50 protein-coding genes and 1 tRNA gene (2 of these 51 cut by a window edge) are annotated in these 56232 nt (G+C 67.0%); 26 read left to right on the top strand and 25 right to left on the bottom strand.

Annotated features, from left to right (window positions below):
• The 3 genes from AC1DCJ_RS11060 to AC1DCJ_RS11050 form a co-directional block, all read left to right on the top strand.
• Positions 1 to 697, top strand: partial view of a TrmH family RNA methyltransferase gene (locus AC1DCJ_RS11060; RefSeq protein WP_425533146.1) — the 3' portion only. It extends 143 nt beyond the left edge of the window; only the last 697 of its 840 coding nucleotides appear in the window; the start codon falls outside the window, past its left edge; its stop codon occupies positions 695 to 697.
• 578 nt (positions 698 to 1275) lie between these two features.
• Positions 1276 to 2271, top strand: coding sequence for a hypothetical protein (locus AC1DCJ_RS11055; protein ID WP_478070948.1), 996 nt, complete (start codon positions 1276 to 1278; stop codon positions 2269 to 2271).
• 43 nt (positions 2272 to 2314) lie between these two features.
• Positions 2315 to 3781 carry an alanine/glycine:cation symporter family protein gene (locus AC1DCJ_RS11050; protein WP_478070947.1) on the top strand — a complete coding sequence of 489 codons (1467 nt, stop codon included), beginning with the start codon at positions 2315 to 2317 and terminating at the stop codon, positions 3779 to 3781.
• Positions 3782 to 3825: 44 nt separating this feature from the next.
• Here AC1DCJ_RS11050 and AC1DCJ_RS11045 read toward each other — a convergent pair whose 3' ends face one another.
• From AC1DCJ_RS11045 to AC1DCJ_RS11030, 4 genes are all read right to left on the bottom strand, one after another.
• Positions 3826 to 5247: a M28 family peptidase gene (locus AC1DCJ_RS11045; RefSeq protein ID WP_313244562.1), complete on the bottom strand. Its 1422-nt coding sequence runs from the start codon at positions 5245 to 5247 to the stop codon at positions 3826 to 3828.
• A gap of 252 nt (positions 5248 to 5499) precedes the next feature.
• Positions 5500 to 5913, bottom strand: coding sequence for a large-conductance mechanosensitive channel protein MscL (gene mscL, locus AC1DCJ_RS11040; RefSeq protein ID WP_478070946.1), 414 nt, complete (start codon positions 5911 to 5913; stop codon positions 5500 to 5502).
• A 54-nt stretch (positions 5914 to 5967) separates the two neighbouring features.
• Complete coding sequence (locus AC1DCJ_RS11035; protein ID WP_137190174.1) at positions 5968 to 6675, bottom strand: fumarylacetoacetate hydrolase family protein; 708 nt, start codon at positions 6673 to 6675, stop codon at positions 5968 to 5970.
• A 116-nt stretch (positions 6676 to 6791) separates the two neighbouring features.
• A complete protein-coding gene (locus tag AC1DCJ_RS11030; RefSeq protein ID WP_137190173.1) occupies positions 6792 to 7070 on the bottom strand; it encodes a hypothetical protein in 279 nt (92 codons plus the stop codon).
• A 177-nt stretch (positions 7071 to 7247) separates the two neighbouring features.
• On the opposite strand from AC1DCJ_RS11030, the gene AC1DCJ_RS11025 reads away from it, so the two are divergent.
• Positions 7248 to 7595 (top strand): Rieske (2Fe-2S) protein, encoded by a 348-nt coding sequence (locus AC1DCJ_RS11025; RefSeq protein ID WP_478070945.1) that lies wholly within the window; start codon positions 7248 to 7250, stop codon positions 7593 to 7595.
• 120 nt (positions 7596 to 7715) lie between these two features.
• Here AC1DCJ_RS11025 and AC1DCJ_RS11020 read toward each other — a convergent pair whose 3' ends face one another.
• The 4 genes from AC1DCJ_RS11020 to thiS form a co-directional block, all read right to left on the bottom strand.
• On the bottom strand, positions 7716 to 9563 hold the full coding sequence (locus AC1DCJ_RS11020; protein WP_038686602.1) for an SLC13 family permease: 1848 nt from the start codon (positions 9561 to 9563) through the stop codon (positions 7716 to 7718).
• Positions 9564 to 9590: 27 nt separating this feature from the next.
• Positions 9591 to 10325, bottom strand: a complete 735-nt coding sequence (gene trmB / locus AC1DCJ_RS11015; RefSeq protein WP_137190171.1) for a tRNA (guanosine(46)-N7)-methyltransferase TrmB — start codon at positions 10323 to 10325, stop codon at positions 9591 to 9593.
• Positions 10325 to 11116 (bottom strand): thiazole synthase, encoded by a 792-nt coding sequence (locus tag AC1DCJ_RS11010; protein WP_128096404.1) that lies wholly within the window; start codon positions 11114 to 11116, stop codon positions 10325 to 10327. Before AC1DCJ_RS11010 ends, trmB begins: the two co-directional genes overlap by 1 nt.
• A 63-nt stretch (positions 11117 to 11179) precedes the next feature.
• The gene (gene thiS / locus AC1DCJ_RS11005; protein WP_137190170.1) at positions 11180 to 11380 is read right to left on the bottom strand and encodes a sulfur carrier protein ThiS; all 201 of its coding nucleotides are present in this window, start codon (positions 11378 to 11380) and stop codon (positions 11180 to 11182) included.
• A gap of 200 nt (positions 11381 to 11580) precedes the next feature.
• Between thiS and AC1DCJ_RS11000 the strand changes: the two genes are divergently transcribed.
• Together AC1DCJ_RS11000 and AC1DCJ_RS10995 are read left to right on the top strand one after the other, a co-directional pair.
• Complete coding sequence (locus AC1DCJ_RS11000) at positions 11581 to 13413, top strand: autotransporter outer membrane beta-barrel domain-containing protein (RefSeq protein WP_478070944.1); 1833 nt, start codon at positions 11581 to 11583, stop codon at positions 13411 to 13413.
• A 124-nt stretch (positions 13414 to 13537) separates the two neighbouring features.
• A tRNA-Gly gene (locus AC1DCJ_RS10995) sits at positions 13538 to 13611 on the top strand.
• 183 nt (positions 13612 to 13794) lie between these two features.
• On the opposite strand, the gene AC1DCJ_RS10990 is transcribed toward AC1DCJ_RS10995, so the two are convergent.
• Positions 13795 to 14532 carry a hypothetical protein gene (locus tag AC1DCJ_RS10990; protein WP_478070943.1) on the bottom strand — a complete coding sequence of 246 codons (738 nt, stop codon included), beginning with the start codon at positions 14530 to 14532 and terminating at the stop codon, positions 13795 to 13797.
• A gap of 139 nt (positions 14533 to 14671) precedes the next feature.
• Here AC1DCJ_RS10990 and AC1DCJ_RS10985 point away from each other — a divergent pair, with 139 nt between their 5' ends.
• The 6 genes from AC1DCJ_RS10985 to AC1DCJ_RS10960 all read left to right on the top strand — a co-directional run bounded on the left by AC1DCJ_RS10985 (position 14672) and on the right by AC1DCJ_RS10960 (position 20029).
• A complete protein-coding gene (locus AC1DCJ_RS10985) occupies positions 14672 to 15121 on the top strand; it encodes a hypothetical protein (protein ID WP_478070942.1) in 450 nt (149 codons plus the stop codon).
• Positions 15105 to 16304: a hypothetical protein gene (locus tag AC1DCJ_RS10980; RefSeq protein ID WP_478070941.1), complete on the top strand. Its 1200-nt coding sequence runs from the start codon at positions 15105 to 15107 to the stop codon at positions 16302 to 16304. Before AC1DCJ_RS10985 ends, AC1DCJ_RS10980 begins: the two co-directional genes overlap by 17 nt.
• 102 nt (positions 16305 to 16406) lie before the next feature.
• Positions 16407 to 17300: a 30S ribosomal protein S6--L-glutamate ligase gene (rimK, locus tag AC1DCJ_RS10975; RefSeq protein ID WP_478070940.1), complete on the top strand. Its 894-nt coding sequence runs from the start codon at positions 16407 to 16409 to the stop codon at positions 17298 to 17300.
• A 245-nt stretch (positions 17301 to 17545) separates the two neighbouring features.
• On the top strand, positions 17546 to 18013 hold the full coding sequence (locus AC1DCJ_RS10970) for a hypothetical protein (RefSeq protein WP_314402460.1): 468 nt from the start codon (positions 17546 to 17548) through the stop codon (positions 18011 to 18013).
• Positions 18014 to 18021: 8 nt separating this feature from the next.
• Entirely contained in the window at positions 18022 to 18699 is a 678-nt protein-coding gene (locus AC1DCJ_RS10965; protein ID WP_017356179.1) for a response regulator transcription factor, read from the top strand.
• Complete coding sequence (locus tag AC1DCJ_RS10960) at positions 18662 to 20029, top strand: sensor histidine kinase (protein WP_137190165.1); 1368 nt, start codon at positions 18662 to 18664, stop codon at positions 20027 to 20029. Before AC1DCJ_RS10965 ends, AC1DCJ_RS10960 begins: the two co-directional genes overlap by 38 nt.
• 95 nt (positions 20030 to 20124) lie before the next feature.
• On the opposite strand, the gene coaE is transcribed toward AC1DCJ_RS10960, so the two are convergent.
• Genes coaE through AC1DCJ_RS10945 form a run of 3 tightly spaced genes read right to left on the bottom strand, consistent with a single transcriptional unit; the run spans position 20125 to position 22883 of the window.
• Positions 20125 to 20742 (bottom strand): dephospho-CoA kinase, encoded by a 618-nt coding sequence (gene coaE / locus AC1DCJ_RS10955; RefSeq protein WP_478070939.1) that lies wholly within the window; start codon positions 20740 to 20742, stop codon positions 20125 to 20127.
• Positions 20743 to 20752: 10 nt separating this feature from the next.
• Complete coding sequence (locus tag AC1DCJ_RS10950; RefSeq protein WP_447595357.1) at positions 20753 to 21616, bottom strand: prepilin peptidase; 864 nt, start codon at positions 21614 to 21616, stop codon at positions 20753 to 20755.
• Positions 21617 to 21623: 7 nt separating this feature from the next.
• Positions 21624 to 22883 carry a type II secretion system F family protein gene (locus AC1DCJ_RS10945; protein ID WP_478070938.1) on the bottom strand — a complete coding sequence of 420 codons (1260 nt, stop codon included), beginning with the start codon at positions 22881 to 22883 and terminating at the stop codon, positions 21624 to 21626.
• Positions 22884 to 23240: 357 nt separating this feature from the next.
• Here AC1DCJ_RS10945 and AC1DCJ_RS10940 point away from each other — a divergent pair, with 357 nt between their 5' ends.
• From AC1DCJ_RS10940 to pilB, 3 genes are all read left to right on the top strand, one after another.
• Positions 23241 to 23669, top strand: a complete 429-nt coding sequence (locus AC1DCJ_RS10940) for a pilin (RefSeq protein WP_478070937.1) — start codon at positions 23241 to 23243, stop codon at positions 23667 to 23669.
• Between the two features lie 116 nt (positions 23670 to 23785).
• Positions 23786 to 24199: a pilin gene (locus tag AC1DCJ_RS10935; protein ID WP_478070936.1), complete on the top strand. Its 414-nt coding sequence runs from the start codon at positions 23786 to 23788 to the stop codon at positions 24197 to 24199.
• Between the two features lie 122 nt (positions 24200 to 24321).
• Complete coding sequence (pilB, locus tag AC1DCJ_RS10930) at positions 24322 to 26055, top strand: type IV-A pilus assembly ATPase PilB (RefSeq protein WP_478070935.1); 1734 nt, start codon at positions 24322 to 24324, stop codon at positions 26053 to 26055.
• Between the two features lie 101 nt (positions 26056 to 26156).
• Here the strand turns inward: pilB and AC1DCJ_RS10925 are convergent, their stop codons facing one another.
• Together AC1DCJ_RS10925 and AC1DCJ_RS10920 are read right to left on the bottom strand one after the other, a co-directional pair.
• The gene (locus AC1DCJ_RS10925; RefSeq protein ID WP_137190157.1) at positions 26157 to 27542 is read right to left on the bottom strand and encodes a sigma-54-dependent transcriptional regulator; all 1386 of its coding nucleotides are present in this window, start codon (positions 27540 to 27542) and stop codon (positions 26157 to 26159) included.
• An 88-nt stretch (positions 27543 to 27630) separates the two neighbouring features.
• A complete protein-coding gene (locus AC1DCJ_RS10920; protein ID WP_478070934.1) occupies positions 27631 to 29244 on the bottom strand; it encodes a sensor histidine kinase in 1614 nt (537 codons plus the stop codon).
• Between the two features lie 351 nt (positions 29245 to 29595).
• On the opposite strand from AC1DCJ_RS10920, the gene sucC reads away from it, so the two are divergent.
• From sucC to AC1DCJ_RS10905, 3 genes are all read left to right on the top strand, one after another.
• Positions 29596 to 30765, top strand: coding sequence for an ADP-forming succinate--CoA ligase subunit beta (sucC, locus tag AC1DCJ_RS10915; protein ID WP_038686637.1), 1170 nt, complete (start codon positions 29596 to 29598; stop codon positions 30763 to 30765).
• Positions 30766 to 30786: 21 nt separating this feature from the next.
• Positions 30787 to 31662 carry a succinate--CoA ligase subunit alpha gene (gene sucD, locus AC1DCJ_RS10910; protein ID WP_137190155.1) on the top strand — a complete coding sequence of 292 codons (876 nt, stop codon included), beginning with the start codon at positions 30787 to 30789 and terminating at the stop codon, positions 31660 to 31662.
• Positions 31663 to 32035: 373 nt separating this feature from the next.
• A complete protein-coding gene (locus tag AC1DCJ_RS10905) occupies positions 32036 to 33670 on the top strand; it encodes an NAD+ synthase (protein WP_478070933.1) in 1635 nt (544 codons plus the stop codon).
• A gap of 183 nt (positions 33671 to 33853) precedes the next feature.
• Here AC1DCJ_RS10905 and AC1DCJ_RS10900 read toward each other — a convergent pair whose 3' ends face one another.
• Positions 33854 to 34738 (bottom strand): outer membrane protein assembly factor BamD, encoded by an 885-nt coding sequence (locus AC1DCJ_RS10900; protein WP_141057510.1) that lies wholly within the window; start codon positions 34736 to 34738, stop codon positions 33854 to 33856.
• 116 nt (positions 34739 to 34854) lie between these two features.
• Here AC1DCJ_RS10900 and rluD point away from each other — a divergent pair, with 116 nt between their 5' ends.
• Genes rluD through AC1DCJ_RS10885 form a run of 3 tightly spaced genes read left to right on the top strand, consistent with a single transcriptional unit; the run spans position 34855 to position 37065 of the window.
• A complete protein-coding gene (gene rluD, locus AC1DCJ_RS10895) occupies positions 34855 to 35850 on the top strand; it encodes a 23S rRNA pseudouridine(1911/1915/1917) synthase RluD (RefSeq protein ID WP_141057511.1) in 996 nt (331 codons plus the stop codon).
• Positions 35850 to 36629 (top strand): peptidoglycan editing factor PgeF, encoded by a 780-nt coding sequence (pgeF, locus tag AC1DCJ_RS10890; protein ID WP_478070932.1) that lies wholly within the window; start codon positions 35850 to 35852, stop codon positions 36627 to 36629. Before rluD ends, pgeF begins: the two co-directional genes overlap by 1 nt.
• Positions 36630 to 36633: 4 nt before the next feature.
• A complete protein-coding gene (locus tag AC1DCJ_RS10885) occupies positions 36634 to 37065 on the top strand; it encodes a thiol-disulfide oxidoreductase DCC family protein (RefSeq protein ID WP_478070931.1) in 432 nt (143 codons plus the stop codon).
• A 7-nt stretch (positions 37066 to 37072) separates the two neighbouring features.
• Here AC1DCJ_RS10885 and AC1DCJ_RS10880 read toward each other — a convergent pair whose 3' ends face one another.
• The 5 genes from AC1DCJ_RS10880 to AC1DCJ_RS10860 all read right to left on the bottom strand — a co-directional run bounded on the left by AC1DCJ_RS10880 (position 37073) and on the right by AC1DCJ_RS10860 (position 46141).
• Positions 37073 to 38410, bottom strand: a complete 1338-nt coding sequence (locus AC1DCJ_RS10880; protein WP_478070930.1) for an OmpA family protein — start codon at positions 38408 to 38410, stop codon at positions 37073 to 37075.
• Between the two features lie 1047 nt (positions 38411 to 39457).
• Complete coding sequence (gene otsA, locus AC1DCJ_RS10875) at positions 39458 to 40822, bottom strand: alpha,alpha-trehalose-phosphate synthase (UDP-forming) (RefSeq protein ID WP_478070929.1); 1365 nt, start codon at positions 40820 to 40822, stop codon at positions 39458 to 39460.
• On the bottom strand, positions 40819 to 42600 hold the full coding sequence (locus tag AC1DCJ_RS10870) for a glycoside hydrolase family 15 protein (protein WP_313245193.1): 1782 nt from the start codon (positions 42598 to 42600) through the stop codon (positions 40819 to 40821). Before AC1DCJ_RS10870 ends, otsA begins: the two co-directional genes overlap by 4 nt.
• Positions 42601 to 42697: 97 nt before the next feature.
• A complete protein-coding gene (gene otsB / locus AC1DCJ_RS10865) occupies positions 42698 to 43456 on the bottom strand; it encodes a trehalose-phosphatase (protein ID WP_313245194.1) in 759 nt (252 codons plus the stop codon).
• Between the two features lie 234 nt (positions 43457 to 43690).
• Complete coding sequence (locus AC1DCJ_RS10860; protein WP_313245195.1) at positions 43691 to 46141, bottom strand: TonB-dependent receptor plug domain-containing protein; 2451 nt, start codon at positions 46139 to 46141, stop codon at positions 43691 to 43693.
• Between the two features lie 240 nt (positions 46142 to 46381).
• On the opposite strand from AC1DCJ_RS10860, the gene AC1DCJ_RS10855 reads away from it, so the two are divergent.
• A complete protein-coding gene (locus AC1DCJ_RS10855; RefSeq protein ID WP_448134260.1) occupies positions 46382 to 46864 on the top strand; it encodes a DUF3574 domain-containing protein in 483 nt (160 codons plus the stop codon).
• A 14-nt stretch (positions 46865 to 46878) separates the two neighbouring features.
• Positions 46879 to 47778 carry an XAC2610-related protein gene (locus AC1DCJ_RS10850; protein WP_478070928.1) on the top strand — a complete coding sequence of 300 codons (900 nt, stop codon included), beginning with the start codon at positions 46879 to 46881 and terminating at the stop codon, positions 47776 to 47778.
• 7 nt (positions 47779 to 47785) lie between these two features.
• Here the strand turns inward: AC1DCJ_RS10850 and AC1DCJ_RS10845 are convergent, their stop codons facing one another.
• The gene (locus AC1DCJ_RS10845) at positions 47786 to 48097 is read right to left on the bottom strand and encodes a hypothetical protein (RefSeq protein WP_478070927.1); all 312 of its coding nucleotides are present in this window, start codon (positions 48095 to 48097) and stop codon (positions 47786 to 47788) included.
• A 15-nt stretch (positions 48098 to 48112) separates the two neighbouring features.
• Positions 48113 to 48403, bottom strand: a complete 291-nt coding sequence (locus tag AC1DCJ_RS10840; protein WP_478070926.1) for a hypothetical protein — start codon at positions 48401 to 48403, stop codon at positions 48113 to 48115.
• Positions 48404 to 48520: 117 nt separating this feature from the next.
• On the opposite strand from AC1DCJ_RS10840, the gene AC1DCJ_RS10835 reads away from it, so the two are divergent.
• Positions 48521 to 50242 carry a thiamine pyrophosphate-dependent enzyme gene (locus AC1DCJ_RS10835; protein WP_478070925.1) on the top strand — a complete coding sequence of 574 codons (1722 nt, stop codon included), beginning with the start codon at positions 48521 to 48523 and terminating at the stop codon, positions 50240 to 50242.
• Between the two features lie 388 nt (positions 50243 to 50630).
• Complete coding sequence (locus AC1DCJ_RS10830) at positions 50631 to 52241, top strand: SulP family inorganic anion transporter (protein ID WP_478070924.1); 1611 nt, start codon at positions 50631 to 50633, stop codon at positions 52239 to 52241.
• Between the two features lie 402 nt (positions 52242 to 52643).
• Here AC1DCJ_RS10830 and AC1DCJ_RS10825 read toward each other — a convergent pair whose 3' ends face one another.
• Positions 52644 to 53354, bottom strand: coding sequence for a glutathione S-transferase (locus AC1DCJ_RS10825; RefSeq protein ID WP_137190138.1), 711 nt, complete (start codon positions 53352 to 53354; stop codon positions 52644 to 52646).
• A 210-nt stretch (positions 53355 to 53564) separates the two neighbouring features.
• Between AC1DCJ_RS10825 and AC1DCJ_RS10820 the strand changes: the two genes are divergently transcribed.
• A complete protein-coding gene (locus tag AC1DCJ_RS10820; protein WP_478070923.1) occupies positions 53565 to 54398 on the top strand; it encodes a DUF3014 domain-containing protein in 834 nt (277 codons plus the stop codon).
• A gap of 9 nt (positions 54399 to 54407) precedes the next feature.
• Here AC1DCJ_RS10820 and AC1DCJ_RS10815 read toward each other — a convergent pair whose 3' ends face one another.
• Both AC1DCJ_RS10815 and AC1DCJ_RS10810 read right to left on the bottom strand, forming a co-directional pair.
• Positions 54408 to 55526 (bottom strand): cytochrome-c peroxidase, encoded by a 1119-nt coding sequence (locus AC1DCJ_RS10815; protein ID WP_478070922.1) that lies wholly within the window; start codon positions 55524 to 55526, stop codon positions 54408 to 54410.
• A 47-nt stretch (positions 55527 to 55573) separates the two neighbouring features.
• Positions 55574 to 56232, bottom strand: the 3' end of a protein-coding gene (locus tag AC1DCJ_RS10810) for a secretin and TonB N-terminal domain-containing protein (RefSeq protein WP_478070921.1). 2134 nt of this gene lie beyond the right edge of the window; 659 of the gene's 2793 nt are visible here — the last part of the coding sequence; its start codon lies off the right edge, out of view; the stop codon is at positions 55574 to 55576.

The raw sequence follows: 56232 nt of genomic DNA, 5'->3' as shown, positions 1-56232 counted from the left end.
GGCCCTGTTCGACAAGCGCCCGCAGGCGCTGCGCAAGCTGTACCTGGCCGAATCGCTGATCCCGCGCCTGCAGCCGATGCTGAAGTGGTGCGTGTCCAACCGGGTGGGCTACCGCGTGGTGGAAGAGGGCGACCTCAACAAGCTGGCCGCTACCACCCACCATGAAGGCGTGGTGGCCGACGTGCTGCGTGCGCCGATGCTGGAGCTGGGCGAGTGGCTGGGCACGCTGCCGGCCGGTACGCCGGCGCTGGCACTGTGGCTGGATGGCGTGGGCAATCCGCACAATTTTGGCGCGATCCTGCGCTCGGCGGCGCATTTCGGCGTGGCCGGCCTGCTGCTGCCACCGGGGTCCACGCTGGCGTTGTCCGGTGCGGCCGCGCGCGTGGCCGAAGGCGGCGCCGAATCGGTGCCGCTGGTGCGCCTGCCCGCGCTGCCGGAGGCGATGCAGCAGCTGCGCGACGCCGGCTTCGGCTTGGCCGCGACGCTGGTGGACGGCGGCGACAACCTCTTCGCCAGCGACGTGCCGGCGCGGCTGGTCTACGTGATGGGTGCCGAAGGCGAAGGCATGGACCGTGAGCTGGCGCAGGACTGCGACGCGCAGGTGTCCATTCCGGGCACCGGCGCAGTGGAAAGCCTCAACGTGGCATCGGCGACAGCGGTGCTGTTGGCGCACTGGTACGGACGCCAGGCACGCTGAGCAGGACGCGGTTTTCGGGTAGCGCGCGTGCGCGCTTGCCCAACGCGGTGTGATCGGTGTCACCGATAGCGTTATGACTACAGCCGATTCGGATTTTTCGCATAGTGCGCTGGCCTTGAGCTGCGTCACAGTGCTCGGCGGTACTGTGCTGGGTAGGTGAGGAGAGACACCCACCCAGCGCGGCGCCGTTGTCCGGATCGCAGCAAGTCTGTGACGCTCACCGCGTGGGGTGTGACGAGTCCCGGTAGCCCGGTCGTTTTTCGACCGGGCTTTTTTATGCGCCATCGCCTGCACACGATCCCGGGTAGAGCCACCCCATGGGTGGCTGCACGTACCCCATGAACACCCCATCTCCACGTTCCCGTCATTGCTCCACGCAATGAACACGACCGTTGCGATCACCGGCCAAGAACGCAGAACACCACCATCGCATGTGATGCGAAACGGCGTGCGTGCGGCCCCGCACAGATCGGCAAAAACAAGGGTTCTGCACATTGTTGCTGCCCAACGCGCTGTGCAGATTGGCGCAGCGGTGTGCTTGCGCACCGTCTTCTTTCCAGTCTCACGGGAGCCTTGGCATGACCTTGTCCGCGTTGTCGTTTCATCGTGTCGCCGCGCTAGCGCTGGCGGCTTTTTCCCTGGGGCTTTTCGCCCCGCACGCCGCTGCGCAGGCACGCAGCCTTGACGGGGTGAATTTCACCGGCCCCCTGGTCACCGCCAACCCGGCCGGAGTGCCGCGCGGCCACTGGTACATCGAGCCCTACCTGGTCCGCGTGGACAGCGATGCCGGTTACGACGCCAACGGCCGCCGCCAGCGCAGCAGCGACAGCGGCGCGTGGCTCACCGTCGTGCCCATCGCCTACGGCATGGGCGAGCGCGTCACCGCGCAGGTCAATCTCAGCGCGGCACGTGCCGACGCGGCTGGCGCGCGCAGCGGCGCAGTGCGTGCCGGCGACACCACCGCGCGGCTGCAGTACCTGCTGCAGGCCCCCAGCGCCGACGGCACGCGCCCGGCCATCTCGGTGGCGCTGCTGCAGCGCTTTGCCACCGGCAGCTACGACCGCATCGGTGGCAATCCACTCAATGCCCAGGGCGATGGCGTGCAGCGCACCACCTTCGCACTCGGCGTGCAGCAGGTGCTGTGGATGCCCAACGACCGCCCGCTGCGGTGGCGTGGCCAGCTCAGCGCCAGTCCGGCACCGGCCCGCGTGGCGCTGCACGACAGCAGCGTGTACGGCACCGATCCCGGCTTCCGCGGCAGCATCGCGCGCGGCTCGCTGCTGGGTCTCTCGTTGGGGGCCGAATACAGCGTCAACGCGCGCTGGGTGGCCGCGCTGGACGTCACCGCCAGCCGCGAAAGCGACCAGCACATCACCGGCTATGCCCCGGGCAGCGAGGGCCTGCGGAGCATCAACCAGCGCCGGCCTTCGAGCAGCAGTGTCAGCGTGGCGCCGGCCATCGAGTACCACTTCAGTCCGTCGCTGGGGCTGATCGCCGGCGTCGAGTTCAGCGTGGGCGGCCGCAACAGCGGCGCGTTCGTCAGCCCGCAGATCGCGCTCGGGATGTTCTTCTGATGCGCGCGCCTTCGATCCTCCGCACCGCCATCGGGAGCCGCCCATGACTGTCGAATCCATCGTTGCCCGCCTGCTCGACCTGGTCTGGAGCCCGGCGCTGGTCGGGCTGTGCCTGCTGGCCGGCCTGTACTTCAGCGTGCGCACCCGCTTCATCCAACTGCGTGCATTGCCAGACATGCTGCGCCTGTTGTTCAGTTCCAGCAGCTCGGCCTCCGGGGTGTCCTCGTTCCAGGCACTGAGCCTGTCGCTGTCCAGCCGCGTCGGCGTCGGCAACATCGCCGGTGTCGCGATGGCCATTGCCTACGGCGGTCCCGGTGCGATCTTCTGGATGTGGTGCGTGGCCTTCCTGGGCGCCAGCAGCGCCTTCATCGAATCAACGTTGGCGCAGATCTACAAGGAGCGCGACGCCAACGGCCAGTACCGCGGTGGCCCGGCGTACTACATCGAACGCGCGCTGGGCCAGCGCTGGTATGCCGTGGCCTTCGCGTGGAGTGCGGTGATCGGCTGCGGGCTGTTCCTGCCGGGCACCCAGTCCAACGCGATCGCCAGCGCGCTCGATGGCGCCTGGGGCATTCCCGCCAGTGCATCGGCGGCCGGCATGGTGGTCGTGGTGGGGCTGGTGATCTTCGGCGGCGTGCGCCGCATCGCCAACGTGGCGCAGGTGGTGGTGCCGGTGATGGCGGTCGGCTACCTGCTGGTGGCCGCAGTGGTGATGGCGCTCAACGTGGATGCGCTGCCGGGCATGGCGCGGCTGATCGTCGACAGCGCGTTCGGTACCGATGCCGCCTTTGGCGCGATGATCGGCACCGCCATCCAGTGGGGCGTGCGCCGTGGGGTGATGTCCAACGAGGCCGGCATGGGCAGCGGCGCGCATCCGGCTGCAGCCGCCGAGGTCTCGCACCCGGTCAAGCAGGGGCTGGTACAGGCGTTCTCGGTCTACATCGACACGCTGGTGGTGTGCAGCGCCACCGCGTTCCTGGTGTTGTCGACCGGCGCCTACAACGTGTACGACCCGGCAGCGGCAAGCCATGCCGGCATGCTGGTGGCGAACGTACCGGGGCTGGCCGCCGGACCGCACTTCGTGCAGCACGCGGTGGAGTCGGCGTTGCCGGGGTTCGGCACGGCCTTCATCGCGTTGGCGATCCTGCCGTTCGCCTTCAGCACCATCCTGGCGCTGTACTACAACGCCGAAACCAACGTGGTGTACCTGTGCCGCAACCAGCATCGTCCGTGGGTGCTGCGGCTGTTCCAGCTGGCATTCCTGGGCGTGGCGACGTGGTCGGCGGTCAATACCGCAACGGTGGCGTGGTCGTTGGGCGACATCGGCGTCGGCCTGATGAGCTGGTTGAACATCATCGCGCTGCTGTTGTTGCAGAAGCCGGCCCTGGCCGCGTTGCGCGACTATGAGAAGAGCCGGCGTGCCGGCATCGATCCGGTGTTCAACCCGCAGGTGGCCGGCGTGGCCCGGGCCGAGTTGTGGAACGAGATCGCCGCGCGCGGCCGCAAATGAGCAGGGCAGGGACCGTGGCCAGGCGCCACGGTCCCTGCGGGCTGTCATTCGTTGGGCGGCGTGGTCGGCTTGGCTTCGCTGCCGAAGCTGCCGTCGGCCTCGGCGGCCAGGTAGGCAAACACGGTGTAGGCGGCCACGTTCTGTGCCAGCGCGGCCGGGTCGATCTTGTCCAGGGTGTCGTCGGCGGTGTGATGCAGGTGGAAGTAGTCGCTGCCGTCCTGCGCCAACCACGCCCAGGCGCCGCCCTTGGCGGCCAGCGGGCCCACGTCCGGGCCGGGGCCGCCCTTGTCGGCGGCGTACTCGATGCCGAGTGGCTTGAGCACCTCGGCAATCTGGCGGGTGGCATCGCGCGAGCCCTGCGGGTTCGGCGAGCCGGTGTTGAAGGCGTAGATGCGGCCGGCGCCGAAGTCGCTCTCGGCGGCCAACTGGTGCAGCACCACGTCCTTGGCATGGGCCTCGGCATACGCCTTGCCGCCGTACAGACCCTGTTCCTCGTTGGCGAACGCCACCACGCGGATGGTGCGCTTCGGGGCCTGCTTGAGCTGGCCGATCAGGTGGCCCGCGGCCATGGTGATACCCACGCCGGCGCCATCGTCCACGGCACCGGTGCCCAGGTCCCAGGAATCGAGGTGGCCGCCGATGACCACGACTTCCTTGGGCAGGCTGCGCCCGGTGATTTCGCCGATGACGTTGTACGAGGTGGCCTTGCCGTCCCACCCGCAATCCAGGCTCAGCTTCAGCGTGGTGCTGCCGAGCGCGACCAGGCGGGCGAGCTGGTTGGCATCGGGTACCGACAAGGCGGCGGCCGGTACCGGCGTCAGGCCGTCATCGAAACGGGTGATGCCGGTATGCGGCACGCGGTGCGAATCGGTACCGGCCGAGCGCATCACAAAGCCCACCGCACCCTTGCGGATCGCCTCGGACGGGCCCTTGCTGCGCACGGCGCCACCGTTGCCGTAGTCACGGCCGTCGCGGTAGGCGGTCATCTGGTAGTCGACGAAGGCGATCTTGCCCTTCAAGGAACCGTCCGGCGCGGCCTGCAGCGCGGCCAGGTCGGCAAAGCGCACCACCTCGGCCTCGACCGTGCCGCCCGGGCTGCCGCCCAGCGCGGTGATGGTCAGCGGCTGGGCGTGCTTGCCGATCACCTGGGCGTGTTCACTGCGGCGCTCCCACTTGGGGAAGGTCACCGGCTCGGTCCAGACCTTGTCGAAGCCCAGTGCCTTGAACTTGGCCACGGCCCAGGCCACGGCGCGGGCATCGGCTTCGCCACCGGCGATGCGCGGGCCGATCTCGGTGGTGAGCGACTCGACCACCTTCCAGCCGGTGTCGTCCTTGAGGGCCTGCTCGCGCAGTTCGGCCGCGGTGGCCAGCGACTTGGGTGCCAGCGTGGTGGGGCCGGTCGCCGCGAACGCCGGGGCGGCCAACAGTGCGAGGGAGGATGCGATGGCAAGGACGCGGCGACGCATGGACAGCTCCGGAAAGCAGGACAGAAGCGTCCGAGCTTAGCAGCCTGCCGGGCCCGCACATGGGCGGGAGGTCATGGTTGCGCGGACGCTGTTTTCCATACGCGAAAACCCCGCCGGGGCGGGGTTTTTGAATGCGCATCTGCCACGGCGGAACCCGATGCCCGGTAGTGCCGGCCGCTGGCAGGCTCCGCACTCATCCGGCATTGCCAGGAGCCGGCCAGCGGCCGGCACTACGGGCGCCTGCTGCGGCCTTTACTGCTTGAGGTTGTCGCGGATCTCGCGCAGCAGCAGCACTTCTTCGCTCGGCGCCGGCGGCGCAGCGGGCTCGGCCTGCTTCTTGCGCGCCAGGCGGTTGATGAACTTCACCACCATGAAGATGGCAAACGCCACGATGACGAACTGCACCACGGTGTTGAGGAAATCGCCGTAGCCGATCACCACGGACGGAATTTCCTTGCCGGTTGGATCCACGCGCGCAGGTGCCAAGGTCCAGGCCAGTTCCGAGAAATCCACGCGCCCAATCATCCAGCCGAGCGGCGGCATGATGATCTTGTCGACCAACGCAGTGACGATCTTGCCGAACGCGGCACCAATCACGACACCGACCGCCAGGTCGATGACGTTGCCACGCATGGCAAATTCCTTGAACTCAGTCAGTACGCCCATCAGGCTCTCCTCGTGGGGGAAATCAACAGATATGCCAGCGTAATGCCGGGGGTGTCATTCGGAGATGATGCCATGGCGCTCGGCCACGTTTTCCAGCCGCGCGCTGAAACGATCCCCCGGCTTCAAGGCCGCCACCCCGGCGGGGGTGCCCATGAAGACCAGGTCGCCGGCTTTCAGTGCCCACAGCTTGGACAGTTCGTGCAGGATTTCCGGCACGTTCCAGATCATCTGGTCCAGCAGCGATTGCTGGCGGACTTCGCCGTTGATTTCCAGCGACAGATTGAGCGCGGCCAGGTCGCCCACTTCACCGGCCGGGACCAGTTCGCTGATCGGCGCGGAATGGTCGAAGCCCTTGGCCGGATCCCACGGATGCCCCTTGGCCTTGGCTGCTGCCTGCAGGTCGCGGCGGGTCAGATCCAGCCCGACACCGTAGCCGAACACCAGCGCCTCGGCCTGGTCCACCGGCAGCTCGCCAGCCGGCGCGTCGCGACCGATCGCCACCACCAGCTCCACTTCGTGGTGCAGATCGTGCGTGGCAGGCGGGTAGGGGATCACATCGTCATGCCCGACCACGATCGCATCGGCGGGCTTGCTGAAGAACATCGGGCGGCCGCGATCATCGGACGCTGGAACGGCGGCGCCCATCTCGCGTGCGTGGTCGGCGAAGTTGCGCCCAACGCAGTAGATGCGGCGCACCGGGAACGTGCCGCCACCGGCCACCGGAATGCGCGGCTGCTCGGGCGTGGGAATTACATCGGTCATGCTCGCGTCCTGTCACGTTGGGTCACAGGCAGTCTAGAACGAGCGCGCGCGACGTGCCACGCCAAACGTGGCCGAATGCGGGACGGACAGGGGCCGCGCGACGGCGCGGCACTCCCTCAACGCGACAGCGGCAACGCCTGCTTGCGAACCACGCGGTACTCGGCGTCAACCACCTGCGGGTCGCTCGGGCGCGTGCCCTGCTTGCGCTGGGCAAGCAGCTTCCACGCAACGCCGGCGATGATCATCGCCGCGCCCACGAATACCCCCACGAACACCAGCGCGGCCAGGATAGCCAAGCCCAACAGACCCACCGCGACGCGCACCAACGGATGGCGCGGCTTGCGCGGCGCGAACAGGGTGCGGAACGTGTTGAACTGGAAGTAGCGCTTGTACATGGCGTTTCTTTTGGCTGAAGTCAGCGAGCCATCAGTATCCGGGGTGGCCTCTGCCATTGAGTGAAAAACTCGTTAAACGTACCGCGCGTTCATTTCAAATCAATGACTTGTGTTCATCGCCGGGCCAGCCACGTGACGGCGTGAGAGAATGCCGGCCCGTTGAATCCGCGTGCCGACATGCCCGTTTCCGATACCACCGCCGCTCCCTTGATTGCCCTGGACGCCATTGCCGACGCGGGCTTTGCCGAGGTCGAGGTCACCTTGGACGGCGACAGTGAGTCGCTGGTCATGTACCGCGATGGCGACGACGTACGCGGTTGGCTGAACATCTGCCCGCATGCCGGCCGACGCCTGGACTGGGCGCCGGGGCAGTTTCTGAAAAGCCGTGAAGGCCATCTGGTGTGCGCCGCGCACGGCGCGTCCTTCTCGCTCGACGACGGCGGCTGCGTGGCCGGCCCGTGCAAGGGCGACCGGCTGCGCGCGGTACCGTTGCAGGTGCGCGACGGCCAGGTGTGGCTCGGGTAGGTAGCGACCGTGGGTCGCTACGCGCGACGCATTCGGAACCCCGTACCGACCAACGGTCGGCACCTACCGGGTGATGCCGGCCCGGCGTAGGTAGCGACCGTGGGTCGCTACGCCTTCGCCTCAGAACATCAGGTTGATCATCGCCACTACGACGATGGTGTAGATCAACGACAGGGGCGCACCGACGCGCCATAGCTCGCGCGGGGTGTAGTTGGCCGGTCCGGTGATCATCGAGATCACCGGATTGGACGCGGTCATCAGGTTGTTGGACGCCGACAACGCCACGATCAACGCGAACGCGGTGGGGTTGCCGCCAGCAGCCAGCGCCAGGTTGACCGCGATGGGCACCATCACAATCGTCGCGCCCACGTGGCTGATGGTCAGCGAGAACACCGTGGTCAACAGCGCCAGCGCGATCTCCAGCACCCACACCGGAATGCCGGTGGGCAGGCGGTCGATGGTGTGCCCGGCCACCCACGCCGCCGCGCCGCTGCTGTCCATGGCCCAGCCCAGCGGAATCAGGCCCGCCATCATGAAGATGGTCTTCCAGTTGATCGAGGCATACGCCTCGTCCATGCGCAGCACGCCGGTGAGCAGCATGCCGGCCACGCCGGTCATCAGGGTCAGCGCCACCGGCAGCTTGGAGGTCAGCGCGATCAGGATGGTGATGGCGAAGATGCTCATCGCGATCTTGAACTTGTGCGGGCGCTGCTCGCCCTTGGGGTAGTCGGTGACCACCACGAAGTCGCGGCTCTTGGCGGCCTGGGCCAGGTCGGTCCAGATGCTGTGGAACACCAGCATGTCGCCGGCGCGCAGGGCCACGTTGCGCACGTCTTCGCGGATCACCTGCTTGTCGCGGTTGATCGCCAGCAGGCTGATCCCGCGCTGCTTGCGCAGGCGCAGTTCCGAGGCGGTCTTGCCGATCACGTCCGAGGTGGGCGGTATCACGGCCTCGGAAATACCGGCGCGGCTGGGGTTGAACAGGTCGCCCAGGTGCTTCAACCGCGAGGACATGCGCAGGAACTGGTTCTGCGCGAAGTCGTTGACCTGCGCGCGGGCGCCCATCACCCCCAGCACGCTGCCCACCCAGATACGCATCTCCGCCGGCGGGGCCAGCCGGGTGTCATTGCCGGTCTTGAGCGCCAGCAGCAGCGGCGCGTCGTGCACGTTCTCTGCTTCGCCCAGGGTCATGCCCACCAACGGGCTCTCGGCGCTGACCACCAGCTCGAACACGTCGCCTTCGATGCCGTAGGTCTTGGCGAAGTAGCTCTCGGTCCGCGCCGGAGTGACCCCGTCGTTGGCCAGGGTTTCCTCTTCGACCAGCTTGCGGTCGCCGAAGTAGCGGAAATACAGCAGCGAGGCGACCAGCAGCGCCACGCCGATCGGCAGCGGCGCGAACATGCGCAGCGGTTCGATGGTGGCCAGGCCCGAGGGCAGGTTGTTGTTGGCCGACGCCAGCAGATCGTTCAGCAGGATCAGCGGCGAATTGCCCACCATGGTCAGCGCACCTCCCATCACGATCGCCGCGGCGATCGGCAGCAGCAGGCGCTGCAGGGTCAGCCCGGTGCGTGCGGCCAACCGCGAGGCGACCGGCAGGTACAGCGCCATCACCGACGGGTTCTGCATGAACGAGGAGTTCAAGCCGGCAATGGCGGTGGTCATCATCAACAGGCGGGTTTCCACCCCGTGCCCGCGTCGCAGCAGCCAGGCCGCCAGCCGGTTCAACGCCCCGGTGCGGTCCAGGCCCGCGCCGAGGATGGTGGTGGCGATGATGCTCATCACCGCGTTACCGGAGAAGCCGCCGAAGATTTCCTCCGGCGCGATCAGGCCGGTGACACCCAGTACCACCAGCACCACCAGCGCCACCACGTCGGCGCGGATGCGCTCGAACAGGAACATCGCCATCGTGAAGCCGACCAGCCCGAGCACGAGCTTCATATCGGTGGTCAGCGTCAGCGCAGTATCCATGGGGTGGCGCGGTTCCTTGGGCGGGGATCAGGTGCGGTCGTACAACAGGTCCCACACGCCATGGCCCAGCTTCTGGCCACGGGTTTCGAAATGGGTCTGCGGGCGCCATTCCGGGCGCTCCACCTGGCCGCGCGGACCGGCGCGGTTGGTCAGCCCGTCCGTGGCGTCCAGCACGTCCCACATCTGCTCGGCGTAGTCTTCCCAGTCGGTGGCGCAGTGCAGGCGGCCGCCACTGCGCAGCTTGCGCACCAGCAGCGCGGCGAACCCCGGCTGGATCAGGCGACGCTTGTTGTGGCGCTTCTTGTGCCACGGGTCCGGGAAATAGATGCGTACTTCATCGAGCACGCCATCGGCGATTTCCTTTTCCAGCACTTCCACCGCGTCGTGGTGGTACAGGCGCACGTGGTCGGCGTTGTCGTCGGCCAGCGCGTTGAGCAGGCGGCCCACGCCGGGGGCATGCACTTCCAGGCCGATGTAGTCGCGGCTGGGGTCCTGCTGGGCGGCGAAGCGCAGCGCGGCACCGTTGCCGAAGCCGATTTCCAGCACCTTGCGCGCGTCGCGGCCGAAGGTGGCGTCCAGGTCGCGCGGCTCGCCGGTGAAGTCCAGGCCGAAGCGCGGCCAGCGATCATCGAACGCGCGCTGCTGGGCGGGGGTGAAGCGGCCCTGGCGCAGCACGAAGCTGCGCACCTCGCGGCGGCCTTCGGTAATGGTGAACGGCTTGGCCGGGGCCTTGGCGCCGGCGCTGTCGAAGGGATTGGTCATCAGATCAGCCCATCCACCGGCGAGGAGGCACTGGCGTAGCGCTTGCGCGGAATACGCCCGGCCAGGAACGCCTCGCGCCCGGCCTCGACGGCCTTGCGCATCGCGCTGGCCATCAGCACCGGGTTGCGGGCGCCGGCAATGGCGGTGTTCATCAGCACGCCGTCGCAGCCCAGCTCCATCGCGATCGCCGCGTCCGACGCGGTGCCCACGCCGGCATCGACGATGATCGGCACCTTGGCGTCTTCGATGATCTGCAGCAGGTTGTACTTGTTCTGGATGCCCAGCCCCGAGCCGATCGGCGCGGCCAGCGGCATCACCGCGGCGCAGCCGATCTCTTCCAGGCGCTTGGCCAGGATCGGGTCGTCGGAGGTGTAGACCATGACCGCGAAGCCATCCTTGACCAGCTGTTCGGCGGCCTTGAGGGTCTGCACCACGTCCGGGTACAGGGTCTTCTGGTCGCCCAGCACTTCCAGCTTGGTCAGGTTGTGGCCGTCCAGCAGCTCGCGGGCAAGGCGGCAGGTGCGCACGGCGTCTTCGGCGGTGTAGCAGCCGGCGGTGTTCGGCAGGATGGTGTAACGGTCCGGCGGCAGCACGTCGAGCAGGTTCGGCTCGCCCGGGTTCTGCCCGATGTTGGTGCGGCGGATGGCCACGGTCACGATCTGGGCACCGGCGGCATCGGTGGCGATGCGGGTTTCTTCCAGGTCCTTGAACTTGCCGGTGCCGGTCAACAGCCGGGAACCGTAAGTCTTGCCGGCGATCACCAGCGCGTCGTTGGGGGCGTGTGGATTCATGGCGCGAATTATCGCCTATCGCGCGTCACGATGCTGCGCCCGGCAACGCGCCGTTCAACACGGTCAACCACCGCCCAGCGCGTGCACGATCTCGACCACGTCGCCGTCCTGCAGGGCGTGGCTGGCGTGCCGGCTGCGGGTGACGATCTCGCCGTTGACCTCCACCGCCACCCGGCGCTCAAGCAACTGCTCGGTCTGCAGCAGGTCGTGGACGGTGGCGCTTTGCGGAAGCTGGCGGGTGTCGCCATTGAGGACGATGTTCATGACGCCATTGTCCCTAATTGTGGCGGGTGTGCGTACCCTTGCCGGCCCGCTGCCGGGGCGGCGGAGGCCGCCGTGCGGGGTTTCCAGAGGCCCGGGGCGATTTCATGCGGCGACGCAGCGTGAATTGCCCAGGGCGCAGTGAAACCATTGCCACCGTGCGCCGGCGTACGTCGGCTGTTCCCCACCTCAAGGAGCTTTACATGCTGCTCAGCAAGCGCCCCCTGCGTTCCCTGATGGCCGTGGCCATCGCCATGGCCGCCCTGCCGGCCATGGCCCAGCAGTCCCCCTATACCAAGACCGTGTTCATCGGTGACAGCCTCACCGATGCCGGTTACTTCCGCCCGCTGCTGCCGGCCGCGGTGCGATCGGTCACCGGCCAGTCCACCACCAACCCGGGCTGGACGTATGCGCAGTTCGTCGCCGACTACTACGGCACCAATGCCTCGGCGCACGGCAACGGCCAGAACGGCGACAACTACGCCATCGGTGGCGCCCGCGTGGGCGTGGATACCAGTCTGACCCTGGCCCCGGGTACCCCGGCGGTGCCGGTGTACTCGCTCAAGACCCAGACCGCGCAGTACCTGGCCGCCAACGGCGGCAAGGCCGACGCCAATGCCCTGTACACCGTGTGGGGCGGTGCCAACGACCTGTTCGCGATCCAGAACGGCGCCCCGCTGGCCGCCACCCTGGGCGCGGCGGTGACCGACCAGGTCGGCATCGTGGGCACCCTGAAGGGCGCCGGCGCGCAGTACATCGTGGTGCCGACCATTCCCGACCTCGGCCTGACCCCGGGCGCACGCGCCGGTGGCCCAGCCGCGATGGCGGGCGGCACCGCGTTGGCCAAGGCCTACAACGACGCCCTGTTCGGTGGCCTGAAGGCTGCTGGCCTGCAGGTGATCCCGGTCGACACCTTCCACATCCTGCAGGAAATCGTCGCCAGCCCGGCCACCTACGGCTTCACCAACGTCACCGGCACCGCCTGCACCGTGGCCCAGTCGCTGACCTGCAACCCGACCAGCCTCGTCACTCCGGACGCATGGCGCACCTACGTCTTCGCCGACGGCGTGCACCCGTCCTCGGCCACGCATGAAATGCTGGGCCAGTACACCCTGTCGATCCTGGAAGCCCCGCGCAACCAGCAGATCCTGACCCACTCGGCCCAGACCATCGGCCGTTCGCGCGCTGACCAGGTCAGCTGGCATCTGGACGGCCGTCCGGCTGACGGCCTGAGCTGGTGGGGCAACCTGCGCGGCGACATGCAGCGCTATGCGCATGCCGATCTGTACGACGGCATGGCCCCGGCCGGCCTGTTCGGCGTGGATTGGGCGCGTGATGGCATGGTGGTCGGCGGCTTTGCCGGCTATGGCCGCATGGACGCCGACTTCGGCAACAGCAAGGGCGACTTCACCCAGTCCGATACCTCGCTGGGCCTGTTCGCCGGCTGGTATGGCGAGCGCGCATGGGTCAACGGCCAGGTCAGCTACAGCTGGCTGGACTACGACGTCACCCGCAAGGTCCAGCTGGGCCCGGCTACCCGTATCCATGAAGGCTCGCCGGAAGGCAGCAACCTGACCGCCGCCTTGAACGCCGGCTATGAGTTCGGCACCGAAGGCGGCTTCCGCCATGGTCCGGTCGCCGCGGTGATCTGGCAGAAGGTCAAGCTGGACGGTTACCTGGAAAGCAACCCGAGCGCCACCGCGCTGGGCTATGGCGACCAGGACGTCGATTCCACCGTCGGCCGGATCGGCTGGCAGGCGCGCTTCGATGGCGGCAGCGTCAAGCCGTACGTGCAGGTCACCTATGACCATGAGTTCGAAGACGGCAAGCAGGCCAGCGCATGGCTGCAGTCGATGCCTGACGTGGGCATGTACAAGGTGCCGGGCCTGGAGTTCGACAAGAACTACGCCACCGCCGTGCTGGGTGCGCGCCTGAACCTGTGGGGCCTGAACAGCAACGTGGGCATGAGCACCACCACGATGCAGAAGCGTGCCCGCGACGTGTCGCTGTTCGCCAGCTTCAGCGGCAGCTTCTGATCCACCGCGCGCAACGCTCCACACGGAGCGTTGCAGGCGGCTGGCGAAAGCCAGCCACAACGGGCGGCCCAGTGCCGCCCGTTGCGTTTTTACCGCCCCGCCGCATAAACTTGCCCGGCGCAACGCGGGTGTAGCTCAATGGTAGAGCTGTAGCTTCCCAAGCTACTGACGAGGGTTCGATTCCCTTCACCCGCTCCATCACTGGCTTCCGCTGCAGCTTGCGGCGCTCTTCAAGCCTTTGAACGAAGCCTATCCCCCTCTTTCTGCCTGCGCACCGCTATCGCGTCTTTCGCGCCCGGCATCGCCACCTTGCGCCAGATCAGGGCATTCCCGCGGCATCGCTTGGGAGCCTCGGCACGTGTTGGCCGTTGCCATCCCCGCCTACTCGCGCACGGCCTCGAAGACGAAGGGATTGTCGTGGTCGGGGAAACGCAGCCGGTATCGCGCGATGCGGGTCATGCCGTTGGACAGCAGGTAGTCCACCTGCAGGCCCTCCGGATCGGTCTCCATCCCCGCGCCCAGGTAGCTGTTGCTCGGATAGCTGAACCCCTGGTGCGGCGCTTCGCGAACCGCGGCACAGGTGCCGAACAGCGGGGGCAGCACGTAGAGTCGCTGCCCATGCAGCAACACTACCGTGGTGTAGCGGTCGCCCTTGCCGCTGCTGACCTGGCGGATGTCCAAGCACACCGAGCTGCCGCGGTGCCACAGCGTCATCACCGCCACGTTCTCGGGAGCAATCGGCGCGTTGCCATTCCACGGTGCAGGCGCGAGGTTGATCGCACGGCTCAGGGGCCAGCGTTGCGTGCCGACCACCAACGCCTCGCCGTCGAACGCCACCTCGGGTACGCCGGCAGGGGCTGTCATGGCCAGGTCGCCCGGCCCGCTCCACAGTGTCTGGTCGAAGCGTCGTAGCGCCTGGCCCATCGAGGTCACCCAGACGCAGTTGCGGGGCGAGTCCGTGCAGGGCATCGCCATTTCAGTCCCCGGTCCTTGGAACAGGCTGCTGCCCAACGAGCGGTAGAAATCCCCGTAGTTGGTGAGGGAAGCGGGTGCTGCCTGTGTCGTCGCCGACAGGAGAAGACTCAGCAGGGCAATGCCGGCGGGAAGGATCCGTTTCATGGGAAATCCATTGGAGAGTGCAGGCCTGCGCGGCGTCGACACGATTCACCGTGCATCGGCGGGTGGCGGAGGACGACATGGGGGTGGCACGGCGCCGCCGTCATACTATCCGCTTGCCCGATCTGAAAAAGGAACGTTCATGATCCGTCGCAGTGTCTACCGCACAGCGTCTCGACTGCGGTATCTGCTGGTGCCCACGTTCACCGCAATGGTCGCGCCCGCGTGGGCGGTGCTGCCGCCGTCGGAGCAGTTTGCGGCGGAGCCCGGCGTACAGGCGACGGTGTCGACGCGCACCACCTTGCCCGATGGCACGCGTCGCGTGGAAGGGCGGGTGCCGGGCTACAAAACGTACCGTATCGAGGCCGACTGCACCCGGGGCACCGTCGCGATGTACCGGTTGGAGGAGGGGCAGTGGGACCTGCGTTATGCCGCACGGCGACGCGGGGAAGGCTGGGAGCGCAGCACGATCGACGGGCCGGTAGCGCGCATTCCGGCAGGATCCAACCTCGATTGGCTGGCCACCGCACAGTTCGACAGTGTCTGCACCCCAACGGTGCGGACGGATGTGCCGCATGTCCCGCAGGAATAACGCCGCTGTGTCGTCCTCGCCGGGGCCCGCCGACCGTACCGCACTCCGGCGCTACACCCGCTGGCTGCCCAGTCTGGTGCTGCTGGTGGTGTGCATCGCCTGGTGGTCGCCACTGGGCGTGATTGCGACACTGGCCGCCGCCGTTGCAGTACAAAGCCTGCTGGGGCGCTTCGACCTGGTCGGCGACGTGCTGCCGGTAGGTGGCGCGAAATTGCAGTCGGCGCCGTTGTCGCCCTTCGCCCGCCAGCCCCCCACCGGCGATGTGACGCTGGGCTGGGCAGAGCTGGGTATGGGCGGTCCGGCGTACTGCACGCAGATGCTGCGCGACGGTGCGATCGTGGACGACATCGCCTGCGATGGCGGCACGGCGCAACGCGGCACGTGGACCGACCTGGCGGGAACGTCGCTGCGCCTCGCGTCGGGCTATGTTGACCGCAGCGATCGGGTGCTTGGGTATGACGAACAGCGCAAGGTCCTGCTTCACTTCAACGCCGTTCCCCACGTCTTCTGGCAGACGCTCGGCGAGCACCGCCAGGCTGACGGGGACGTGGCGGCAGCAGCGTGGGTGTCGCGCCAGCCGCATGTGGTCACCGCGCTGCGTGGGTACCACGGCCTTTGGCTGGCGCCTGATGATCCCGCATTGGCCCGCCCGATGCAGGCGCAGCTTTGCCACCGCCTGCCCGACGGTCGCGAGCTCAGTGCACGCCTGCTGTTGCCAGACGACCTGCGGCTGACCGCACACCCTGACCTGTTCACTCATACGCGGCCATACGCGCTGGCCCTGGACGGCGTCGACAGCGGGCGCCACGTCTGCGATCTGGAGACGGTCATTGCCAGTCCCGGCGGCCATTGCATCTTGGTGGCCGGCGCCGGCCTGGATGCCATCCATCGTCCCGTGGAGGGGGTGTGGCTGGTGTACTGGCATGGCCGCTGGCAGGCGGTGGGTCGCCATGTGTTTGCAGGGGAGGGGAAGCAGCGTCGCAGTGCCTCGCTGGAGGTGCTCGCTGCGGGCGACGACGGCCGACTGGAACTGCAGGCCTACAGCGAATGGGCGGACGCCGATGGCTGGCATCGGGAGCCGCTGGCGGACGTTCCGCTGGAACTGGTGGTGGAGTGGCGGCAGACCGCCGTGTCGGTGGGCGGCAGCGGCCAACGCGCGCGGCTGGCGTTGCCCGGGCGCTGACGGGGCGTGCATCCGGTGCGCATGCCGGTGCAGGCGCAGGCCGTCATCTGGATACGGTAGCCCCGCGCTATGCTGCGCGCTTTCCCGCCCGTCCGCACCGCGATGAAACTCGCCATCCTGTCCCGCAACAGCAAGCTGTACTCCACGCGCCGCCTGGTCGAAGCCGCGCGCACCCGCGGCCACACGGTGCGGGTGCTCGATCCGCTGCGCTGCTACATGCGGATCGCCGCCGACGGCTTCACCATGCATTACAAGGGCCGGCCGATCACCGGGGTGGATGCGGTGATCCCGCGCATCGGGGCTTCGGTCACCCGCTATGGCACCGCGGTGTTGCGCCAGTTCGAGATGATGGGGGCGCGCACGCCCAACCCCTCCGACGCCATCCTGCGGGCCCGGGACAAGCTGCGTGCGCACCAGATCCTGGCCTCCAAGGGCATCGACATGCCGGTGACGGTATTCGGCGACAACCCCGACGACACCGTGGACCTGTTGTCGATGCTCGGCCCGCCGCCGCACGTGGTAAAGCTCAACGAGGGCACCCAGGGCAGGGGGGTGATCCTGACCGAAAAGGCCAGCGCATCGCGCGGCATCGTCGAGGCGCTGCGCGGGCTGTATGCCAACTTCCTGATGCAGGAGTTCATCGGCGAGGCCCAGGGCGCGGACCTGCGCTGCCTGGTGGTCGGCGACCAGGTGGTGGGCGCCATGCAGCGGCAGGCGCCGGACGGCGATTTCCGCTCCAACCTGCATGCCGGCGGCAGCGCCCGCGCGGCCAAGGCCAGCCGCGCCGAACAGCAGGTGGCGGTGCGCTCGGCCAAGGCGCTGGGGCTCAGCGTGGCCGGGGTCGACCTGATCCGCTCCAGCCGCGGCCCGCTGGTGCTGGAGGTGAATTCCACGCCCGGGCTGGAAGGCATCGAGGCGATCTGCCAGGCAGACCTGGCCGGGCGCATCATCGACCACGTGGCGTCGATGAAAAAGCCTTCTGTTTCAAAGGTTTGATGTGATGTTTGAATTCTCCTGGCGCGCTTAACACCGGTTTAATCGACCCGGGCGTAGGCTTCGACGAACCGCAGCTCTGCCCTCCTCAGCAGGATCGGTAATCGGGAACACACTTCAGGCCCAGGCGGTTTACCGTCTGGGCCTTTTTCCACGAGGCGCCCGCGCCTGCCAAAACTCACTTGCTGAGGGAAACCCGACAGGGATACAGTCGGCATTCCGTTCAGGTTGACTAAGGATTGGTTGAAATGAATTGCATGAAGCTCGCCGCGGTTGCTTCGTTCCTGTTATTTGCCTCTGGGGTGGCCCACGCCGCTAAAGACGAGATCTTCGTCACAGGCAAACCGCTGGCTGAACAGCTGCAGCGCATCGATGTTGAATTGAACGATGGAAAGACGTTCTCCGAACTCAAGCTGGATGATCGCAGCCGCGTCCGCGAAGCGATGGGGCGCATGCGTGTCACGCTGGAACGTTACCCTGCCGAGTCGTCCATACCCTCCGCCGCGAAGGCGGATCTGTTCAACGACCAGCAGATTGTGAACACCGTTTTGACACAGGCGCGCGAAGATAGCCGTTTAATATGCCGGCGTGAGAAGGCAACGGGGTCCAATTTTGCGGTCACCCAGTGTTTGACTCTCGCCCAGCGTGAGCGCATGAAGGAAGATGCGCGGCGCCAGCTCAATACAGCGCAGCGCGTTGGCAGTTCTTCCAACTAGAGGTCACAGTGCGAATTCTTGTAATTGAAGACAACAGCGACATCGCCGCCAATCTGGGCGACTACCTCGAAGACCGCGGGCATACCGTGGACTTCGCCGCCGATGGCGTGACCGGCCTGCACCTGGCCGTGGTCCATGAGTTCGACGCGATCGTGCTGGATCTCAATCTGCCGGGCATGGACGGTATCGAGGTCTGCCGCAAGCTTCGCAATGAAGCACGCAAGCAGACCCCGGTGCTCATGCTGACCGCACGGGATTCGCTGGACAACAAACTGGCCGGGTTCGATTCCGGCGCCGACGACTACCTGATCAAGCCGTTCGCGCTGCAGGAAGTCGAAGTGCGTCTGAACGCGCTGTCGCGTCGCGGCAAGGGCGTGCAGACCCGCGTGCTGGAAACCGGCGACCTGGAATACAACCTGGACACGCTGGAAGTGCGCCGCCAGGGCAAGCTGCTGCAGCTCAACCCGACCGCGCTGAAGATTCTGCAGGCGCTGATGGAAGCCGCTCCGGCCGTGGTCACCCGGCAGGAGCTGGAAACCCGCGTGTGGGGCGAAGAGCTGCCGGATTCGGACTCCCTGCGCGTGCACATCCACGGCCTGCGCGCGGTGGTGGACAAGCCCTTCGAGGTGCCGTTGATCCAGACCCGCCATGGCATCGGATACCGCATCGCCGCCCCGGAAGCCTGATCCGGTGACGGCGAAGGGGGAGCGCCGCCGGGCACCGTACCGGCGGCGGCTGCGCAGTCGCATCATCGTGTCATTCGCGCTGTTGGGCTTGTGCCTGACGGCGCTATTTGCGTTTGCCACCAATTGGACCCGCGCACGCGTGGAGAACCAGCTGGTGGAGGACGTGATGAACCGCAATATCAACGAGTATGCGCGGCGGTTCTATGAAGATCCGGGGCGCAACCCAGACTTGCCGGTCCAGCAGATCCGGGCGTACGCCTATTCCAGCGACAAGTTCGAGAAGGCACGCGAAGTCTGGCCGGAGTGGGCTGCGCTGCCAACCGGCATTCACAGCATCAGCGGCGCGGACGAAAAAGGTGAGCGCTACGCCTACAAGCTCGCCGTGCGCAAAACCCCAGACGCCTGGTTTTTCCTTGCGTATGACATGACCCAGACCATGAAGGGCGAGTCGCAGCTCAACCGCGCACTGTTCCTCTCGGTCTTGGTCTTCAGCGTGCTGTCGCTGGTACTGGGCTGGTGGTCGGCCTCCAAAGTGATGAAGCCGGTGTCCGACCTGGCCGCACGCCTGCGCGCTTATCGCGGCGGCACCAGTGAGCCGGAGCCCTTGGCCCCGCGCTTTCCCGATGACGAAGTGGGCCAGCTGGCCCAAGCCCTGGATGATTATTCTTCGCGGCTGACCGAGGTGGTGCAGCGCGATCGCGAATTCAACGCCGACGTCAGCCACGAGCTACGCACGCCGCTGGCGGTGATCCGTGGCGCTACCGAGCTGCTGCTGGCGCGCCCGGGGCTGGATGACAAGGTGGTGCAGCGCCTGCAGCGCATCCAGCGTGCCGAACAGCAATGCACCGACCTGATCGGCTCGCTGCTGCTGCTGTCGCGCAACGAGCGCGGTCAGGGCAACAGCAATGTCGCGCGCGTGACCGAGCAGCTGCTGGACGCGCACCGTGCGCAGCTAGGCGGCAAGCCGCTGGAGCTGGTGCTCGAGGGCGACCGGGATCTGGTCATCGATGCGCCCGAATCGGCCTTGTCGGTGGCGCTGGGCAACCTGATCGGCAACGCGGTGAAGTACTCGCAGGAAGGGTCGGTGCGCGTGCGGGTGAGCGGCAACCGCGTGGACGTCATCGACAGCGGCCCCGGCCTGAGCGCCGAAGACGCCGCCAAACTGTTCCAGCGCGGGTACCGCGGCACCCATGCCGGCCATTCGCAGGGCGGCGGCATCGGCCTGTCGATCGTCAGCCGCCTGTGCGACCTGTACGGCTGGCAGGTGAGTGTGCGCCCGGGTGTCGAGCGCGGCGTCATCGCCACACTGACGTTCGCCCCAGCGCTGTAAGACGTCCCCCGCTCATCCCACGCCGGGTAGAGCCACCCCATGGGTGTCTGCTCTTCACCGCATGCGGGCCTCGTGCAGCCACCCATGGGGTCGCTCTACCGGGGGCTGGCGGCCAATTCGCGGTACAGACGGTCCAACTGCTCCACCTTCGCCTGCAGATGCTCCGGCTGGCCGTCATTGACCACCACGTCATCGGCCAGCGCCAAGCGCTGTTCGCGGCTGGCTTGGGCGGCAATCATCCGGTCGGCCAGCTCCGCCGTGATCCCGTCGCGCTGCAGCAGGCGGGCGTGCTGCAGCGCCACTGGCACGTCCACCACCAGCACCCGGTCCAGCCAGGGATACTGCTGGCGGCCGCCGGCCTCGGTCAGGAGCGGTATGGCGGCCATCGCATAGGGCCCGGTGGCCTGCTCGCAGGTCGTACGCAACATCTGCCGGATCGCCGGATGGGTAATGGCTTCCAGAGCCTGGCGTTCCTGCGCGGAGGCGAAGATGCGCTCGCGCAGCGCCGCGCGATCCAGCTGGCCATCGGCCAGCAGAATCTGTGGTCCAAAGTGTGCGGTGATCCGGGCGAGACCTTCGCTGCCCGGCGCCACCACGTCGCGGGCCGCCAGGTCGGCGTCGGCCACGGTGATGCCCAGTGCCTCGAAGCGGCGGCTGAGCTCGCTCTTGCCGGCGGCGATGCCGCCGGTCAGGCCGATGATGTAGCTGCTCATCGGCCGGCCCTCAGCGCAGGCCGGCGTAGCCCATGTAGGCGTTGATGATCTGCTCGCCCCACATGAAGACGATCCAGCCGGCGATGGCCAGGTACGGCCCGAACGGGATGGGCGTGGCACGGTCGCGGCCGCGCGAGTAGATCCAGATCGAGCCAATGATGGCGCCGACGATCGAGGACAGCATGATGATCGGCAGGATGCCCTTCAAGCCACACCAGGCCCCCAGCGCGGCCAGCAGCTTGAAATCGCCGTGGCCCATGCCTTCCTTGCCGGTGATCTGCTTGAACAGCCACCACACCGACCACAGCGACAGGTAGCCGGCCAGGGCGCCCAGCAGGGCGGGCTTGGCGGGCATGTAGAGATTGTCGCTGGCCGCGATCAGGCCCAGCCACATCAGGGGCAAGGTCAGCTGGTCCGGCAGCAGCTGGGTGCGCAGGTCGATCCCGGACAGGGCCACCAGGAAGCAGCTCAGCACGATCGCGCCGAAGCCCTGCCAGCCGAAGCCGAACTGCCACACGCTGGCCAGCACCAGCAGCGCGGTCACCAGTTCCACCAGCGGGTACTGGATCGAGATGGGGGCGTGGCAATGGCGGCACTTGCCACGCAGGGCCAGCCAGCTGAACAGCGGGATGTTCTCGTACCAGGACAGCTTGTGCTTGCAGTGCGGGCAGTGCGACGGCTCCACCACGATCCCCGGCGGCGGCGGCTCGTAGATGTCCGGCTCTTCCAGCACTTCGCGGGCGTCGCGCTTCCACTGCCACTCCAGCCGCTTGGGCAGGCGCAGGATGACTACGTTGAGGAAGCTGCCGATCAGCAGCCCCAGTCCGGCCGCGGCGGGATAGCCGAGGCCGGGATGCTGGTCGAGAAATGCCATTGTTACCTTAGCCGACGACGGCGCCGAGTTTGAAGATGGGCAGGTACATGCCGATCACCATGCCACCGACGATGGTACCAATGAACACCATGATCATCGGTTCCAGCAGGCTGCTGAGTGCGTCAACGGCATTGTTGACCTCCTGCTCATAGTACTCGGCCACCTTGAACAGCATGGTATCCAGGGCGCCGGCTTCTTCGCCGATGGCGGTCATCTGGACCACCATGTGCGGGAACAGGTTGGTTTGCTTCATGGCCATGTTGACCGGGTAACCGACCGACACGTCATCGCGCATACGCAGGACTGATTCCTCATAGACCTTGTTGCCGGTGGCGCCGGCCACGATGCCGAGGGCCTCAACCAACGGAACGCCGGCTTTGAACGTCACGGCGGTAGTCCGCGCAAAGCGGGCAATGGCGCTGTTGTTCATGATCTGCCCGATGACCGGCACCTTGAGGATCAAGCGATCCATGGTGTGCTGCATCGAAGGTGACCGCTTATAAGCATAGATGAAACCAACCACCGAACCCACGGAGATGATTACCATCAGCCACCAGTAGGAGAGCATGAACCTGGATGCGGCGACGATCATCTGCGTGAAAGCCGGCAGGTCAGCGCCAAAGCCCTTGAACACTTCCTCGAACTGGGGGACCACGAACATGAGCAAGATGGAACTCACCAGCAGAGCTACTACGACCACCATTGCTGGATAGAAGAGTGCCTTCTTGATCTTGCCCTTCAGGCCTTCGATGTTCTCTTTATAGGTCGCTACCGTATCCAGTACCGTTTCCAGCACACCTGCGCCTTCACCGGCACGGACCAGGTTGCGATAGAGCTCATCGAACTGAACTGGATGCCGACTGATGGATTCATACAGCGACGAGCCGCCCTCGATGTCAATACGAATGGTGTCGACCAGCTTCTTCATCCGCGGGTTCTTGTGTCCGCTCCCGATGATGTCCAAGGCGCTGACGATCGGTACGCCAGACTTCATCATGGTCGCCATCTGGCGGCTGAAGAATGCGATGTCCTTTGCGCCAACGGCACTACCCGCTGCGCCGAACAGAGGTTTGGGCTTTGGCTTGACCACGCTCGGCATGATGCCCATGCGCCGCAGCTCTGCTCGAAGCAGGTTCGCATTCTTGGCAGGCTGCTCGCCCTTCATCTTCACGCCGCGCTTGTCGGTCCCCTCCCAGACAAACGGCTGCAGCTCCGTGGTGCTTCGCGCCACGGGCTCTTTCTTGATTGCACTACGGCTAACGGACATACAGGGCTCCCCAGCCACACCATCCCCAGGCGGGCTATCTCGGCGCATGGTAGCCGGTTCCGGGGGCGGGTGGCATCCCCTGCTCGGGCGAAATCGTGACCATGCTCCAAGACCTGGCCCGTCACAAGGTGACGCAACACGTCACACTGACGGATTGGTCGCAGATTTCTGTGTGGGGGGTTCCAATCCTGAAGATTGCTGCCATCATTGCGCCGGGGAATGCTGGGGAGCATTGCTGAGAAGTTGGCACGCAACCTGCTTGGATCCAACCGCACGGGCGATGGCCTTGCTCAACCGGCAAGCCGGTCAGGCTTCGGCCCTGTGTCCACTTACTATCTACCTCTTGGGGATGTACTCATGAAGAAGCAGCAGGGCTTTACCCTTATCGAACTGATGATCGTTGTCGCGATCATCGCCATCCTGGCCGCCATCGCACTGCCGGCTTACCAGGACTACACCATCCGTTCGCGCGTGTCGGAACTGGCTGTGATGGCTAGCTCCTTCAAGGCGACCGTTGCCGAGAACATCGCCAACAACGGCGGCACCATTCCGGCCACCGGCGCCTGCGATGGCACCGGTGCAACTGCGGCAACCGTCAACATGGCCAGCATCAACTGCACCGGCCTGGGCGTGATTGCTGTGGTCGGCGACACGACGAAGACCAAGGGCACCACTCTGACCTACACCCCGACCGCTGGCGGCGACAACTCCGCCGTGGGTACCACTTGGGAATGCGTTGGCAGCGGTAGCGATCCCAAGTACTACCCGGCCGAATGCCGTAACTGATAGTTACGTTGAATTAAGCCGAAAGAGCCCCGCCTAGGCGGGGCTTTTTTTTGGCACATTTCGTGCGTATTTCGTGTTGGGGGAGGCGCGTGCCAGATGCACACAGGGGAGGAATGATGAAGAGCGTCAAAGGGTTCACACTGATCGAATTGATGATCGTCGTCGCAATCATTGCAATTCTGGCCGCGATTGCGCTGCCGGCATACCAGGACTACACCATCCGGGCACGGGTGGTTGAGGCAATCACTTTGGCGGGGTACGCCAAAGCTGCCGTGACTGAAAATGTAAACAGCAGGAATGCCCTCGACGCTGAGGCATGCACAGGCGTCACCGGAATTGCAGCGCCGACCCGGAATGTCGTGTTATTGAACTGCACTGGAGACGGTGTCGTAATCGTCAGCACCAGCGAGGCTGCGGGCTCGGTTACGTTGGCCTTCAGTCCTGTCATAATCGGCGGAGACTTGGTCGCTTGGCGCTGTGAGCGCACCGCCGGACTGCGGCAGCATGTCCCTGCAGAATGTCGTACCTGATGGTCTTTGTTTCAGATCTTGGCGGATTGGTGGGGCGGCGATGAATCGGTTGTCATGCTCTTCTTGAGTGGCTTTCCGTTCAATCTAGATGCTTGTTGCTCAAAAGACTCTGAGGGAATCGCATGAACGCAACTGTTGCCAGCACCGCCAATCTCGTCGGTATCACCGGCATCGCCCGCCGCCTGGTCCAGGATGGCGCGCTTGACGAGGCCGCTGCACGCGACGCCATGGCCAAGGCTGGTGCTGCCAAACAGCCCCTCCCGCAATGGTTCGCAGAGAAGAAGCTCGTCACCGCAGCCCAACTAGCTGCGGCCAACGCCCTCGAGTTCGGCATGCCCTTGCTCGATGTCTCGGTGTTCGACGGCACCCAGAACGCCATCGCCCTCGTCAGCGAGGAACTCCTCCGCAAGCACCGCGTCCTGCCGCTGTTCAAGCGCGGCGGCAAGCTGTTCGTGGGCACCAGCGACCCCACCCATTCGCTGGACGAGATCAAGTTCCACACCAACCTGGTGGTGGAGCCGATCCTGGTCGACGAGGAGCAGATCAAGCGTACGTTGGAACAGTGGCAGTCCAAGCACGACACGCTGGGCTCGGCGCTGGGCGGCGACGACGACGGCATGGGCGACCTGGACGTGTCGACCGGTGACGAGGAGGGCGGTTCCACTGACTCCGGCGTGGACGCCAAGGGCGACGACACCCCGGTGGTGAAGTTCGTCAACAAGGTGCTGATCGATGCGATCCGCAAGGGCGCCTCGGACATCCATTTTGAGCCGTACGAAGACGATTACCGGGTGCGTTTCCGCATCGATGGTCTGCTCAAGAACGTGGCCAAGGCCCCGGTCAAGCTCAACCAGCGCATTGCCGCGCGCCTGAAGGTGATGTCGCAGCTGGATATCGCTGAAAAGCGCGTGCCGCAGGATGGGCGCATCAAGCTCAACCTGTCCAAGACCCGCCAGATCGACTTCCGCGTGAGCACGCTGCCCACGCTGTTCGGCGAGAAGATCGTGCTGCGTATCCTGGATGGCAGCGCGGCCAAGCTGGGTATCGACAAGCTGGGTTACGAGCCGGCGCAGCAGCAGCTGTTTCTGGACGCCATCCACAAGCCCTACGGCATGGTGCTGGTGACCGGTCCGACTGGTTCGGGCAAGACGGTGTCGCTGTATACCGCGCTGGGCATCCTCAACGATGAAACGCGCAACATTTCCACCGCCGAAGACCCGGTGGAAATCCGCTTGCCCGGCGTGAACCAGGTGCAGCAGAACAACAAGCGCGGCATGACCTTTGCCGCGGCGTTGCGCTCGTTCCTGCGCCAGGATCCGGACATCATCATGGTCGGCGAAATCCGCGACCTGGAAACCGCCGAGATCGCGATCAAGGCCGCGCAGACCGGCCACATGGTGCTGTCCACGCTGCATACCAACGATGCGCCGCAGACCATCGCGCGCCTGATGAACATGGGCATCGCGCCGTTCAACATCACCAGCTCGGTGACGTTGGTGATCGCCCAGCGCCTGGCCCGGCGGCTGTGCAGCAACTGCAAGCGGCCGATCGAGCTGCCGGCGCATGCGTTGCTGGCCGAAGGCTTCACCCAGGCGCAGATCGATGCAGGCATCCGCCTGTTCGAGCCGGTGGGGTGCGAGGAGTGCACCGAGGGCTACAAGGGCCGTACCGGTATCTACCAGGTGATGCCGATGAGCGAGGAAATCTCGGTGATCGTGCTGGCCGGGGGCAACGCCATCCAGATTGCCGAGGCCGCGCAGCGCGCCGGGGTGAACGACCTGCGGCAGTCGGCGCTGGTCAAGGCCGCAGCGGGCACCACCAGCCTGGCCGAGATCAACCGCGTCACCAAGGATTGATTGGCGGGTGCGGTTGGACGGAAAAGGCCCGCGGATGCGGGCCTTTTCATGGGTGCGGATCGTCGTGCAGCCACCCATGGGGTGGCTCTACCGGGTTGGGGTCAATCCATGCCCAGCTTCTTCAGCTTGTAGCGCAACGCGCGGAAGGTGATGCCCAGCTGCGCGGCGGTGCGGGTCTTGTTCCAGCGGTTCTCTTCCAGCGCCTTCTGGATGGCAGTGCGCTCCATCTGCTCGATATAGGAGGGCAGGGCACCGTTGCCGGCGGGCAGGTCGACCACGGCTTCTTCGTGCATCGGTGCCGGGCCGGCACCGTGGCGCGGCGTGGCGTGCTGGGGCAGGCGCAGGTCACTGGCGCCGATGCTGTCCGATTCGGCCAGGGCCAGGGCGCGTTCCAGGATGTTTTCCAGCTCGCGCACATTGCCCGGGAAGTGGTACTGCGCCAGCGCGTCGATGGCCGACGGTGCCAGCAGCGGGGTGGGGCGCTCGTGGGTGCGGGCCAGCCGCGCCAGGATCGAGGCGGCCAGTTGCGGCAGGTCGCTGCGGCGCTCGCGCAGCGGCGGCACGCGCAGTTCGATCACATTGATGCGGTAATACAGGTCGTGGCGGAAGCGGCCGTCCTCGACGAGTTCACCCAGGTCCTTGTGCGTGGCCGACAGGATGCGCACGTCCACGGGTACTTCGGTGGCGGCGCCGACCGGGCGGATCGACTTTTCCTGGATGGCGCGCAGCAGCTTGACCTGCATCTGCAGCGGCAGTTCGGCCACTTCGTCCAGGAACAGGGTGCCGCCATGGGCGGCCTGGAACAGGCCGGGCTTGTCGGCGTGGGCACCGCTGAAGCTGCCCTTCTTGTGCCCGAAGAACTCGCTTTCCATCAGCTCTGACGGAATCGCGCCGCAGTTGACCGGGACGAAGGTGCCGGCCGAACGCGCGCTCTGCGCGTGGATGGTGCGCGCCACCAGTTCCTTGCCCACCCCCGATTCGCCCAGGATGTAGACCGGGGCCTGGCTGCGCGCGACTTTGGTGATGGTGGTGCGCAGCACGTTCATCGCCGGCGAATCCCCCAGCAGGCGGGCGGCCTGTTCCGAAGGCGGCGCGGCAGGGGCGGCGCGCTCGGTGTTGTTGAGCTCCAGTGCGTGCTTGACCAGCCCGCGCAGCACCGAGATGTCCACCGGCTTGCTGACGAAGTCGAAGGCGCCGGCTTTCAGCGCCTCCACGGCCAGGTCCATGCTGCCGAACGCGGTGATCATCGCCACCGGCGTGCGCGGGTAGTGCTGGGCGATCTCGGTGACCAGCTCGATGCCGTTGCCGTCGGGCAGGCGCATGTCGGTGATGCACAGATCGTACGGGTTGCTGGCGAGCAACTCGCGGGCTTCGGCGAGGTTGGCGGCGGTGCTGATGCGCAGGCCCATGCGGCCCAGGGTCAGTACCAGCAGTTCGCGGATGTCACGTTCGTCGTCGACGACGAGGGCGCTGCGGGTTTCGTTCATATGGGGGAAAGATAGCCGAGGGCGGTTGGATCCGACAAATGTTTGACGCATGCGGCGACCCGCAGCGACGGTGCCTGCCGTGAACGGTTCATTGCGGCAGCAGAGTGTGCGGGCCGGCCAGGACCAGCCGGAAGCACGCGCCACCGGCCGGTACCGATACGTATTCCAGGTTGGCCTGGTTGGCCTTGCACAGCTCCCGGGCGATATACAGGCCCAGCCCGGTGCCGTGCTCGGAGGTGGTGAAGAACGGGCGGAACAGCTGGCTGGCCACCGTTTCGGGAATGCCCGGGCCGCGGTCCATCACGTCGATGACCGCGGCGCGCTCCTGGCGCGCCACGCGCAGCCGCACCCGTGCCGGCTCCTGGCCGACGCGGCCGTATTTGAGGGCGTTGTGGACCAGTACGGTGAGGATCTGATGCAGGTGGCGCGGGTCCACCAGGGCATGCACCGAGGTCTCGGTGATGATCGGCTCGATGCTGTCCGTCTCCAGGGTGATGCCCTGTTTGTACTCCAGCACGAAGCGGCGCACGAACGCAGCCAGGTCCAGGTTTTCCGGGTTGGCGCGTTCGCGCCGGGCCAGGCCGAGAACGCTTTCGACGATGCCGTTGGTGCGCTGGCATTGCTGGTGGATGATCTGCAGCAGGCGGCGGTCGGTGTCGCCGATGGCGGTGGACTCTTCCAGCAGCTGGGCGGCGTAGTTGATCGCCGCCAGCGGGTTGCGGATCTCGTGCGCGAGGCTGGCCGAGAAGCGCCCCATCGCCGACAACGTCAGCGATTCGGCGCGACGCGAGACCACGGTGGAGTCGTCCAGGAACACCAGGGTGAGGTCGCTGCCGGCCAGCAGGCGGGCGAAACGCGGCTGCACTTCAGGCTGGTCCGGGGACAGCTGCAGCGGTGTTTCTTCGTTGGTCCAGCCGTTGCGCCAGCGCAGCAGGCGGCGGCTCAGGTCCGGCGCGGCGCTGCCCAGTTCGAGCCGGCCGCTGCCGCCGTTGCCATCGGCATCGCCGATCAGGGTGGAGGCCGCTTCGTTGGCCAGGGTGATGCGGTTGGCGCCGTCCACCACCAGCACCCCGGTGCGCATGCGGCGGATGATCAGCTCGTTGATCTGGAACAGGTTGGCCACTTCGTCGCCGCGCTGGTTGGCCAACTGCTGGTTGCGGCGCGCGCGGTTGCCCACCTGGTAGCTGACGAAGGCCAGGGCCAGGTAGCTGGTGATGAACATGGCCAGCTCGGCCAGGGTGCGGGTGGGGTCGCCGCCTTCCAGCAGCTTCCACATGTATTCACCGGCGGTGGCTGCGCTGGCGGCCACCGCCAGCCCCAATCCAAGGCTGAGGGGGAGCAGGGTAGCGGCTGCGGCGATGTTGAACAGTAGCGACATCGAAATGCCGGCACTGGCCCCGGGCAGGGCATGCGCCAGCAGGGTGGCGGCGACGATGTCCACCGCCACGCCGCTCACGACGATGCGGCGCAGCCAGCGCTCGCTGCGGCCTACCAGCAGGATCACCAGCGCCAGCAGCAGGTAGATGCCGCTCACCCAGAAGGCCAGCTGCGGATGGTCGGCGGCACCGACCAGGTTGCTCAGCGGGCTGAACAGCAGCGCGGCGATCACGGCGGTGATCAGCAGGCGATACAGCGCGAAAAAGTACAGCTCCCGCTTCGGTATCGATTCGATGCGGTCGATCAATGAAGCACTGGGTGACACGCCGGAACTCCCCTTCTGGCTGCCCTGGTAACGCCGAGCCAGGCTCGACGGCGTTTCAACGGCCTGGGCCGGCCCGTAGAGGGATCAGTATAGGCACGCCACCCCCGGATGGGGCCTGCCAATCGCCCGATGCCGCGCAATCGGGCCGTCCCCGACCCGGCCGCGGGCCGGCAGGCGTGCCGCAACTGTCTGAATGAAGGTGGAAAACTGCCCGGGCTCCGCCGCCGGCTCGCGTGTCTTTGCGCCTGCGCGCCGGCTCGTCCACAATAGTGGGCCCGCCGCGGTCCGTGCCGGTGCCCCGTGAGGGAGCCTTGGAGATGCGTGCGGTCGTTCCTATTCCCACGGTGACGCATGAATTTCCACGAATACCAGTCAAAACAACTGCTTGCCGAGTACGGCATCCCGGTCCCGGCCGGCAAGGTCGCCGCTACCCCGGACGAAGCAGTCGAAGCTGCCCAGTCGCTGGGCCAGGGCCCCTGGATGGTCAAGGCGCAGATCCATGCTGGCGGTCGCGGCAAGGCAGGCGGCGTCAAGTTCTGCAAGACCACCGACGATGTGAAGGCCGCTGCGGCCAAGATGCTCGGCACCAAGATGGCCACCTACCAGACCGCCGGCGTTGAACTGCCGGTCAACCTGGTGCTGGTGACCACCGCCGGGGAGATCGTCAAGGAACTGTACCTGTCGGTGCTGGTTGACCGTGGCACCAAGACCATCACCTACATCGCTTCTTCGGAAGGCGGCGTGGAGATCGAGCAGGTTGCCGCTGAAACCCCCGAGCTGATCCACTCGCTCAACGTCGACTTCGTTGAAGGCGTGCAGGGTTACCACGGCCGTGATTTCGGCTTCAAGCTGGGCCTGACCGCCAAGCAGGCCGGCCAGTTCGCCAGCATCATGGTGAACCTGTACCGCCTGTTCAACGAAAAGGACCTGGCCCTGGTTGAAATCAACCCGCTGGCCATCCTGGACGACGGCAACCTGTACGCGCTGGACGGCAAGTTCGACAGCGACGACAACGCCGCGTTCCGTCAGAAGGCTCTCGTTGCCATGCGCGACAAGACCCAGGAAGACGAAACCGAAGTGACCGCTTCGGAGCTGGACATCAACTACGTCACCATGGACGGCAACATCGGCTGCATGGTCAACGGCGCCGGCCTGGCCATGGCCACCATGGACGTCATCAAGCTCAACGGCGGCGAGCCGGCGAACTTCCTGGACGTGGGCGGCGGTGCGAACAAGCAGCGCGTCATCGAAGCGTTCAAGCTGATCCTGTCCTCGGACAAGGTCGAAGGCATCTTCGTCAACATCTTCGGCGGCATCGTCCGTTGCGACATGATTGCCGAAGGCATCATCGCCGCGGTCAAGGAAGTGGGCGTCAAGGTTCCGGTCGTGGTGCGCCTGGAAGGCACCAACGTGGAAGAAGGCAAGCAGCTGCTGCGTGACAGCGGCATGGCCATCATCCCGGCCGACAACATCAACGACGGTGCCAAGAAGGTCGTCGCTGCTGTCAAAGCCGCCGCCTGATCCGACACCGAAGGAAATCCAATGTCAGTTTTGATCAATAAGAACACCAAGGTGATCGTGCAGGGCTTCACCGGCCAGCAGGGTACCTTCCACGCCACTCAGATGATCGAGTACGGCACCCAGGTTGTTGGCGGCGTGACCCCCGGCAAGGGCGGCACCACCCACATCGATCTGCCGGTCTTCAACACCGTTGCCGACGCCGTGCAGAGCACCGGCGCCAACGCCTCGGTCATCTACGTGCCGCCGCCGTACGCGGCTGACGCGATCCTGGAAGCGGCCGCTGCCGGCATCCAGGTCATCGTGTGCATCACCGAAGGCATTCCGGTGCTGGACATGCTGCGCGTCAAGAACGTGCTGACCCGGGCCCATCCGGACACCGTGCTGGTCGGTCCGAACTGCCCCGGCGTCATCACCCCGGGCGAGTGCAAGATCGGCATCATGCCGGGCCACATCCACATGCCGGGCAAGATCGGCATCGTGTCGCGCTCGGGCACCCTGACCTATGAAGCGGTCAAGCAGACCACCGAAGTCGGCCTGGGCCAGTCCACCTGCATCGGCATCGGCGGTGACCCGATCAACGGCCTGAACTTCGTCGACTGCCTGAAGCTGTTCAACGAAGATCCGCAGACCCTGGGCATCATCATGGTCGGTGAAATCGGCGGCGACGCGGAAGAAGCCGGTGCCGAGTACATCAAGAACCACGTGAAGAAGCCGGTCGTCGGTTTCATCGCGGGCGCCTCGGCTCCGGCCGGCAAGCGCATGGGCCACGCCGGTGCGATCGCATCGGGCGGCAAGGGCACTGCCGAAGGCAAGTTCGCCGCCATGGAAGCAGCCGGTGTTGTCACCGTCCGCTCGCCGGGCGACCTGGGCGCTGCCATCGCCAAGCTGGTGAAATAAGCCGCCGGCCGCACCCGCGGCCGACGGTGGGTAGAGCTGACCGTTGGTCAGCCGCGCCTTGGTAGAGCTGACCGTTGGTCAGCTACGCCGTGGTAGAGCTGACCGTTGGTCAGCTACGCCTTGGTAGAGCTGACCGTTGGTCAGCTGCCCGAAACAGACAGGCCGCCTCCGGGCGGCCTGTCTGCGTTCGGGCGCCACCGCCGCACGACCAACGGTCGCGCGCCACCGCGGCGCCCGATTACGCCCTGGTAGAGCTGACCGTTGGTCAGCTGCCCGTAGCGTTGGCCGATACGCGCTCCGGCAGGCGCGTGCATGGTTGCCGGGCAGAGCCCGGCACTACAATGGGCGCATTGCAACTACAGGCTGGACCTTCATGGCTTCGATCCGCATCGCGATGGCGCAGTTTGATTTCCCGGTAGGCGCCGTGGCGCAGAACACCGACAACATCATCGCGATGATCGCCGAGGCGCGCGATGAGTACGGCGCCGAACTGGTGGTGTTCCCGGAGCTGGCCATCAGCGGCTACCCGCCGGAAGATCTGCTGCTGCGCCCGGGCTTCCTGTACGACTGCGAGCAGGCCCTCAAGCGCATTGCCGCAGCCACCCGCGGCATTGCCGCCGTGGTCGGCTGGCCGCAGGCCACCGGCTCGGTGGTGTACAACGCGGCCAGCGTGCTGCGTGATGGCAAGGTCGAGCACACCTACCGCAAGCGCGAGCTGCCCAACTACGCGGTGTTCGACGAACGCCGTTACTTCGACGTCGACCCGGACGGCGGCAGCTGCGTGTTCGAGCTGAAGGGCGTGCCGGTGGGCGTGCTGGTCTGCGAAGACCTGTGGTTCGCCGAGCCGCTGGCCGATACCGTGCGCGAAGGCGCGCAGCTGGTGGTGGTGCCCAATGCCTCACCGTACGAGCGGGGCAAGCACGCCCAGCGCGATGCGCTGCTGGCCGAGCGTACCCGCGAGAGCGGGGCGGCGATTGCCTACCTGAACGTGGTGGGCGGCCAGGACGCGCTGGTGTTCGATGGCGCCTCGGTCGTGGCCGACGGCGACGGCACCGTGCACCCGGCCGCAGCCGCCTTTACCGACCAGTGGCTGGTGGTGGACTACGACGCCGCCACGCGCCGCTTCATGCCGCGCGGGTGGATCGACGACGGCGATGAAAGCATGGATGCGCTGGCCTGGCGCGCGGTCACCCGCGGCATCCAGGACTACTGCCGCAAGAACGGCTTCAAGAAGGTGTGGCTCGGCCTGTCCGGCGGCATCGATTCGGCCCTGGTCCTGGCCATGGCAGTCGACGCGCTGGGCGCGGACAACGTCACCGCGGTGCGCCTGCCGTCGCGCTATACCGCCGGCATGTCCAACGACCTGGCAGCCGAGCAGTGCCGCGCGCTGGGCGTGAAGCTGGAGGCCGTCTCGATCGAGCCGGTGTTTGAAGGCCTGATGGCCGCGCTGGGGCCGATGTTCGAGGGCCAGGCCGCCGATGTGACCGAAGAGAACCTGCAGTCGCGCAGCCGCGGGGTGATCCTGATGGCGCTGTCCAACAAGTTCGGCGGGCTGCTGCTGACCACCGGCAACAAGAGCGAATATGCGGTTGGCTACGCCACCATTTACGGTGACATGTGCGGTGGCTACGCGCCGCTGAAGGACCTGTACAAGACCGAGGTGTTCGGCCTGTCCAAGTGGCGCAACACCGTGGGTGGGGCACCGGTGATCCCGCCGGCGGTGATCAGCCGCCCGCCGTCAGCCGAACTGCGTGACAACCAGACCGACCAGGACTCGCTGCCGGCCTACGACGTGCTGGACGGCATCCTGTACCGCTACGTGGACCAGGAGCAGTCGCGCGAGGAGATCGTGGCCGCCGGGTATGCCGCCGAGGTAGTGGACCGCGTGCTGCGCCTGGTGCGCACCAGCGAATGGAAGCGCCACCAGGCAGCGCCAGGGCCGAAGGTGTCGCGACGGGCCTTCGGGCGCGAGCGGCGGTACCCGATCAGCAACGGGTACAAGGGCTGACAGGCGATCGGCCCGACCAACGGTCGGACGCTACCGCCCATCCCGGGTAGCTGCCGACCGTTGGTCGGCRCGCCCATCCCCGGTAGGTGCCGACCGTTGGTCGGCACGCCCATCTCCGGGTAGGTGCCGACCGTTGGTCGGCATGCTCCCAAAACGAAAAAGGCCCCTTTCGGGGCCTTTTCATTATTTGCGTTCCATCTTGGCGTTGCGCTGCCCGGTGCTGGCGGACTTCTCGCCGGCGAAGGGGTTCAGCTTGCGCACCATCCACGGGTACTTCGGCCAGTTGCCCTGCAGCCAGGGATGCTCGGGCTGGTTCATCTCCAGCACGCGGCGGGCATCGTCGGCCAGGGTCTTGTTGCCCAGGCGGGTGTAGGCCTCGCCCAGCGTTGCCACGGCGTCGTACTGGAAGGCGCTCTGCGGGTAGGTTTCCAGCAGGTAGTTGGCACGGCCCGCTGCCGACACCCAGGCCTGGCGGCGCAGGTAGTACAGGGCGTTGTCCAGCTCGTGCTGGGCGAACACGTCGCGCAGCTCGATCATGCGCTGGCGCGCGTCGGCCGCGTAACGGCTGTTGGGGTAGCGGTCGACGACGATGTTGAAGTCGGCGTAGGCCTGGTGCGGGGTGGACAGGTCGCGGCGGCTCGGATCGAGCGACCATACCCGGCGCAGGAATACCGTATTGCGGTTGCCGTTGGACAGGCCGCGCAGGTAGTACATGTAGGCGATGTTGCGATGGGTCGGGTAGGTCCGGATGAAGCGGTCGATGCTCGACACCGCGTCATCGTGCTTGCCGGCCTTGTACTGGGCGTAGGCGGTTTCGATCATCGCCTGCTCGGTGTACGGACCATACGGGTACTGGGCGATCAGGCGACGGAAGTTGGCTTCGGCCCCGCTCCAGTTGCCGCCTTCCATCAGGCGGTGGCTCTTCTCGTAGATCTGTTCGACCGGCAGGCCTTCGTCCGGATTGTCACCTTTGGTGCCGCGGTGGCAGCCAGTGGCGACGAGGGCCAGGACCAGCAGCAGGGCGGCGGTGCGGACGGGCGCGGACAGCAAAGAAGAGCGTCGGATCATGGGGTCAGGGCGGGACGCGGCTGGAATACGAAGGGTCGATGATAGCCTAGTGGCCTGTCCTGCGACTGAAAGTGGTCGACCGGACCCCAAATTTGTCTCCCAGCGGTGCTTTCCCCATGTCCGATAACGCTTCCGAATCCGAATCCCCCCGCCAGGCCGTGGTGCCCGATACCGCCGCTGGACGGCGCTTCGACGCCGTCCTGGCCGAGCTGTTCCCCGAATTCTCCCGGTCCAAGCTGACCGAGTGGATCAAGTCCGGCGACGTCCTGCTGGACGGCCAGACCGTGCGCGGGCGCGACCCGGTGCGGGGCGGCGAGGTGGCGAGCCTGCATGTCGTGCTTGACACCCAGACCCATGCCGAGCCGGAAGATATCCCGCTGGACGTGCTGTACGAGGACGAGCACGTGTTCGTCATCAACAAGCCGGTCGGGCTGGTGGTCCACCCCGGTGCGGGCAACCCCACCGGCACGCTGGTCAACGCACTGCTGTTCCGCGACCCGTCGCTGTCGGTGCTGCCGCGCGCGGGCATCGTGCACCGCCTGGACAAGGACACCAGCGGGGTGATGGTGATCGCCCGCACGATCCAGGCGCAGACCGCGCTGGTCGAGCAGCTGTCGGCGCGCGAAGTGCACCGCCAGTACCTGGCCATCGTGGTGGGCGCGCTGGTGTCCGGTGGCACCGCCGATGCGGCCATCGACCGCCATCCGCGCGACCGCGTGCGCATGGCCGTGCGCGAAGACGGCAAGGACGCGATCACCCATTACCGCCTGCGCGAGCGCTTCCGTGCGCACACCGCGCTGGAATGCCGCCTGGAAACCGGCCGCACCCACCAGATCCGCGTGCACATGGCGCACCTGCGCCACCCGATCATCGGCGACCAGCTGTACGGCGGCGCGCTGAAGCTGCCCAAGGGCGCCAGCGATGAACTGGTAGCGCAGCTGCGTGGCTTCAAGCGCCAGGCGCTGCACGCCGAAACGCTGGAGTTCGTGCACCCCATCACCGGTGAGACCATCACCAACAGCGCGCCGCCGCCGGCGGACATGCTGGCCTTGATGCACGCGCTGCGCGAAGACAGCAAGCGCTTCGCCGAGCTGGAACGCGGGCGCCGCTGATGCCGGCGCCGGTTCCGCTGCTGGTGGCCGACTGGCCTGCGCCCCCCGGGGTGCAGGCGGGTACCACCCTGCGCTACGGCGCGGGTGGGTCGGTGCCGCCGTTCGACCAGTTCAACATGGGCAACCGCTACGCCGCCGAGGGCGACGACCCGGACCAGGTGCAGCGCAACCGTGACCAGCTGCAGGCCGGCCTGGCCCTGCCGTCGGCGCCGCACTGGCTGCGCCAGGTGCACGGCACCACGGTGCTGCGATTCGACGCTGCGCCCACCGCGCAGGGCGTGGACACCGAGCCGACCGCTGATGCGGCGGTGACCTCGGTGCCCGGCGTGGTGCTGGCCATCCTGACCGCCGACTGCCTGCCGGTGGTGCTGGCCGCCCGCGATGGCAGCGAAATCGGCGCGGCCCATGCCGGGTGGCGCGGCCTGGCCGACGGCATGCTGGAAGCCACCGTGGCCGCCATGCGCACCCCGGCGGCCCAGCTGCAGGCATGGCTGGGGCCGGCCGCGGGCCCGGCTCATTACGAGGTGGGCGAAGACGTGTTCGCGGCCTTCGTCGAAAGCGACGCGGGCGCCGAAGCGGCGTTCGTGGCCACCCGCCCGGGGCATTGGAAGGTGGACCTGTACGCGCTGGCCCGGCGCCGCCTTCACAGCGTGGGGGTCGATCCCGCGCAGATCAGCGGCGGCCAGCTGTGCAGCATCGATGACCCACAGCGGTTCTATTCGCACCGCCGCGACCGCCGTACCGGGCGCATGGCAACCCTGGCCTGGATGGCGCGCTGAGCCCATGGGCCGCACCCCCGCCGACGTCGACCGCAGCGCTGACCACGCGGTGATCGTGTTCGACGGGGTCTGCGCGCTGTGCAGCCGCTGGGTGCGGTTCCTGCTGCGCTTCGACCGGCAGGGGCGCTACCGGTTCGCGGCGATGCAGGGCAGCCACGGCCGTGCGTTGCTGCAGCAGCACGGGCTCGACCCGGACGATCCGCTGTCGTTCCTGTTGCTGGAGAACGGCCAGGCCTGGACCGATACCGACGCGATCCTGCGGGTGCTGGCCGGGCTTGGCGGTGCCTGGCGGCTGACGGCCGTGCTGCGGCTGCTGCCGTCAGCCTGGCGCGATCGCGCCTACCGTGCGCTGGCGCGCAACCGCTACCGCTGGTTCGGGCGGCATGACAGCTGTTACCTGCCGGCGCCCGGACAGGCCGGGCGATTCCTCGACTGAGCCGCTTTCACCGCTCCAGCCAGGCCAGGGATTCGGCGGCCCTTGTATCGCTGTCTGGAGCAACCACCGCGTAGGTGATCCGTCGATTGCGTGCGCGCCCCGCATCGTCGCGGTTGTCGGCGATGGGGTACTGGTGCCCGTGGCCGGTGGCGACCAGCATCGAGGCCGGTACACCGCGTTCCTGCAGGGCCTGCACCACCATCGCGGCGCGCTGCTGGCTCAACAGCAGGTTGGCGTCGGCGCGGCCGTTGCTGTCGGTGTGCGCGGCCACATCGATGCGCGTGCCTGCCGGCAGCAGCGTCAGTGCGGCCGCCACGGCGTACACGGTGTCGGTGCTGTCGCCGGTCAGCACGGCCGACCCGGCACGGAATTTCAACGTGGTCTGGTTCAACGCATCCACCACCGTGGTGGCATCGGCCTGCGCGGGCAGGGCGGCCAGCGCGGCCAGCCCCGGGCCCCACAGCCCGGTGGTCTGCAGATCGCCGAAGTGGCGGCGGAGCAGCCGTGACACCTCCAGGCGCCGCGCGGCGACCATCGCCGAGGTATCCACCCGCAACGTATCGCCGTTGAAGTCCAGCAGCAGCCCGTCGCCTTCCAGCTGTTCAATGCGGGCGGTCAGCCGGTCCAGCCAGCGCGGGTGCCGGGTCGCCGGATCCAGCGTGATTCCGCCGCGCACGGCATCGCGGCCATGCAGGGCGGTGAGCGCATTCCAGGCCTGGCGCCGGGCCGCTTCGCTGGGCAGGCGGCCCTGCACCAGGAGGCGGTTGCCGTACTGGTGCAGCGACAGCCGGGCATCGCGTTGTTCGGTGATGACCGGCGGCGCCCAGTGCGGCGCGCGGATCTTCAGCAGCAGCCAGGTGCTGAACGCGATCAGCGCGACGCCCGCCAGCGGCCACAGCATGCCGCGCAGGGCCAGGCCCTGGACCGTCCGCGCCGGCGCGGGCGTGGATCCCCGTGGGCGAGGCAGGCTCGTGGGGCGGAACGCAGCAGCGCGCACAGGTCTGGCCGCGCTGGCCAGCGCGACCAGGCCGGGCAGCAGCTCGCAGGCGATCACCCGGAACGTGCCGGGCGGAAAGCCGGTACGACGCGCCATCGTGACCAGTGCATGGGTGCCGATGGCGTGCTCGAGTTCGCTCGCCAGCAGCGGGTGGGAGGGTTCGGTCGGTCGCTGCCAGCTGCGGAACTGGGCACCCAGCCCGGCCTGCTCGAACTGTTGCGCCAGGCCATCCAGGCCCAGCGGATGCGATGCGATCCAGCCGGACAGCACGTTCACTACACTGCGGGCGCGGTAGCCGAGCTCCAGTCGTGCGGCGGCATCATCGATGAAACGGTCGAGCGCTGACATGCAATCCATCCCCTTGAATGAACCGTGCACGCGACGGTGCACGAACCGGCCCAAGCGATATGGATGGGCTCTTGGGGGCGTCACTTTGGTCAGGGACCGTCAATGCGAAATGAAATTTCGCGCGTGCTTTCGTCTCTGCGGGGCGTAGCGGGATCGCGATAAACGAGGTCTATTGCCGCAAGGCATTGTGCCGCCGACGATTACGGCGTGAGACGCGGCGATTGCGACATCCGGCGGGGCGAAAGCTGCGCGTAAAGCGACTTGTTTCATCTGCAATCAATTCGTGCGGAAAGCGTCACCTGTTGCGCGACGTCCGTAGGTCGACCCGAACAAGCCGTGGGTGGCGCTCGTCTGCCGACACCAACAAGCGGGTAGAGCCGACCGTTGGTCGGCTGCACCGCGCAATGCGCGGTGCGTCCATCAGGTAGTGCGGTGTCGGGAGGAAGGGCAGCCGACCAACGGTCGGCTCTACCCGTGAGCGATCCGGATTGCGTCAGGGACCGACACGAACAATCCGGTGGGTGCCGCTCGTCGGCCGACACCAACAAGCCGGTAGAGCCGACCGTTGGTCGGCTGCGCCGCGCAACGCGCGGTGCGTCCATCAGGTAGTGCGGTGTCGGGAGGAAGGGCAGCCGACCAACGGTCGGCTCTACCCCGGAGCGGTCCGGATTGCGTCGGGGGCCGACACGAACAGCCCGGTGGGCGCCGACCACCGGCCGACACCAGCAAGCCGGTAGAGCCGACCGTTGGTCGGCTGCGCCGCGCAAGGCGCGGTGCGTCCATCAGGTAGTGCGGTGTCGGGAGGAAGGGCAGCCGACCAACGGTCGGCTCTACCCCGGAGCGGTCCGGATTGCGTCGGGGACCGACACGAACAATCCGGTGGGTGCCGCTCGTCGGCCGACACCAACAAGCCGGTAGAGCCGACCGTTGGTCGGCTGCGCCGCGCAAGGCGCGGTGCGTCCATCAGTGATCACGGCGCTGGGAGGAAGGGCAGCCGACCAACGGTCGGCTCTACCCTTAGGGGCCCGCATTGCGCTGGGGCGGCGATCAGCCCTCCAGCGCCTGCAGGTAGGTCTGCCGCCAGTGGTTGATGTCGTAGGTGCGCAGGTGCTCCATCATGGCCTGCCAACGCTCGGTGCGTTTGCGCAGGGGCATGGTGGCGGCGGTGGCGATTGCATCGGCCACGCCGTCCAGGTCGTGCGGGTTCACCAGCAGCGCCTGCTTGAGTTCATCGGCCGCGCCAGCCAGCAGCGAGAGCACCAACACGCCGGGGTTTTCCGGGTCCTGCGAGGCCACGTATTCCTTGGCGACCAGGTTCATGCCATCGCGCAGCGGGGTGACCAGGCCCACGGACGCCGCCCGGTAGAAGCCGGTCAAAGTGGCATGGGTGAAGTTCTGGTTGACGTAGCGCAGCGGGGTCCAGTCGGGCGCGGCATGACCGCCGTTGATGTGCCCGGCGATCTGTTCCAGCTGGCCGCGCAGCTGGCGGTACTCGGTGACATCGCCGCGCGACACCGGCGCGATCTGCAGATAGGTGAGGCTGCCGCGCTGGTCGGGATGGCGTTCCAGATACCGCTCGAAGCCCTGGAAGCGCTCCGGCAGGCCTTTGGAATAGTCCAGCCGGTCCACGCCGATGGCCAGTTGGCGGTCGCGCAGGCTGTTGCGCAGGTCACGCACGGCCGGCTTGTTGGCGCCGGCCTTGGCCTGGCGCTCGATGTGGCCGGTATCGATGCCGATCGGGAAGGCGGCGGCACGGAAGCGTCGGCCACCGGGCGCTTCCAGTTCGCCATCGGCCACCACCCGGCCGCCCCCGAACAGGCGCACGTAGGACTGGAAACGGTCGGTGTCGCGCTGGGTCTGGAAGCCCACCAGGTCGTAGGCGTACAGGCTGGAAAACAGGCGCAGGTGGTCGGGCATGGCCTGCAGCAGGTCGGCCGAGGGCATCGGCACGTGCAGGAAGAACCCGATGCGGCAGCCGATGCCACGCTCGCGCAGCAGCGAGGCCAGCGGAATCAGGTGGTAGTCGTGGATCCACACAATGTCGTCTTCGCGCAGCAGCGGCGCCAGCTTTTCGGCGAACAGCGCGTTGACCCGGCGGTAGGTTTCGCGGGTGGCGCGGTCGTAGTCCACCAGGTCCAGGCGGAAGTGCAGCAGCGGCCACAGCGTGCGGTTGGCAAAGCCGTTGTAGTAGCCGTCCACGTCGGGCTTGTTGAGGTCCATGGTGACGTAGCGGATGTCCCCCTCGGTCTGCTCATGCAGCGCACCGCTGGGGTCGCGCACCGACTTGCCACTCCAGCCGAACCACATGCCGCCGCGTTCCTTCAGTGCGGCCAGCAGCCCTACTGCAAGCCCGCCGGGCGCGGCCACGCCGGGTGCCGCGACGCGGTTGGAGACAACAACCAGCCGGCTCATGACGCTTCCTGCCAGCTGCGCGACAGACGCATCGCTGCGGTGATCAGGCCCACGTGCGAATAGGTCTGCGGGAAGTTGCCCCAGGCCTCCCCGTTGTCGAAGGCAAGATCTTCGGACAGCAGGCCCAGATGGTTGCGGCGTTCCAGCAGCGTCTCGAACATGTCGCGCGCTTCGTCCATGCGGCCGATCGCGGCCAGCGCGTCGATGTACCAGAAGGTGCAGATGGTGAAGCTGGTTTCCGGCTCGCCGAAATCGTCCGGTGCAACGTAGCGGTACAGCGCATTGCCGTGCTTGAGGTCGCGGCCAATGGCCTCGACGGTGGCGATGAAGCGCGCGTCGTGCGCTTCGATGAAGCCGATGTCGGCCAGCAACAGCAACGACGCATCCAGACGGTGGCCACCGAAGGTGTCGGTGAAATGGCCCAGCTCGTCGCTCCACGCCTCATGCAGGATGCGCGCGTGGATGGTGTTGGCACGGTCGCGCCAGTAGTCTGCGCGGTCGTCCAGCTTCAGCCGGATGGCGATCTTGCACAGCCGGTCGCACGCAGCCCAGCACATCGCACTGGTATAGGTGTGCACTTCAGTGCGGCCGCGGAATTCCCACAGGCCGGCATCGGGCACGTCGTGCAGGGCGAAGGCCTGCTCGCCCAAGGGCTCCAATCGCGCGAAGGTATGCGCGTCGCCGGGGTCCTGCAGGCGCTGGTCGAAGAACAGCTGGGTGGAAGCCAGCACCACGCTGCCGTACACGTCGTGCTGGCGCTGTACCCAGGCAAGGTTGCCGCGCCGCACCGGGCCCATGCCGCGGTAGCCGTCCAGCGAGGCCACTTCGGTTTCCTCCAGCTTGGCCTCGAAGCCGATGCCATACAGCGGCTGCAGGCTGCCATCGGTGGTGGCCAGGTTGAAGATGTAGCCCAGGAACTGTTCCATGGTGCGGGTGGCACCGAGCCGGTTGAGCGTGCGCACCACGAAGGCGGCATCGCGCAGCCAGCAGTAGCGGTAGTCCCAGTTGCGGATGCTGCCGGGCGCTTCGGGAATGGAGGTGGTCATCGCGGCGATGATCGCGCCGCTGTCTTCGTACTGGCACAGCTTGAGGGTGATTGCGCTGCGGATCACCGCGTCCTGCCATTCCAGCGGAATGGACAGGTAGCGCACCCATTCGCGCCAGTAGTCGCGGGTGCGCTGGAAGGACTCCTGCACGTACCCGCTGAGCGAGCGGTTCAACGATTCGTCCACGCCCAGCACCAGGTGCACCGGGTGGCTGAGCACGAACGGCAGGCCATCGCGCACGAACCGCAGTGGCACATCGGTGGTGAGGCGCAGCACGTGGTCGGGCAGTTCCCAGCGGATGTGGTTGCTGCCCCATGTGGAGGCCGGAACGCGTGCACCCCAGTCGGCCAGCGGGCGGGCGCGCACGATGATGCGTGGATTGCCGGCCAGCGGGCGCACCTGGCGGATCAGGCTGACCGGACGGTAGAAGCGGTCGTTCTGCCGCCAGCGCGGCGCGAAATCGATGATTTCCAGTGCGCCGCCGTGCTTGTCGTGCAACACGGTGCGCAGGATCGCGGTGTTGGTGAGGTAGCTCTGCTCGGTGCCGACCAGATCTTCGAGCTCGATCGCGAAATCGCCGCCTTCGTTCTGGTTGGGGCTGAGCAGGGCGCAGAAGGTGGGGTCGCCGTCGAAGGTGGGCAGGCAACTCCACACCACACGCGCCTGCTGGTCGATCAGGGCGCCGAAGCTGCCATTGCCGACCACGCCAAGATTCAGATCAGGTTGTTTCATGGGCACTGCAATCTCGCTCAAGGCAGGCCGCTGCACGCAAGGCCAGCGGCACGATGGATGGGGCGCCCACGCACGGTGTGGCGTGGGCGGTAAGGGGTCAGTAGGCGTTTTCCTGCAGCCAGGCGTGCACGCTGCGGATGTGCGGCAGCGCGAACACGGCGGCGCTGGGGCTGCGCGCGCCTACCAGGACGCTCCAGCCATGCTGCGCATTGGCCGCATCGAAGCCGAACTCGTCGGTGAGGTCATCGCCCAGGAACACCGGCAGGCGGCCACGGAACGGCGGGTGCTGCATCAGTTGCTGCAGGGCGCGGCCCTTGTCGCTGCCTTCCGGCACAAACTCCACGACGTGGTCGCCAGGTTGCAGCCGGTAGCCGGCATTGCCGCGGATGTGCCGCTCGGCGAACGCGCGTACGTCGCCGGCTGCGTGCGGCGCGCCACGCCAGTGCAGGGCCAGGCTGCGGCCCTTGTCTTCGACCAGCACGCCGGGATGGCCGTGCGCGAAACGCATGGCCTGCTGGTGCACGGCGTGCAGCCATTCACTGGTGTCGGTGGTGTCAGCGGGACTGTCGAGGCGTCCGTCGGCACTGCGCAGCTCGTGGCCGTGCAGGCCGGCGGCAGGCAGGTGCAGGGGGGCGAACAGATCGTCGAGCTGGCCGAGCGGGCGACCGCTGATCAGCGCCACCGCGCCTTCCAGGCGATCACTGATGCGCCCGATCGCATCACGCACTTCCGGCAGCAGCGTGACCGCTTCGGGGTCGCGTTCGAATTCAATCAGGGTGCCATCCACGTCGAGGAACAACGCGCAGGCATCGTCCAGCAACGGCGGCGGCGGACGTGGGGGGAGGTCGTTGGCCATGCCCGCCAACATGCCAGCGTGGGTGTGATCGTCAGGTCATGGCATGGTGCCGCGCGTTGTTTTCACGCGCGGTGCGGCGGTGCATTCCGCCGGGGCGCATGTATGGCGGCCGGGAGCAGAGCAGCCGACCAACGGTCGGCTCTACCTGTTCTGCGCGTTCACCGCCCGGTGGAGCCGACCGTTGGTCGGCCGCACAATCCGGTAGAGCCGACCGTTGGTCGGCTGCACCCCCGGTCAGAACGTATACCGCACCCGCCCGTAGTAATACGCGCCGTTGCTGCCCACCGGCGACAACACGTCATACGGCAGGTTGCCGTAGTAGTAGATGTCGTCGTTGGACAGGTCCGAGTAGTTGTCGGTCAGGTTCTGCCCGCCCACCGCCACGCTCCACTGCGGGGTGATCTTGAATTCCACTTCCGCATCCAGCTGCCACTCGGCGCCGTAGGTCTGGCGCGGGATGAAGCCGTCGCCGAAGTTGAACACGCGGGTGACGCTGCCATAACGGTTGACCCGGCTGCTCAGCGACCAGCGGTCGTTGCTCCAGCTGGCCGCCACCGAGCCGCGGGTGCGCGGGGTAGCGTCGGTGAGCGTGTTGGTTTCCTCCACGCCGAACAGCACGTAGTCCGGGTCCAGCGCGAGCAGGCTGGCCGGCGTGGCCAGCACGTTCTTCAGCGTGGTCTTGGTGTACGCATAGGTGCCGGTCAGCACCAGCTCACCGTTGCCCAGCGACTGCCGCCAGTTGCTCACCAGCTCGGCACCGCGGGTGCGGGTGTCGGCGGCGTTGACGAAGAAGCTGGCGCTCTGCAGGCCGGCCACGCCGAACTGCTGCTGCACGTAGTCGGTGAGCGCATCGCCGGTGATGCTTTCCGACAGCGCGATGCGGTCGTCGATATCGATCTGGAAGAAGTCCAGCGACACATCGAAGTGGTCGCCGATGCGGCTGGTGAAGCCCAGGCTGGTATTGAGCGACTTCTCCGGCTTCAGCTCGGTGGCCCCCAGTCCGCGCGCGATCGGGTTGTTCACCGACAGCACCCGGCCCTGCACCAGCTGCCCGGCCGCGTTGTAGCCGGTGGAGGTGGATTCGTAGCCGATCTGCGCCAGCGACGGGGCGCGGAAGTTGTTGGAGATCGCACCACGCAGCGCGAACGCCGGGGCGAACTCGTACCGCAGGCCGAGCTTGCCGGTGAGCTCGCCGCCGAAGTCGTCGCTGTGCTCGTAACGCGCGGCCAGGTCGCTGGAGAAGTGCTCGCCGAACTGGCTGGACAGGCTGACGTAGGCGCTGGCCACGTCGCGCGACAGCGTGGTGGCGTCCTGCGGGGTCAGCCCGCCGCCGGCCTGCGAGCCGGTCGGGCGGTCGGTGAACGGACCGGCGGCATAGCTGCTCGGATCGCCCGGGCGGGTCTGGTAGTGGTCGCGCCGCGCTTCCACGCCCAGGCCAAGGCTGTGGGTGATGTTCTCGCCCTGGCTGAACACCCGGCCCAGGTCGAGGTTGGCCACGGTCAGCTCGTTGCGGTAATCGCCGGTCTTGAAGCGGGTCGGGCTGGTCGGGCCCAGCGAGGCATTGAGCGAGTTGCGCAGGCGGTAGGTGAAGCTGTTGGTGCCGTAGTCCAGGCTGGCGTCGTAGTTCCACTCGCCCCACTGGCCCTTGGCGCCGGCCACGGCCTGCACGTCGCGGTTTTCACCTTCGGAAATCGGCCGGTAGCCGTTCGGGTACACCTGCGCCCAGTTGGCGTCGCTGTCGGGGTAGCGGAAGTAGTTGGCGCCTTCGCTGTCGCGCTGGTTGAAGGTGCTGAAGAAGTAGAACTTGGAGGTCTCACCGAACGGCAGCTCGCTGTTGATCCAGGCGTTCAGATCCTTGGTCTTGCCGTCGCCCAGCACGTAGTTGCGCTTGCCCTGCAGGGCAAGGTTGGTGGCGCTCTGGTCCCACGGCGGGATCTGGTCGAAGCCGGCGCGGTTGGTGCCTTCGTGGTTCTTCAGCTCCAGGCCCACGCGCAGGAAGCCGCCCTCATCGCCCAGCCGGGTGCCGACCTTGGCACTGGCGTAGCTGGTCTGGCCGTCGGTGATGGTGCGGTCGATCGGCTTGAGGTCGGTGTGGTTGGCACCGAAGCTGGCCTCGAACGCGCCGCCTTCCGGGGCGTCATCCAGGATCACGTTGATGACCCCGGCCACCGCGTCGGACCCGTACAGCGCGCCGGCGCCGTCGCGCAGCACTTCGATGCGCTTGATCGCGCTGATCGGAATGGCGTTGAAGTCCACCGGCGTGGTGCCCTTGCCGATCTTGCTGTCGGTGTTGACCAGCGCGCTGCTGTGGCGGCGCTTGCCGTTCACCAGCACCAGTACCTGGTCCGGCGACAGGCCGCGCAGCTGCGCGGCGCGGATGTGGTCGGCGCCGCCGGAGTTGGACTGGCGCGGGAAATTGAACGAGGGCAGCAGGGCCTGCAGCGCGCTGCCCAGCTCGCCGTTGACCACACCGGCCTTGCGGATGTCCTCGGCGGTGAGCACGTCCACCGGCGAGGTGGACTCCAGCACGGTGCGGTCCACCGCGCGGGTGCCGGTGACAATCACGGTGTCCAGCGTGGTGGCCGAGCCGGGCGCGTCCTGCGCATGTACGTCCTGGGCGAGCAGGGGGGAGGAGAGGACGAGCGCGATGGCAAGGCCAAGGCGCGACGCGGACGGACGGGACATGCGGACTCCAGCAGGACGACGGGGGGAGGAAGGGGTGGGGCAGGGGGACTGGGGTTGCCGACAGGTCGTCGGCACTACCAATCCATCCGGATGAAGCGATATATTATCTTGGCGTGATGACCCCATGTGATGCAAGTCCCATCGCAAAGGGCATCAGCAGATAGCCGTTGGTGATCTGCACGGGAACCGGATGTCCTGCACGCTTCCACCCCTCTGCAAGCCTGTTTCTGGAGTGTTTTGATGAAGTCCCATGCCCTACTGTTCGCCCTCGTGCTGGCCGCCAGCGGTTGTGCCACCGCCGCACCCGCGGCCAAGCCGGTTGCGCCGACGCCCGCCACCGCCACCCTGCAGGGCGATGCCGCGCGCCCCGACGCCGCCGCCGGTTGGGTGCGCAGCGAGCTCTATTTCGGCGTGGGCGAGGAAAGTGGCGCCTCCGAGCGCAAGCAGACCGATGCCATCACCGAGGCGCAGTGGCGCGCCTTCCTGGACAAGCAGGTCACCCCGCGCTTCCCGGACGGTCTGACCGTGTTCGATGCCTACGGCCAGTGGCTGTTCCGCGGCGCGGCCGAACCCAACCGCCTGCGCACCAAGGTGCTGGTGGTGCTGCACGAGAACACCCCGCAGCGGCGTGCCGACATCGAGGCGATCCGCCTGGCGTGGAAGCAGGCTACCGGCCACCAGTCGGTGTTGTGGGCGCAGCAGGCGGTTGAAGTATCGTTCTGATCCCGAGCGCCAGCGTGGCGCGGCAGGAGCTGGGTATGAACTGGAATGGTTGGCTGCGCTATGCGCAGCTGTGTGGCCTGATGCTGGCGGCGTGCGTGCCGGTGGCTGCGCATGGTGCGGAGCCCGATACCGCGCTGCGCATCACCTTCGCACCTGGTCAGGCTGCCACCGTGCAGATACAGCCCGATCGGAGTATTGCCGTGCTGTTCATTTCTTCGGGAAAACGCGAGGTAATCCCTCGGCTCGACATTGTGAACGAAGATTCCGCACCGCGTCTGAGGGCCGAGGATGTCGATTTCGATGGTCACCCCGAGTTGGTCGTCAGTGGGCCCGTGGGTATGGTCAACGAAGCGGTGGCGGTGTATCGCTACGATCCTGGACAGGAGAAGCTGGTGGCGCTGGAACCGGCCTCGCATCAACGTGCGCGTTGCGGCGGCCTGATGGGCCTGGATGTGGACACCGCCAACCGCACCCTGAGCAGCAGTTGCCGCAGTGGCCCGATGTGGTACGTGGACCTGTACCGCTACCACGACGGGCGGCTGTATCTGTACCGCGCCGAGCGAACCCTGATGCTGGGCGACGCGCTGGAGGCGACGATCTTCGTCAAGCAGACTCCCGAGAGTGGCCCGATGGCGGTCTGGAGCACGTTTGATCCTGCCGGCAAGGTGCTGGAAACAGCGATCTCCGACGGGCTGGTGGCACCGCGTAGTGACCGGCGATTGCTGGCCTTCAGCGGCCAGGTGGTGCCGGCGCGGCTGCCGCTGTACGCCCGTCCCGGCGACACCGCCACCCGCCGCTATCTGGTGCGCGAGGACCGGGTGGAACTGCTGGATGAGAAGGACGGCTGGGTGAAGGTGCGCTACGCCAACCCGACCCGGGGCGACATTCTCGGCTGGGTCAACGCGAACCCTTGAGCCGCGCTCAGTCGCCCTCGCACTGGATATGCAGGCCGTGGCGCTGCGCCTGGTCGAACAGCAGGATCAGGCGCAGGCCCACCTCGGCCAACGGCCCCTCCGCGCCATCGGGATGCTCAAGCAGCCGTCCGATTACTTCCTGCACCAGCGCGGCGGCCTGCCCCGGCGAAATACGCGGCGCGCCGTAAAACGCCTGCTGTAGCCGGCTCAGCTGCGGGTAGCGGCTGCCATCGGGGCTGAGAATGGCCTCTTCGTGGGTGTCGATCCAGGCATGCCGCATGCGCGGCCCGGCGTCGTCCAGGTACAGGTCAAATGCCATGCGTGCCTCCCGGGCTCAACGGTGCTGCCAGCTCACCGGCTGGCCGTGGCGCTGGCCGGTGGCCAGCAACAGCAGGAGCCGCAGGCCGCTGCGGCGGATGATCGGATCGGTGGGATCCTGCAGGGTCAGGCAGGCCAGCAGTTCGTCCATTGCCGTTGGCAGCTCGCTGGGCGCGATTCCACCGCGCGGCATACGCAGCAGTTGCGCCAGCCACGGGTGTGCCGCCGGGTCGATGGCGTGCAGCCACTGCTGCTCATGGAAGGACAGGAACTGCTGCGTGGCGGCACAGCGCAGAACGATCTGCATGAGCCTGAAGGCCAGTGAACGGGCCAGCCAATGTATAGGCATTTCACGCCACCTGCCTACAGGAAGATCACCTGCGGCTGGCTAGGCTGGGGGTCCCCCGTCCAAGGCTGTTCCCCCATGAGCAAGCGCGTTGCCGAGATCGTGGTTGAAACCCTGCAGGCTGCCGGTGTCCGCCATTGTTACGGCATCGTCGGCGATACCCTCAACTACGTCACCGATGCCATCCACCACAGCGATATCGAGTGGGTGCACATGCGCCATGAGGAAGTGGCCGCGTTTGCCGCCGGCGCCGAATCGCTGATCAGCGGGCAGCTCACCGCCTGCGCCGGTTCGTGCGGGCCGGGCGGGCTGCACTTCATCAACGGTGTATTCGAGACCAACCGCAACCGCGCGCCGATGGTGTTGATCGCCAGTCAGGTGGTCACCGCCGAACTGGGCATGGAGTTTCCGCAGGAGGTCGATTTCAAGGCGGTGTATGCCAGCTGCAGCGTGTTCTGCGAGCAGGTGCACAGCCCCGAACAGGCGCGCCGCGTGGTGGCGCTGGCCTGCCAGGCGGCCATCAGCCGGCGCGGCGTGGCCGTGGTGATCCTGCCGGCCGACATCAGCGAGGCGATGGTCAAGCACGACGTGCCGTTCTCGGTGCACCACACCCAGCCGGTGCTGCGCCCCAGCGATGACGAGCTGCAGCGCATCGCGGCCTTGATCGGCGACGGCAAGCGCGTGGGCATCTACGCCGGGGCCGGCTGCGAGCATGCGCACGACGCGCTGGTGGCGCTGGGCGAGCGGCTGCAGGCGCCGATCGCACACACCTCGCGGGCCAAGGATTTTGTCGAGCATGACAACCCCTACAACATGGGCATGACCGGCATCTTCGGGATCGAATCGGGCTACCACACGCTGATGGCCTGCGACACGCTGCTGTTGCTCGGCGCCGATTTCGCCTGGGGCCAGTACTACCCGGACAAGGCCACGCTGATCCAGGTCGACCGCGATGGCAGCCACCTTGGGCGCCGCCACCCGGTCACCCTGGGCGTGGTGGGCGACATTGGCCCGACCCTGGACGCCCTGCTGCCGATGCTGCCCCCACGCCAGGACCGCAGCTTCCTGGACGAGTGCATCGAACACCGCGAAAAGGCGCTGGCCACGCGTGAAAAGGAAGAGCAGCCGGGCGAGGGCGAACTGATCCATCCGCAGCACCTCACTGCCTTGATCAACCGCCACGCCAACGACGATGCGCTGTTCACCGCCGACGGTGGCTCGCCGATGGTGTGGATCCTGCGCCATATCCGCACCAACGGCCGCCGCCGCACCCTGACCAGCCTGCTGCACGGCACGATGGCCAATGCGATGCCGCAGGCGCTGGGCTTGCAGAAGGCGTACCCGGGCCGGCAGGTGATCTCGCTGTCGGGCGATGGCGGCATTGCGATGCTGCTGGGCGACCTGCTCACCGCCGTGCAGGAAAATCTGCCGATCAAGGTGGTCGTCTACAACAACAGCTCGCTGAACTTCGTGGAGCTGGAGCAGAAGGTGGAAGGCCTGCTGGACAACTACACCGACCTGAAGAACCCCGATTTCGGCCGCCTGGCCGAGGTGATCGGTTTCTACGGGCGCACCGTGACCCGCTCGGAAGACCTGGAGCAGGCGGTGAAGGATTTCCTGGTCCATCCGGGCCCGGCGCTGCTGGACGTGCACACCAGCCCGACCGAACTGGTGATGCCGCCCCAGGTGGAAGCCAAGCAGGTGGCCGGCACCGCGCTGTATGCGGCCAAGGCGTTGCTGAGCGGGCGGGTGGGTGACGTGCGTGATCTGCTGGCGAACAATTTTCTCAACAAGCCCTGAGGGCGGCGTCACCACCAACGGTGGTGACCTACCGGGGTGGCGGGCGTCACCACCGATGGTGGTGATCTACCGGGGTGGGCGGCGTCACCACCAACGGTGGTGATCTACCGGGTAGGTCCCGACCGTTGGTCGGGACGGCGCTGGTCGGCTCCCGATACCGTCGGACCCACTCAGGTAGTGCCGGCCGCTGGCCGGCTCCCGATACCGTCGGACGCAGTTTGAGGAGCCGGCCAGCGGCCGGCACTACCGGATGCAATCGCCGCCTGGATCACGGGGCGGCAGCGCGTATGCGCTGACGCGTACACCCCCGGCGTTCCACCCATGCGCCTGTTACTGGCGGCGGTGAGGCCCTACCATCGGCTACCCCCTCCCCACGGCAGTGCCGCGCATGTCCGCCCCCGCTCCCGTCCGCTCCGGACCCCTCCGCTGGTTCGTTGCCGGCGATTTCAATGGTTTCTTTGGCCTGGTGGTCGACAATCTGTCGATCCTGGGCTTCATCGCGATGGCGCTGGTCGGCATCTTCCAGTTCCCGGCCGACGTGGTGTTCGGCCGCATGTTCCCCGGCACCGCCTTTGGCGTGCTGGTCGGCAACGTGCTCTATACGTGGATGGCGCGACGGCTGGCCACACGCACCGGCCGTGATGATGTCACCGCGATGCCGCTCGGGCTGGACGCGCCCACCAGCATCGGCATGGCGCTGCTGGTGCTGGGTCCGGCCTTCCTCGCCTTCAATGCGCAGGGCCTGACGCCGCACGACGCGGCGATCGCCACCTGGCAGCTGGGCATGGCCTCGCTGGTGATCATGGGCGTGCTGAAGGTGATCCTGTCCTTCTTCGGTGAAGCGGTCACCCGCGCGCTGCCACGCGCCTCGCTGCTGGGCTCCATCGCCGGCATCGCCATCGTGCTGATGGGCTTCCTGCCGCTGCTGGAAACGCTGCGCTCGCCGGTCGTCGGCTTCGTCACCCTGGGCCTGCTGCTGTATGTGCTGATCGCCAAGCGCAAGCTGCCGGTCCGCGCGCCGGGCGTGCTGGTCGCCTTCGTGTTCGGCACCGCCCTGTATTACGGGCTGGGGCTGGCCGGGCTGGGCGCGCCGGGCTTCCACGTACCGGCCTGGACGCCGCCGCAGGTGGTGCTGCCGTGGCCCACGCTGGGCTTCATCGACGGCCTGCCCACGGCCATGACCTACCTGCCGCTGCTGCTGCCGTTCGGCCTGCTGATGGTGGTGGGCGGCATCAATGTGTCCGAGAGCGCGCGCGCGGCCGGCGACGATTACCGCACCCGCGACATCCTGCTGGTGGAAGCGGTGGCCACGCTGGTGGCCGGGCTGTGCGGTGGCGTGGCGCAGACCACCCCCTACATCGGCCAGCCGGCCTACAAGCACATGGGCGCGCGGAGCGGCTACACGCTGCTGACCGGCCTGTTCGTCGGTATCGGCGGCATCCTCGGGGTGATCTCCGGGCTGGTGCAGTGGCTGCCGCTGGCGGTGCTGGCGCCGATCATCGTGTACGTGGCCATCGACATCACCACCCAGGCCTTCCAGGCCACCCCGCGCGAACATGCCGGCGCGATGGTGCTGGGCTTCCTGCCTTCGGTGGCTTATCTGCTGGCGATCAAGGCACCGGGCTGGATCGCCCCGGCGCAGCTGGCGGCGATGACCACCACGCTGGACGGGCATGGCCTGCCGGAACTGGCGGTGATCTTCACCCTGGGCAACGGCTTCATCATCACCTCGATGCTGTGGATTGCCGCGGTGGTGGCGATGATCGACGGCAGGTTGCTGCGCTCGTCCGGGTTCCTGCTGGTGGCGGCGGTGTTGACCCTGTTTGGCCTGATCCACTCGGTGGACCCGCGCGGCGGCATCTACCTGCCGTGGCAGCTGGAGGGGTTGCCGAAGCTCATCATGTGGCAGTTCGCCGGGGCCTACGTGGCACTGGCCGGGTTGCTGGCGCTGCTGTCGTTGCAGAAGCAGCCGCGTGTGGATCACGACCAACGGTGGTGATCTACCGATCAATCATGCGTGGATCACGACCAACGGTCGTGATCTACCGGTTGCGGTTAAATTCCGAGGCATGGCGGATGATCGATTGATCGATCCCCGGTACACATCGACTGTTGGTCGGTGCGGAAACGTGGCAGGGCGATCACGACCGACGGTTGTGATCTACCGATCAATACCCGGTAGGCACCGACCGATGGTCGGTGCGGCACCGTGGCGGAGCGATCACGACCAACGGTCGTGATCTACCGATCAACACCCGGTAGGCGCCGACCGTTGGTCGGTGCGGAACCGTGGCGAGGCAATCACGACCAACGGTCGTGATCTACCGATAAATACCCGGTAGGCACCGACCGTTGGTCGGTGCGGAATCATGGCGAGGCAATCACGACCAACGGTCGTGATCTACCGGTCGCCGTCCAATTCCGGGTAGTGGCGGAAGATGCCGTTGGTGTTGAATGCCAGCCGGCGGTCTGACGCGAGGTAGGCGGCGATGTTCGGTCGCCGTTCCACCCGGTCCTTGAGCGCGCGCAGCAGCGGCACGGTGGGCCACAGCGCCTGCATGCGTCGCGGGAACATGTACTCCAGCCCGCTCAGCAGCTGGAACAGCGACAGGTCCACGTAGGAATGTTCGCGCAGCGGATGGCGCTCGCCGTTGTCCTTCAACACGCCTTCGAAGTACCCCAGGAATTTCGGCAGCCGCTCGGCACGCATCGCCTCGGCGCGCGCCTTGGCTTCGCGCTTCTGGTCCTCGTAGTAGGCAGAGGCGGCGATGGGGTGATGGGTATCGTGCACTTCGGCGACCAGGTCGGCGATGGTCAACTGCAGCTGCAGGGCCTGCTGCCGGCGTGAGGCCGCATCGGGCACCAGGCCAAGCTCCGGCGCAAGGTAGTCGAGGATCGCGCCCACCTGGGCGACTACCTGCCTGCCACTCTTCAGAAAAGGCGGGGCAAACGGGCGCAGGCCGTCTTCCTTGCCCTGCAGGAACGGCTGCATCACCGCGTCGCCATGCACGCGCGCCATGTCGGTGTAGGCCGCCCCGGCATCTTCCAGCGCCAGCCGGATGAACTCGCCACGGCCCTGGATGCCGGTCCAGTAGTAAAGCTCGTAATGCATCACGGTGCTCCACAAGAACAGTGCACAGCATCGGCGTGCGCATGCAAAGCGGGCGTGAGTGTGTGGTGGTGGGCGTGGTAGCGGTTCATCGCGCCTGCGGGATGATGCGGTGACAACGCGCGCGCTGCGGTCATGGAGGTGCGCGGGGAACCCCGTCCGACGGCCGGGGTCATACAGTGTCCAGGCACGCGCAACGCGAGGTACGGCAACATGCAGAAGAGTGGAAAGGCGATCTGGCCGTGGGTGTTGGGTGTGGTGGTGATCGGCGGTGCGGGAACGTGGTTGTTCAGCGACAGCCTGCGCGGTCTTGTTGATGACATGCAGGTGCCGGTGCAGGCGCCGGCAGTACAACAGGACGGGGCTGCGAAGATACCGCCCGTTCCTGCATCACCTGCGGCCCCGGCGCCGCCTCCCATCCAGCATCCGGTCGATCCCCGTGATGCGGCTGATCCGGCACTGCCCACGTTGGCCGACAGCGACGGCCCTGTATTGGACACACTGAGCGCGCTGTTCAACGGCGACGGCGCACTGGCACTGCTGCTACGCGATCATCTGGTCCAGCGCGTGGTCACCCATATCGACAACCTCGACAAGCCCAGCGTGCCAACACCCGCGATGGCGGTGCGTGCGCTGCCCGGCAGCCTGCAGGTCGAGACGGTGGATGGCACGGTGTACATCGCCAAGGCCAATGCCGAGCGCTACGCCCCCTACGTGAAGGCGTTTACTGCATTGGATGCGGGCGAAGCGGGTAAGGCCTATGTGCGCCTCTACCCGTTGCTGCAGCAGGCGTATGCCGAACTGGGCCAGCCCGATGCCTACTTCAACGATCGGTTGGTGGCGGTGATCGACCACCTGCTGCAGACGCCGGAGCCGCCGCGTCCGTTGGCGGTGACGCGCGATGAGCGCGGCCGCTATCGCTTTGCCGATCCCGCGCTGCAGGCACGCTCGGTGGGACAGAAGCTGCTGCTGCGCATGGACGCCGCGCAGGCGCAGGCAGTGAAGCAGCAGCTGCGGGCGATGCGCGCGGCCATCAGCCGCAGCTGATCGCAGGCGCTACAGGGCGCGCAGGAACGCTTCCAGATCCTGCAGCTCCTGGCGGCTGAGCCCGCGCGGACGCAGCAGCGGGTCCGGTTGCGGAAAGGGCGGCGCGTCGGCAGCAGGCACTGCTGGCGCGCGCGGTCTGCCGCCGCCCACGTTGTAGAACGCCAGCACGCCGTCCAGCCGCGGCAACAGGCCGTTGTGCATGTAAGGCGCGGTGTTGGCCACGCCGCGCAACGAGGGCGTGCGGAAGCGGCCGCTGTCGGCCGGGTGTGCGGTCACCTCATAGCGGCCCAGGTCCTGGCGCGCGCGGCCGTGGAAATGCAGGCCCAGGTTGTGGAAGCCGTTGTCGGTCAGTGCGGGACCGCTGTGGCAGTTCATGCAGCCGGCGCGGGTGCGGAACAGGTGCAGTCCGCGCAGCTGCGCATCGTCCAGGGCGCTGGACTGACCGCCAAGAAAGCGGTCGAAACGGTTGCGGGTGGGGGCCAGGCTGCGCTCGAACGCGGCGATGGCCTGCGCCAGCTGGCGGGTATCCACGCGGTCGTCGCCGAACACCGCGGCAAAGGCCGTGCGGTAGTCGGCATCGGCGCGCACGCGCGAGGCCGCGTCTTCGGCACGGAACGCCATTTCCTTCGGGTCGGCGATCGGCTCCAGCGCCTGGTCTTCCAGCGTGGCTGCGCGACCATCCCAGAACTGCGTGTGCGCGTAAGCGGCCATCGCCACGCTCGGGGCATTGCGGCGGCCGGGCTGTCGGTCGTGGCCGAACGACACGCGCCGACCATCGGCGAAACCGAGGTCGCGTTCGTGGCAGCTCGCGCAGGCGATCTGGCCCGAGCGCGACAGGCGCGGGTCGTTGAACAGGCGCTGGCCCAGGGCGACTTTGGCCGGCGTGGACGGATTGTCGCGCGGTTGCGGTGGTGGCCCGAGCGTGGCCAGTTCCTGCCACACCACGCCGGGGTCGATGTGCGGGGCGGGCCACTGCGCGGCAGGTTGGGTGTAGCGATAGCGCAGGCACGCGTCGCCGGGCATCGGTGTGTCTGGCAACGCCGGCCCGCAGCCGGGTGGCGGCGCCTGCGGCGTGTTGCGCTGGGCACCCGCCGGCAGCACGCACAGCAACAGAGCGCTGGCTGCCAAGCGGCGCAGCCAGCGGTGCAGGACGCTCGTTCGGGCGGTTGCCGCACTCAGAACCGGTAACCCACCTCAACCCAGAACGAACGGCCCATCTCGTAGTACGGCACCGACACCGGGCCGTTGGATACGCCGTTCACGTTGCTGGCATCGAGCAGGTTGAACACATCCACGTTGCTGAAGACCGTGCCACGCGTGCCCACCGGCAGTTCCCAGGCCAGGCGCAGGTCCCAGGTGAGGGCGGGGCTGAAGCTGCGTTCCTCCCAGATGTCCACCGACTGGCCCTCGTACACGGTGTTGAGGTTGGTGTCGGCAACGGCGCTGAAGGCGGCGCGGTAGCGCAGGAAGTTGCTCACCGTCAGGTGGGCGGCGGGAATGCGCGTCATCGTGGTCAGGCGCGCGGTCCACGGGCGGTTGAAGTTGTCCGCCGGGCGGTCGCGGTAGCGCATGAAGTCACCCTGGTAGCGGATGATCGGGTCGAGGTAGTACATGCGCCCGTCTTCATTTTCGTAATCCGGGGCGGAGGCGCGGCTGTCGGTCCAGTCCAGGGCGAGCATGCCGGTGGTGTAGGTGTTGCCCCAGCGCAGGGCGCGCAGCGGTTTGATCACCAGGCTGTAGATGTCGGTGCGGCTGCGGCCGTCGTTGGTCCAGGTGGTGTAGCTGTTGGACAGGGTGGGATCGTCGGCCGGCGCGCCGAGGTCACGGCCGGGCA

The sequence above is a fragment of the Stenotrophomonas sp. 10N36 genome, from assembly GCF_056395005.1.
The sequence above is the reverse complement of the archived record's forward strand: the minus strand, read 5'-3'. Positions and strand labels throughout refer to the sequence as shown.

Excerpts from the sequence above, each read along its gene's own strand:
- AC1DCJ_RS11055 (WP_478070948.1), top strand. The coding sequence starts at position 1,276 with ATGACCTTGTCCGCGTTGTCGTTTCATCGTGTCGCCGCGCTAGCGCTG.
- AC1DCJ_RS11050 (WP_478070947.1), top strand. The coding sequence starts at position 2,315 with ATGACTGTCGAATCCATCGTTGCCCGCCTGCTCGACCTGGTCTGGAGC.
- AC1DCJ_RS11045 (WP_313244562.1), bottom strand. The coding sequence starts at position 5,247 with ATGCGTCGCCGCGTCCTTGCCATCGCATCCTCCCTCGCACTGTTGGCC.
- mscL (WP_478070946.1), bottom strand. The coding sequence starts at position 5,913 with ATGGGCGTACTGACTGAGTTCAAGGAATTTGCCATGCGTGGCAACGTC.
- AC1DCJ_RS11035 (WP_137190174.1), bottom strand. The coding sequence starts at position 6,675 with ATGACCGATGTAATTCCCACGCCCGAGCAGCCGCGCATTCCGGTGGCC.
- AC1DCJ_RS11030 (WP_137190173.1), bottom strand. The coding sequence starts at position 7,070 with ATGTACAAGCGCTACTTCCAGTTCAACACGTTCCGCACCCTGTTCGCG.
- AC1DCJ_RS11025 (WP_478070945.1), top strand. The coding sequence starts at position 7,248 with ATGCCCGTTTCCGATACCACCGCCGCTCCCTTGATTGCCCTGGACGCC.
- AC1DCJ_RS11020 (WP_038686602.1), bottom strand. The coding sequence starts at position 9,563 with ATGGATACTGCGCTGACGCTGACCACCGATATGAAGCTCGTGCTCGGG.
- trmB (WP_137190171.1), bottom strand. The coding sequence starts at position 10,325 with ATGACCAATCCCTTCGACAGCGCCGGCGCCAAGGCCCCGGCCAAGCCG.
- AC1DCJ_RS11010 (WP_128096404.1), bottom strand. The coding sequence starts at position 11,116 with ATGAATCCACACGCCCCCAACGACGCGCTGGTGATCGCCGGCAAGACT.
- thiS (WP_137190170.1), bottom strand. The coding sequence starts at position 11,380 with ATGAACATCGTCCTCAATGGCGACACCCGCCAGCTTCCGCAAAGCGCC.
- AC1DCJ_RS11000 (WP_478070944.1), top strand. The coding sequence starts at position 11,581 with ATGCTGCTCAGCAAGCGCCCCCTGCGTTCCCTGATGGCCGTGGCCATC.
- AC1DCJ_RS10990 (WP_478070943.1), bottom strand. The coding sequence starts at position 14,532 with ATGAAACGGATCCTTCCCGCCGGCATTGCCCTGCTGAGTCTTCTCCTG.
- AC1DCJ_RS10985 (WP_478070942.1), top strand. The coding sequence starts at position 14,672 with ATGATCCGTCGCAGTGTCTACCGCACAGCGTCTCGACTGCGGTATCTG.
- AC1DCJ_RS10980 (WP_478070941.1), top strand. The coding sequence starts at position 15,105 with ATGTCCCGCAGGAATAACGCCGCTGTGTCGTCCTCGCCGGGGCCCGCC.
- rimK (WP_478070940.1), top strand. The coding sequence starts at position 16,407 with ATGAAACTCGCCATCCTGTCCCGCAACAGCAAGCTGTACTCCACGCGC.
- AC1DCJ_RS10970 (WP_314402460.1), top strand. The coding sequence starts at position 17,546 with ATGAATTGCATGAAGCTCGCCGCGGTTGCTTCGTTCCTGTTATTTGCC.
- AC1DCJ_RS10960 (WP_137190165.1), top strand. The coding sequence starts at position 18,662 with ATGGCATCGGATACCGCATCGCCGCCCCGGAAGCCTGATCCGGTGACG.
- coaE (WP_478070939.1), bottom strand. The coding sequence starts at position 20,742 with ATGAGCAGCTACATCATCGGCCTGACCGGCGGCATCGCCGCCGGCAAG.
- AC1DCJ_RS10950 (WP_447595357.1), bottom strand. The coding sequence starts at position 21,616 with ATGGCATTTCTCGACCAGCATCCCGGCCTCGGCTATCCCGCCGCGGCC.
- AC1DCJ_RS10945 (WP_478070938.1), bottom strand. The coding sequence starts at position 22,883 with ATGTCCGTTAGCCGTAGTGCAATCAAGAAAGAGCCCGTGGCGCGAAGC.
- AC1DCJ_RS10940 (WP_478070937.1), top strand. The coding sequence starts at position 23,241 with ATGAAGAAGCAGCAGGGCTTTACCCTTATCGAACTGATGATCGTTGTC.
- AC1DCJ_RS10935 (WP_478070936.1), top strand. The coding sequence starts at position 23,786 with ATGAAGAGCGTCAAAGGGTTCACACTGATCGAATTGATGATCGTCGTC.
- pilB (WP_478070935.1), top strand. The coding sequence starts at position 24,322 with ATGAACGCAACTGTTGCCAGCACCGCCAATCTCGTCGGTATCACCGGC.
- AC1DCJ_RS10925 (WP_137190157.1), bottom strand. The coding sequence starts at position 27,542 with ATGAACGAAACCCGCAGCGCCCTCGTCGTCGACGACGAACGTGACATC.
- sucC (WP_038686637.1), top strand. The coding sequence starts at position 29,596 with ATGAATTTCCACGAATACCAGTCAAAACAACTGCTTGCCGAGTACGGC.
- sucD (WP_137190155.1), top strand. The coding sequence starts at position 30,787 with ATGTCAGTTTTGATCAATAAGAACACCAAGGTGATCGTGCAGGGCTTC.
- AC1DCJ_RS10905 (WP_478070933.1), top strand. The coding sequence starts at position 32,036 with ATGGCTTCGATCCGCATCGCGATGGCGCAGTTTGATTTCCCGGTAGGC.
- AC1DCJ_RS10900 (WP_141057510.1), bottom strand. The coding sequence starts at position 34,738 with ATGATCCGACGCTCTTCTTTGCTGTCCGCGCCCGTCCGCACCGCCGCC.
- rluD (WP_141057511.1), top strand. The coding sequence starts at position 34,855 with ATGTCCGATAACGCTTCCGAATCCGAATCCCCCCGCCAGGCCGTGGTG.
- pgeF (WP_478070932.1), top strand. The coding sequence starts at position 35,850 with ATGCCGGCGCCGGTTCCGCTGCTGGTGGCCGACTGGCCTGCGCCCCCC.
- AC1DCJ_RS10885 (WP_478070931.1), top strand. The coding sequence starts at position 36,634 with ATGGGCCGCACCCCCGCCGACGTCGACCGCAGCGCTGACCACGCGGTG.
- AC1DCJ_RS10880 (WP_478070930.1), bottom strand. The coding sequence starts at position 38,410 with ATGTCAGCGCTCGACCGTTTCATCGATGATGCCGCCGCACGACTGGAG.
- otsA (WP_478070929.1), bottom strand. The coding sequence starts at position 40,822 with ATGAGCCGGCTGGTTGTTGTCTCCAACCGCGTCGCGGCACCCGGCGTG.
- AC1DCJ_RS10870 (WP_313245193.1), bottom strand. The coding sequence starts at position 42,600 with ATGAAACAACCTGATCTGAATCTTGGCGTGGTCGGCAATGGCAGCTTC.
- otsB (WP_313245194.1), bottom strand. The coding sequence starts at position 43,456 with ATGGCCAACGACCTCCCCCCACGTCCGCCGCCGCCGTTGCTGGACGAT.
- AC1DCJ_RS10860 (WP_313245195.1), bottom strand. The coding sequence starts at position 46,141 with ATGTCCCGTCCGTCCGCGTCGCGCCTTGGCCTTGCCATCGCGCTCGTC.
- AC1DCJ_RS10855 (WP_448134260.1), top strand. The coding sequence starts at position 46,382 with ATGAAGTCCCATGCCCTACTGTTCGCCCTCGTGCTGGCCGCCAGCGGT.
- AC1DCJ_RS10845 (WP_478070927.1), bottom strand. The coding sequence starts at position 48,097 with ATGGCATTTGACCTGTACCTGGACGACGCCGGGCCGCGCATGCGGCAT.
- AC1DCJ_RS10840 (WP_478070926.1), bottom strand. The coding sequence starts at position 48,403 with ATGCAGATCGTTCTGCGCTGTGCCGCCACGCAGCAGTTCCTGTCCTTC.
- AC1DCJ_RS10835 (WP_478070925.1), top strand. The coding sequence starts at position 48,521 with ATGAGCAAGCGCGTTGCCGAGATCGTGGTTGAAACCCTGCAGGCTGCC.
- AC1DCJ_RS10830 (WP_478070924.1), top strand. The coding sequence starts at position 50,631 with ATGTCCGCCCCCGCTCCCGTCCGCTCCGGACCCCTCCGCTGGTTCGTT.
- AC1DCJ_RS10825 (WP_137190138.1), bottom strand. The coding sequence starts at position 53,354 with ATGCATTACGAGCTTTACTACTGGACCGGCATCCAGGGCCGTGGCGAG.
- AC1DCJ_RS10820 (WP_478070923.1), top strand. The coding sequence starts at position 53,565 with ATGCAGAAGAGTGGAAAGGCGATCTGGCCGTGGGTGTTGGGTGTGGTG.